Raw genomic sequence first — 47,404 nt, forward strand, 5'->3', positions numbered from 1 at the left:
CCTGTTGCCTGTTGCCTGTTGCCTGTTGCCTGTTGCCTTTCAGGGTTTTAGGTATCCCAATTTAAATGCCGAACAGCTTAACAGCTATGGCGGTTGCTATACTTAGATCACTAACTTGGTAATTCGATCGCGAACTCCGTTCCTTGACCGGGAGTCGAATCGCAGCGCAACTCACCCCCATGGCGTTCCACGACAATCTGATAACTGATGGATAATCCTAAACCCGTTCCCTTACCTACAGGTTTTGTGGTAAAGAATGGATCAAATATGCGTTGGTAAACCTCGGTTGGTATTTCTGCACCACTGTTTCCCATATAAATTACCACCTTTGAACCACCCTGATTCTCGCTATCCTTAGACCCTTCCTCACCGGGAATCACAGCCGTGCGAATCCAAATTTTGGGTTCAAAGTCGAGGTCAGTTTCCAGTTTCTCCTCTAGCGCATCAATGGCATTACTGAGGATATTCATAAACACCTGATTTAGCTGACCCGGATAACATTTAAGCTTTGGTAATTGACAATACTCTTTAATCACCTGAATCTGAGGACGATGGGATTGTTCTTTAAGTCGGTGCTGTAAGAGTAACAGCGTATTATCAATCCCTTCCTGAATATTGACCTGCTTGCACTCCGCTTCATCCAAACGCGAAAAATTGCGTAAGGATTGGACAATCTTAATGATTCGATTCGCCCCCTCTTCCATAGAGGCTAGTAGTTTGGGGAAATCGTAGGCAATAAAATCAACATCTATAGTATCGAGTTCTTCCGCGATCGCGCTGACAGGTTGCGGATAGTGCTGTCGATAAAGCTGGACTAAGTGGAGTAGGGTTTGAGCATACTCCGTCGCAGGCTCGATATTCCCATAGATAAAACTGGTGGGATTATTAATTTCGTGGGCAATTCCCGCCACCATTTGTCCCAACGACGACATTTTTTCCGCTTGAATCAGTTGGGTTTGAGTGCGTTTTAATTGATTGAGAGTGAATTCTAACTCCCGTGTTTTTTGCCGCTCTCGTTCCTCCGCCTGCTTGCGCTCCGTGATATCTGTAATTGAACCAACAGCGCGGACGGGATTGCCTAACTCGTCCCAATGTGCCTGTCCCCGCACCAACACCCATTTATAACTTCCATCTTGACAGCGCATCTGATACTCTAGGGAATAATCAGGTGTTTCCCTGTTAATATGCCGTTGAAAGGTGTCCTGAACTAAGGAGACATGAGCCGGATGAATGTAACTCATCCATTTGTCAAACGTATTGATAGTCTCATAGTCATATCCGAGTATTTCTAGACAACGGGGCGATAAGAAATGCTCATTGGTAATCAGATTATTATCCCAAATCCCATCATTATTACCTGAGAGCGCTAATTGCCAGCGTTCCTCACTCTTTCTCAGTTTAATTTCTGCCCGTTTGCGATCCGTGATATCTTGTCCGATACCAATACTGGTGCCATCACTGAGGCGAATATTTGCCCACGAGGTTTCCAGAATTTGACCGTTTTTAGTCTGTAGGCTGAAATCTTGCCATTTTCCGGACGCATCGAACATAAAATCCAAAACCTTCTGGCGATCTGTTGGATTGGGATAACATTCGGTTAACAAATCAATCGTATCCAATTCACCTTTATCCCACCCTAAAACCCGTTCCACTTCTCGGTTAACTAATCGAATATGACCCGTGGCATCATAAAAACAAATCATCACCGGAATATGGTCAAAGATGGTTTGTAGAAGTTCCTTCTGGTAGCGGAGTTGATCTTCGGCTTGTTTGCGTTCGGTGATATCGCGGGTAGAACCCACCATTCGCACCGGATGTCCCGCTTCATCCCAGAGGGCTTGGGCGCGAGAGTGTAGCCATTTGTAGGTTCCATCCTGACAGCGCAAACGATACTCGATCGCGTAATGGGGTATTTTTTGCGCTAGGTAATCTTGTAGACTCTGATTCACCAAGCCAATATCATCAGGATGCAGATGGTTTTGCCATCCCTGAAAATCAAGTTTAAATTGATCGTTATCGTATTCCAGGATTTCGCAGTAGCGATCAGAGATTAAGGCTTCCCCCGTGGTGATATTCCAATCCCAAATCCCATCCTGATTCCCCTGAAGCGCTAATTGCCATCGTTCTTCACTTTCCCGCAGGGCGGCTTCAGCTTGTTTGTGATCGCTAATATCAGTGGCGGTTCCTAAAATTTGCTCCGGTTTCCCTTCCTGGTTCCAGGTAAAGACTGTCTCCCGACTAGACAGCCAGCGCCATTCCCCATTTTTGTGCTTAATTCGATATTCTAAATCAAATACCTGGTCAGTTTGGGCGGTTTCCAAGTGCTGAAAATGGTGGAGAATTCCCGGTAAATCATCGGGGTGCATCAGCGTCGCCAGAAGATCATCCTCCATCTGGATCACGTCTTCCGGTGTATAGCCAAGCAGGTTCTGGATTTTGCGATTAAAGTAAAGAATTTGCTTATTGATGCGGTCATAAATATACAAGATACTGGGATTTGCCTGAGTAATAGCACGCAGCAACCTTTGATTTCCTTGCAGGGCTTCTTCAATCTGTTTTCGCTCGGTAATATCTTGCATTTGAGCAAGACTATACAACGGGTTACCCCGACTATCTCGCACCAGGGAAACGCTCAAGAGAATCCAGATACTATGTCCCTGTTTATGAATATATCGCTTTTCTAAATGGTAGTAACGAATTTCACCGTTGAGGAGTTGACGGGTATAATCACGTTCCGCTTCTAGATCACTAGGATGGGTGATTTCTGGGCAAGTTTTGGCTAATAATTCGGCTTCGGAATAGCCAATAATTTCACACAAGTAACGATTAACTTTCAGAAAATAACCATCGAGGGCGACTAACGCCATCCCACTAGCCGCGTAGTTAAACGCCTTACGGAAACAGTCTTCACTCTCTCGCAGTTCAGCTTCCATCCGTTTGCGATCGCTAATATCCCGCGCCACCCAGACAACCGAGTGTTTCGCGATCGGGGAAATACTGGCGCTAAACCAAACCTCTCGCCCCTGTAGCCACAGACAGTAATCTAGAGTCAGGGTTTGCTGGGTGGCGATCGCCTGTTGAATCGTTTCCACCCATACTGAATCGGTTTGGGTGGGATCTCCCAACAATCGCTGGATGATCTGATCTATAAATGTTGTATCCTCATACAGACAATTTGAAGCGGTGGGAATAACTTCAACCTCTTGAATCTGGTGATCGTGAGTATCAATCACCAGAACGATATCCGTCATTGCCTCAAATACAGCCCGGATTTTGGCTTCAGAGGATTGAAATTTGGCTTGCAGTAATTCACGCTTACTAATTTCCTGTCGCAGTTGTTGATTTAACTGACGCAATTGAGATGTTTGCTGATCTAACAAATGTTCTAGGGTATCCACGGTTTGATAAATATCAATGGGATTAATCGTGTTCAGGATCTGTGTCTGCGTAATTAAACCCGCCAATTCTCCGGCTTCACCTGAGACAACCAACCGTCGCACGCGATGCTGCTGCATGAGTTGATGGGCACTCCAAATCGAGTCAGTGGGTTGAATGAGTAATAGCGGGGTACTCATTACGGTGGTAACGGGGGTGTTTGCCAAATCCAATCCCAAGTTGCCAAACTGGACAATATCCCGTTCGGTGACAATACCGATTGGGCGGAGTAAGTTTTGAGTGTGTAGGGGCGGGTTTAGGAAATTCGGTTGTGCTATTGGTAACGTTTCTGCAAAAGCCGCCTTGACTGAATTTTGCTGGGAAACAGGAAATTCAGCCTCTTTGACAATCACCACACAACTGACTCGCTGTGCATTCATCAGTTGTGCGAGTTCCAAAATAGAAGTTGTCTCCATGGCGTGAATCACACGGGTAGCCATCACATCGGAGACTTTTTTGTGGTTAAGTAAATCAACGGGTTGGAGAACATCGCGAATCGTTTGCGGTGTGATTACACCGATTAAATTTCCCCTCTCTCCCACCACCGGAAGATGACGAATTTTATACTGACGCAGGCAATTAATCACGGTAACGATATCTTGGGCTTCAGTTTCTGTGATCGTCATCACTGAAGTCGTCATCACAGACGCCAGAGATAAGGTTCGCCAGTCAACACCGGAAGCAATGAGTTGCACGGTATCTCGTTCAGTAAAAATACCTACAACCGGACTATTCGGTTGATGATTGGCTAGTACAAGTAGACAACTGCTGTGAGTCTGAGTCATCCGCGCTAAAGCCTCCTCCACCGAGATATCAGGTGTCACGGTGAGAGGATAGCGATTGATCGCTAAACCATTGTTATGATTCAGTTTAAAAGCAGTAGCAATGCTCATGGAGAAGCGCTCCTGAAGCCAACGGTTTTTCTGTCTTCCTATTTAATTCAAGATTTCTAGACTTGTTTCAGGGTTTTATCTAATTTTTTCTCTGGATATTTCATACTGGCTGGCTGGGGCGATGATTTTTTCTGCGATCGCCACGAAATGACTTAGGATTAAACCTGTCAAATCCAATGAGTAAACCTTAAGTATAGACGACTTTTTTGGATATCTCTATTTTTTGGTCAGAGAAATACTATGGAACGCTTAATTTCTGCCTTGGGGCTGCTGGTATTCATCGGCTTAGGCTACGTTTTATCTGTCAATCGGCGGGGGATTCGCTGGCAACCTGTATTATGGGGTATTGCCTTGCAATTAATTCTGGCGGTGTTAATTCTCAGGACAGCACCAGGGTTGGTTGTCTTTGAGTTTTTAGGGCAGTTAGTGACTCAGTTTCTGGATTTCTCTGATGCTGGGGCAAAGTTTGTTTTGGGTGAAAATTTAGAGGAGCGCTTTATTGCCTTCAAAGTCCTACCGACAATTATCTTTTTCTCGTCTTTCATCACGATTCTTTATCACTATAAAATTTTGCCGCAGGTGGTTAAGGCAGTCGCTTGGGTAATGTTCAAAACCTTGAAAACATCGGGCGCAGAAACCCTGAGTGCAGCAGCGAATATCTTTGTCGGTTCAACGGAAGCCCCGCTATTAGTCAAACCGTATGTATCCACAATGACGCTTTCTGAGTTGCACGCGGTAATGACAGGAGGATTTGCCACCGTAGCTGGGGGTGTCTTGGCGGCTTATATTTCCTTTGGAATTCCCGCCGAACACCTCATCGCTGCTTCGGTGATGTCTGCACCAGCCGCTTTAGCCATTTCTAAACTCTTGTATCCGGAAACAGAGTCCTCGAAAACCGCCGGGAAAATTACCCTGGAGGTGAAGCCGACAACGGTTAATGGGATTGATGCGGCGGCGACAGGGGCGCTGGATGGGTTAAAATTAGCCGCCAATGTAGCAGCAATGTTGATTGCATTCTTGGGACTGTTAGCTATGGTGAACGGTATTCTGGGGTGGTTGGGTGGATTAGTTGGACTACCCCAGCTCACGCTAGAATCAATTTTAGCGATTATTTTGGCTCCTGTGGCGTGGTTAATGGGTGTTCCTTGGTCAGATTGTGGTCAGGTGGCAATTTTGTTAGGAAAAAAGACGATTTTGAATGAATTTATTGCTTATCTGGATCTCAAAGCATTGATTGAGCAATCTCAGCTATCGGAACGGTCAATTATTATTGCTACTTACGCCTTGTGTGGCTTTTCCAATATTGGTTCAATTGGGATTCAACTGGGTGGAATTGGCGGAATCGCACCAAATCGGCAACCTGATTTAGCACGATTAGGCGTGAGAGCATTAATTGGCGGAACACTCGCTTGTTTTATGACCGCTTGTATTGCTGGAATGTTATTGTAAAAATCATCAAATAACATGGCACGTCTTTCCTTAAAACCTGCCCTCCACACCAATAATTGAATAAGCCACTGTAGGGGCGGGTTTAGGGACTAAATTCATATTTCACCGATAAATGAACAACAAAACCCGCCCTCCACACCGATAATTGAACAAAACGATTTAAACACTATGTCTAAACGCAAATCTTCTAATTCCTCCCAAAAGCGCGTAGCTTACCAAGAATTTGGTAGTAATTCGGCGGCTACGGAACGCGGAGTCCAAGAACTTCCGCCCAATCAGCAAAACTTGCGCGTTCAAGCGTCTCGCAAGGGGCGCAAGGGTAAAACAGTGACAGTGATTACTGGTTTTCAATGTAAACCCGATACCTTAACCCAACTTCTCAAACAGCTTAAAACTAAATGTGGTAGTGGTGGCACGGTTAAAGATGATACCTTGGAAATTCAAGGGGATCATGCTCAGAAATTGCTGGAAATTTTGACGCAGTTGGGGTATAAAGCCAAAATTAGTGGCGGTTAGCGTCTTTTGAAAAATGTTGTAGTCAGTGTATCTAATTAGTTGGGGGCGCAAGGCTTGCGCCCCTACATTTGCTATACTATGGAAAACATTTTATAAAAAAATTACGATGATTGCTTCTCCTCAACATCCTTATCTTACACCTGACCAATACCTGACAATGGAAGAACAGAGTCCAATAAAACATGAATATATTGATGGGCAAATCTATGCTATGGCTGGAGCCAATGACTCTCATGTTACGATTGCTGGAAATCTTTTTGCTCTACTCCGTAGTCATGTCCGAGGTTCGGGTTGTCGAGTCTATATTTCCGATATGAAAGCCCGCATAGAATCGTTAAATCGGTTCTATTATCCTGATGTTATTGTTACTTGTGATCCACGAGATCAAGAAACCTCAACGTATAAGCGATTCCCGACTCTGATTGTTGAAGTTTTATCGGATTCGACTGAAGCATTTGATCGAGGTGATAAATTTGCTGACTATCAGGAATTGGAAAGTCTCCGTGACTATGTATTAATTAATACCAAACGGCAACGAGTTGATTGCTTCCGCCGCAATGATGAAGGGCTATGGGTGTTGCAGTTTTATACTCCTATACAGCAAGAATTTAAACTCGAAAGTATTGGTTTCACAGTAACCTTTGTTGCGCTTTATGAAGATGTAGATTTTTAATTAAAATTTTCGCCCTGCTCATCAGCCCAGAGTTCAAACTCCGGGCTAATAGCTGAAGTCCATTAAAATGGACTAGATGTCTTATCCCGTTATCTTAAGACGACTTTCGCTTTTAGCTTAAACTAAAGGAGGGTTAAGGTGGCTGATTAAGCTGTCATGCATTTAAATTGGGTATTAGTAGCGAGCAAGATGCTCGCACTACAAGGCTTTCGCCATTACTGATATTAAGGTTTAAATGCCGAACAGCTTACGATAATCTCATGAATGACGAAAATTTTTGCAAAAACAACATCAATATGATGTTGAAGCGCTCACAAACTAAGGTTATTTTTCCGGTAATTACTCTCGCCTTGGTTAAGGAATATCTATCTAACTAAAAAACTATTTTTTCAAACTCTGAGATTAAAGCCGCGTATCAGATCAATTTGAAGATATGGAAGACCGGTAAAAGATATTAAGGATTATTTATGAGGAATTCCATCGCGAATATTCGAGTAATATTCGTTAAATGGGTTGTCGTTTTCTTTTTTCCGACTACTTATGGCGCTGAAGCGCAACTACAAACTTATTTGGGAATGGGGGGTTTCGACGTTTAGGGCGAAGACAGCGCAACTACGAACGTTTAAAAGCCTAAATCGGCTTTGGCAGAATCGGCGGCGGCAAAAACTTCTTCATCTGACTTTTCATCCCAAGAGGGTTCGCCAATTTCTGTGTAGAATGTTTGATCATAAGGACGAGTTCGTACTACAACGGGCATGGGTACGGCGTGTCCTAATATTAATGCCTGTTGTTTGGAATCTAATTTAGCTAACACCGATCGCAAACTTTGTCCCCCTGAAACTCCGGTGAAGATAGCCTCGATGTCTTTGTCATCATTCAGTAAACAGGTAATCCGGGTGCCAACCTGGGACATGACTTCATTATCAATCCCCGATGGACGCTGATCGACAATCAGTAATGTAACGAAATATTTCCGCATCTCGCGGGCGATAATGCCAAAGATGGTTTGACGTACTGTGGCTGAATCTAGGAAACGGTGCGCCTCTTCAATCGTAATCACCAATGGGTGCGGGCGATCGCATGGATTTTTGCTTTGCAGAAATTTCTCCGCCTTCCGCACATATTTACCATGAATGCGGCGCGTCATCACATTCGTGGCTAACATATAGGAGAGCATATTCGATTGCGAGCCAAATTCCACCACCACATGCTTCCCCGCATCCAAGGATTGCAGAATCTGGTCAATATAATTTTGGGGACAAGCACTCCGCATGTACTTCAATTCATCTAAACGCAGTAACTTGCGCTGTAATGCCATAATTGAAGATTTATTTCCCCGCTTCTCATCGCAAAATATCTGAATATCTTCATTCGTCATATTCAGGAGTTGCGTAATCCAGGTTTTGCCAAACTCGTTGCGGAGAATAATCGCATTTTCCAGACTCGCCTCAGATAGGTTTAACTCCCCGCGCACTAGCATAATATCTTCAACTTCAATTTGATCGTAACTGAGATACATGGCTTGGGCGTCTCGAATTCCTCGGCGTTGGGTGGATTCCGGGTCAAGGGTATAAACTTGGACTTGATTGGGAAAGAGTTGGCGTAATCCTTTAACGGTACTAAATTGTTTTCCTTCTGATACCGCTTCCCATCCATATTCGGAGTGCATATCGAAGATTAAATTAACCGCCGCTTGCTTGCGAATAATCCCGGATAATAATAAGCGAGTCAGAAAAGATTTCCCGGTTCCCGATTTGCCAAACACACCATTACTGCGTTCCACAAACCGATCCAGGTCTAAGCATATTGGCACGTCCATGTCAAGGGGTTGACCCACCGAAAAATTCCGTCGATGGGGGTCATCTTCCCAGCCAAATACCGCCCGGAAATCTCGTTCACTGGCATCATAAACTTGGGAGAAGTGACTGGGAATTGTTTTCACTGGAAGCAATTCGTCGTCGTCATCACTACTTTGAGGTTGAAATGACGCTAAAGGACTTTTGCCATTCAAATTCAGGTTGGGTGTCTCCCGTTTGCCCAGGTTTGGCGTTAACATCAGCATCGGAGTTAAATTGATTGTCCCAAACGTGCCACTTCCGGCAAGAACCTCGCGTAAAAAGCTATCGTTGGGATGGGGGGGATTCGCCCAAATCCGCTGACTGGAGGTTCCTAGCGCTACATCCGTCAGCATACAGAAAAAGCGCGATCGCATCCCTTGAACCACCAGAAACTTACCCACGCGCATATCTTCGACGGAGACATCCGCCTCCAATCGCACTTCCAATCCGCCAGAGAGAGAACCTTGAATGACTGAACCTAAGGGTTTATCTACATCCATCACTGCTAGGGTTTGAACGAAGCCAAGCCTATCTTATCGTTCTCTTCTGGGTTATAGGGGGTTTTCCTTGGATTTAAGGGGTAAATTAGCAATTTTTTGAAGAAAACCCGATGATTCACGATTTGTTTTGTCAGTATTATCTTCTTTTTTGTCTTTGTCTCGTCACACAAACGATGCACCCTATAGCGGTTGGATCAATGGTGTAGCTGTAAACCTGTTCCTTCCCGGCGATTGCGGAGATCATAGTAAATGAGTGCTTTAATAATCTGCCAAAATGGCATGACTAAAAGACCCATACAGGCAAAGGAAATAACGAGTAACGGCACTAACATTCCTAATGCAGTAATTAACGCCTCTGGCGATGGATTAATCAATACAGTGGGAATCGTTATCAGTATAGGAATGAAGACGATTAATCCTAGCGGAATTGTGATTAGAGTCCCAACGGCAATTATCCCCATAATATTGGGAACAAATCCCTTGCTTAATTCCCAACTGCGGTTAATGGCTGCTTTGGGCTTTATATTTCCTTCTACGGCTAACGGTAACTCAGTAATAAAGAAGTGGGCATAAACCCAGAGGTAAATGCCGAGAGTAACTAAGTTAATGATAGCTTCTAGGCTTGATGCTATTCCCACGATGATTCCTGAGACTATCGACAAACCAAAATTTACTGCAAAAGCAATCAAACCAATTAAAATTTGAGCTGTCCAGAAATCCCACATTTTCCGATCAAGCTGATTGCGAATGCTCTCAATAGTTTCCGGTTGTTCAGCAAATTCACTGATGGCATGACGTGAAATAATACCCTGGATTTGATATAATTTTGCCCATCCATAAATCGGTACTATTCCCCACAAAAATGCCTGAAATGCCAGACCAAAATATAATTTGAAGCGATCGCGATACAAACGCAGACCCGCACTAACCACATTCCCTACACTTAAGGGTTTCATGGGTTGGCGAGGTTGGGAACGGCTGGAGTGAGTGCTACGGTGTGAGGCATTATCGCTTGGTTGTCGATTGTGTGAAGATGTATACCCTCCAGCAGCAGCGTGTCGAGGAACTTTGGCAAAATTTGAACCTGGTAGTGGTTCTGAAACAGAGGATTTAATATCATCAACATCCGAGGATATATCGTTTTCCGCCGCAACATCTTCAGGAGTGTGATGTAGATTTAAATCAGGATCGGAATGGTGAACGTCTGCGACTTGAGGAGGTGAGGATTCTATCTCAAAGGTTTGATTCCAAGCAAAAGAGTCTTGTCCTTTCTGACGCCCATAAACTTGCACCGTTTTAATCGTCTCAACGCCTAGCTTGGTTAAACCCTGACGAATAAAAGAAACCATCGCCTTTTGGTTAGGAATTTGCGCTGATTCCACCAAGACTTGCAAACAATCATCTTTGCGATTAACCTTGGCGATGATGTGCTTGGCTCGCAGTGAGCGGTTAATCATTGCTGCAATTGCTTTCGGATTACCTTGTTTAGCGAGCTTTAACGTGTTTGGCTCAGCCATAGCCCTGTCTCCAATTGGGGTACGTTCAGATTAGATTGAAGTGATCAGCAGACATCAAAGAACCTTCACAAGTGACTCTAAATTTCGCGGCTGCTTTTACGTAAAATGCCCCGTTTTGTGATATTTATTTACATTTCCCAATAAAACGTCAGAAAAATAGACTTGCCGATTTCTGGCGACAGATGTTAAGGAAAAAGGGAATCGGGACTTCAAGATTAGAATTGAAATCCGAGTAAATTCCAGTACGCCAACACCCCAATAAAAACTAAGGTGGCTAATGTGATCACAGAATAATGCGATCGCGCCCCAAAAGACCAATCGTGATTTTTCCAAGCTAACACGGCAAAAGCCAGTAATCCCAGGGTAGCCAAAGCCGTTAACACAGGAAGACACAAGAATGCGATCGCGACAGGGAGAACGCCATAGACTAACTTCCAGACGCCGATCAGCCAGAGTGACAGGGGTAAACCAATCAGGAAGACTAGATTTAAGGACGACCTAATATCTGTTCCACCAGGTAACCCAATAACGCGATCGCATGGTTGGAATAGCTGTAAAATTTTCAATGAAGTATCCCCACCTTGGTAGTTTACCCAGGTGTGAAATAGCTGAAATCTACATAGAGGATGATGATCCCAAGATGGGGTTATAGCTCAAAATGCAAAACCAGTAGATTCAAAATGAATGCGACTGACTTAAGGCTGGTGGGTTGAGCGAAGTCGAAACCCACCCTACTAGCTTGGCAAGGTTAAAATGGTGGTCAAACAACTTCTAACTCATCTTCCCGGAAGTGACCGCGAAACTTTTTATCAAATTTAACCTGAATCGGTAAGTTAGCGCTCACGGGTCGCCCTTGCCATTCTGTAACGATAGCCATGACTTCGCCTTCCATACCCTTGATATCAAACGGCTCATTCCGGTGGGCAGGATTGTGGTAAACAATAACAGATGTCTTAACTCGAACGCGATCGCCAACTTTCATCGAAAATTACGGTTAGTAAGGGGGCGGATGGAAACCCCTGTCATTTATGCTTATGGAAGAATTCGCCCTCTTACATAAACAGCAGCCCGACAGGGCTTCCCAGAGAAGCTGTATTGGTATCCATCCTTCCCGTGTACACGACTGCAATATTTAAATTTGACTGAGCGCTCACACCGAAGTCCGAGCGCGGTCGAGGCTTTAGGCTGGTCAGGTTTGGGCTTTTTTCAAGCCCCTGGCTTACAGCCGTGGGGTTCCTGACACAAAAAGCTCGTTTTCTCTTAAACAGCCTATATCTTGCCAGAAATTACTCTGGCAATCCTAAACCATTTTTACACAGCAAGGTTCTTTCCTAGAGATTAGTTTGGCAACTGATCAAAAACGGTGCTGATTTTCCAGCACCGTTTTCAGACCTGTAGCCACCTCAACCGCAGCCAATTCTTATGTTTACGCCGCCACAGATGCTTGAGGACGAGCAAAAATCATCCGTCCTGCAGATGTCTGTAAAGCAGAGGTGACCACAACTCGCATTTCAGCGCCGAGGTGGTTACGTCCTTCTTCTACAACCACCATCGTGCCATCGTCTAGATAACCTACGCCTTGAGAGGGTTCTTTCCCCTCCTTGAGGATTTTCAGTTCCAGGCTATCACCCGGCAGATAAATTGGACGTACAGCGTGAGCCAGATCATTGACATTGAGTACCGGGACTTTTTGCAAATTAGCCACTTTACTCAGATTGTAGTCATTCGTCAAAAGCGTGCCATTAATTTCCTGAGTCAACCGAACCAATTTGGCATCCACTGTCTGAATATCCTCATAATCAGCCGGGTGAATAATCAGGCGTTCCGGATAAGCGGTTTGCATAGCTTTGAGAATATCTAACCCACGCCGTCCCCGAATCCGCTTTTGATCATTCGCTGCATCGGCTAACTGCTGTAACTCTTGCAACACAAACTGGGGAATGAGGAGTTGACCCTCGACAAACCCTGTATTCAACAGTTCCTCAATGCGACCATCGATAATACAACTGGTGTCGAGTACCTTACTCGTCGCTGGTTTGAGCGTCCCTTCTGCTACCAACATCGTGTCCAAGCTGTTTGGATTAATCAGTCGCAAAAAAGTCCGACCGTGGGTATCTGCCAAACTGATTCCCAGAAAGGCAAACATCACACTGCCCAAAATTGCCGCCAGGGGCTTGATAAAGGCAAACTCCGAGGGAAAAGGTAGAAAGAAAATCGGGGCTAGCATTAAATTCGCTAACAGCAGCCCCAACACCAAACCGACTGCCCGGGTTAAAATTACCTCAATTGGCAGTTGGCGTACCTGCTTTTCCAAACGACGATAGGTCACCTGCACCGTTAACCCAACCGCAAAACCGATAATGGCGGTAAAACTGGCTAAAATCCAGCGCAGCGCCTCCAGATTGGTAATCTGTTCTTGCACGGAAGGCGGAAGCAGTTCAACAATGTCGAACCCTACACCTGCTCCTCCTAGGATGAATAAAAGAATAATGACAAAATCAAGCATGGTTCCAATCCAAGTGGTTTATCTGGCAAATCTTTCGATTCTATTCAAGATTTATAATGATAGAGGTTAATCACATTTATTATATCTTTCCCTCCATTTTGTTTTCCTATACCTATCGGCTTAGCTCAAATCTTCAGTTTTTCGTATAAGCGAGTACAGTTCTAGCCTTTTTTTGTTAATGACTCCAGATTTTTTCTAAAAATACCTTGAACTAATAAGTCTGTCAGCATAAATGGTGAGGATCATTAGGGGTCAGGGAATAGGAGATTCAGCTTCATAACTCATAATTCGGATATCCTTGGTGAGCATAAATTAAATAACATTTACAAAACGTAATTTTGTTTTGTTTATTTCCATCGATCTACTACTTGTCAATCATACGTTAAGAATTATTCGCCAATTTTCCGCCTAAAATGTTAAATTTTTCAAACAAATCTGAGAAATCTGAGAAATCTGAGAAAATCATCGAGATGGGAATTGCCCATTCCGCCTACATCCATATCCCCTTCTGCCGACGCCGCTGCTACTACTGTGACTTTCCTGTATCTGTAGTCGGCGATAAAGCCAGAGGCAGTACGTCCGGCACGATTGAGGAATATGTTGAGGTCTTAGCTCAAGAAATTCAAACAACACCAGCCTCAACTTGTTCTCTCTCAACCATTTTCTTTGGTGGTGGCACCCCCTCTCTGTTATCCACTCAACAGTTAAACCGCATTCTGGATACCTTAGCACAGCAGTTTGGCATAACTACCGATGCTGAGATTTCCATGGAAATAGACCCAGGCACATTCGACCTGTCGCAGATCAAAGGATACCGGGATGCGGGCGTGAATCGAGTCAGCCTGGGAGTTCAAGCCTTTCAGGATGAACTATTAGGCATTTGTGGGCGATCGCACCAGCTTAATCATATCTTCACCGCCGTTGAGTTGCTCCGCCAAGTAGAGGTTCCCGACTGGAGTTTAGATTTGATTTCTGGATTGCCCACTCAAACCTTAGAACAGTGGCAGGAATCCCTAGCCGCCGCCATTCAGCTTGCCCCTACCCATATCTCCTGCTATGACCTGACTATAGAACCCGTCACCGCCTTTGGACGGCAATACAGCCCCGGCATTTCTCCCTTACCGACTGACGAAACCACAGCTCAAATGTACCGCCTTGCCCAGCAACTCCTTACGGATGCCGGGTATGAACATTATGAGATATCCAACTATGCTTTACCCACTCATCAATGCCGACATAATCGGGTGTATTGGGAAAACCGTCCTTTTTATGGATTTGGTATGGGGGCGGCTAGTTATATCCAGGCGCGGCGGTTTACGCGACCCCGCACCCGACGAGAGTATTATGCTTGGGTAGAACAATTTATCCAGGCAGGAGGCGTCCTTGATTCTCCCCCAAGTCGTACCACTGACATCCTCTTAGAAACCGTCATGTTAGGATTGCGTCTGGCAGACGGTTTGAGTCTATCCGCGTTGAGGGAAAAATTTGGTGAAACCCTGATAGAAAGGATTTGGCGAAGTTTACAGCCATCGGTTGACAAAGGTTGGATCACAATAGTAACTCCTGATGGAAGCGTTATCGATATGCAAGCAGTCTCAAACAGACCCATCAGTGGACGGATCAGATTGAGTGACCCCAACGGCTTCTTATTTTCCAATACGATTCTTGCAGATATATTTAAAGAGATAGGTGAAGGTTAAGCTGGGACACCAATCAACCCTCGCAACGTTTCCCTTTGAACGTTTCACCAAGGGTGGCGGCGCAAAAGGTCTACAATTCTCAGGTGAGGCGATCGCGCTTCTCATCAATCAATTTATAGCCTGGGGCAAATTTTCTCTGTTTACCTAGAAGTCCGGAGTCATTGGCGATATTGGCGTATCCAGTATATAGTTTTAGCGATCAGCTTACCTTCATGCGGACATACCAGGGAGCTGAGACCCAAACTCGTGACGCAGATGGATCAAGATGAAATTAAACGATTAGGAGCTTCCCTCAGACAGATCGATCCGGGGATATTAAGCCCAGCGAAAGAGGGGATTACCAAAGTTTGGTATCAAGGAGGTGAGCCTTATTTTGATGTAGTGGTAGAACTTCGCCACGGCAAAATTGAGTGGTTTCAATTTACCTTGCGGGGTAAATCGATCTCCTGGAAACCGGGTTTTTTGGGTTTACAAACGGGAAAAACGAATGAATTACAAACTGATGATCTGACGTTTCATCCAGCCAGTAAATTGATTGAACATAACAACCAAAAAGATCATAAATTTATTGAATTAGCTGGCGCTATTCTACAAACTCGCGCCGATGAACCTATCTTCAAGCAAATTCTGACATTGTTCGATGCGGCTTAGAGCGTTGGCTAAAGTGGAATCAGCTAAAGTTTAACCTGAAGTTCCCCCCATTGCCTGTTTTCGATTGCATCTTTCTGTAATAATGACGATCTGTGTACTGTAATTAGGAAGGAGGGGGCTGTATGGCTGGTAGTCAGGTTGATGCCGATTTGTGGATAAGCGAATATATCACGCCTTGGGATATCTATGTTCACGGAATTACCAAGGTTTTAGCTTATGAAAAAACAGCCTATCAGGAAATGTATATTGTGGAAACAGGAGCCTATGGTAAAGCCTTAGTTTTAGACGGCAAATGGCAATCCTGTACAGGGGATGAGTTTATTTACCATGAATCCCTGGTTCACCCCGCTATGATTAGTCACCCTAATCCGCGTCGTGTTCTTGTATTGGGTGGGGGTGAAGGAGCAACGGTACGCGAAATCCTGCGCTGGAAAACCGTTGAGCAGGTGATGATGGTGGATATTGATGGTGAGGTTGTGGACGCTTGCCGACAACATTTGCCAGAAATGCATCAAAATGCCTTTGATGATCCTCGAACTCAACTGGTTATTGGTGACGCTCTAGAGATTTTAGACAACATGGAACAACAGTGGGATATTGTCATCTCCGATCTGTCTGATCCGATTGAAGAAGGACCATCCTATAAGCTGTTTACCCAAGAGTTTTTTGAGAAAGTTCAGCGCGTTCTCCAACCGGATGGATTTTTAGTCCTACAAGCTGGACCGGTGGGAACGTTCGCGGTCAAAACCCATGCTCGTCTAGTGAACACCTTAAGTACTGTTTTTCCACATATACACTCCTATTGTTGCTTTACCCCCACCTACGGTGAACCCTGGGGATTTGCGATCGCGTCTGCCCAAGCCATTGACACTCAACCCAATCCGGCTACCGTTGACCAACACCTGCAAGATAATACCACAGGGGGTTTGCGCCTAATCGACGGTGTGGCGTTATTAGGACTGTTACAAACCCCTGCCTATATCCGTCGTGCGATCGCCTCGGAAACTCAAGTCTATACCTTAAACGAACCGCCAAAATTCTTTGGTAAGGGGGCATTGAGTCAATCATCCTCTCAATCGTGATCAACTGCCGGAGAATGCCTACCTGACCCACGAGATCTAAATGTAAAATTTTGTTACAGTAAATGTAACGATTTGTTGCAGTCTTAAAAAAAATAGACAGAAAAAAGGAAAACAACAGCGTAAAATTGCCAGTAAAACCAAGTAACTGAAGTTCTCAAGACTTCCAGGGTGCAACTCTCATATTTCCTAGCTGATGCTTCTCCTTGGCAGGCAGATAGCTGTCATAGCTATCAAATCGATTTACCCGAACAAAGCCAATCTGTCAAGTTTGAGCGAATCAGTGACCCTTGCCATAACTCTGCCCAGCTACGCCAATACTCACCCCAGAGACATTGCTCATGCAGCCTAGTGGTCTGCCGTTTCATTCCTTAGCTCTAGAACCAGCAATTGATGCTCATTTTTTGACCGTCGCACCAGATACCCCGCTGGTCGATGTCTTGGCGCTCATGAGTCGATTTCGCAGTTGTCGGTTACCCACCCAAGCGTTAGGAACTGACATGAGTCACATCCCCGCGCATCTCCCACAAATTTCCTGCCTATCTCAGGAAGAAGATGCCGTGTTTGGTGTGGCGGATACGGCAGCAGGTTGTGTATTGGTGATGGAGGGAGAGCGACTGGTGGGCGTATTTACTGAGCGCGATATTGTTAGGTTAGCAGCGGCGGGGCTTCCCTTAAGCCGAGTCAATATTTCCGAAATTATGACCCGACCCGCGATTACGCTGCAACCGTCACCATCTCACGATATCTTTACCGCATTGGGACTCTTACGCCAGCATCGGATTCGTCACCTACCGATTGTCAATGAACAAGGGCAACTTATGGGAATTGTCACCCATGAGAGTATTCGCAAAGCTCTGCAACCCGTTAACCTGCTAACGCGATTGCGCTGTGTGCAAGATGTAATGACCACAGCGGTGATTCATGCACCCGTAACTACAGCGGTGCTACAGTTAGCCCAGCTCATGACAGAGCATCAAGTCAGTTGCGTGGTGATTACTCAAGTCAGAGATTCGGAAATTCAGCCTGGAGAACAAGACGCCCTCACGCCAGCCGGATGTTCTGCTCCTTTGATTAAAGCCTCTTGCTCATATCCAATGCTTTATTCTCAGTCCCTGATTCCCGTGGGTATTGTCACGGAACGCGATATTGTGCAGTTTCAGGCACTAGAACTAGATTTATCGCGCCTGAATGCTCAAGAGGTGATGAGTACACCCCTATTTTGCCTGGGTTCCTCGGATTCCTTGTGGCTCGCCCACGAGCAAATGCAGCAGCATCGGGTGCGACGGTTGGTTGTTCGCGGTAATCAGGGAGAATTAGTGGGGATTGTTTCCCAAACCAGCCTACTGCAAGTGCTTAACCCCGTGGAAATGTATGGGGTAATCGAACTACTGCAACAGGCGGTGGAAGAACGAACCTCGGAATTAGCCCAGACGAATGAACGGCTACGCCACGAAATTGGGGAGCGTCAGCGAGCGGAGTTAGCCCTGCAAAAATCTCATGACCAATTGAAAATTCAAGTTGAACAGCGCACAGTCCAGCTTACTCAAGCCAATGTCCAGCTTCAACAGGATATTCTAGAACGCCAGCGGGTAGAAACAGCCCTGCGGCAAAGTGAAGCCCAGTTGAAAAAACAAACCCGCGAACTCACACGCATGATCCAGCAACTGCATTCTTATCAAAGTCAGTTGATTCAGAGCGAAAAAATGTCGTCTTTGGGACAACTGGTTGCTGGTGTGGCTCACGAAATTAATAATCCGATTAATTTTATTTACGGTAATATTGCTTACGCTTCTCAGTATGTTCAGGACGTGATGGGTTTGCTGGAACTCTATGAGCAGTATTATCCCCAGCCTGTATCCGAAATTCAAGAAACGACCGAGGACATTGACTTAGAGTTTGTCAAAACGGACTTGCCTAAACTGATTAACTCCATGAAACTGGGTGCCGATCGCATTCGCAACTTGGTGCTGTCGTTGCGAAATTTCTCCCGCTTGGATCAAGCGGAAATGAAATCCGTAGATTTGCATGAGGGATTAGACAATACGTTGTTGATTCTACAAAATCAGCTTAAAGCGACGTCCGGTCTAGTTGAAGTGCAGTTGGTGAAGGACTATGGGGATTTACCCTTGGTGGAATGTTATCCGGGACAACTCAACCAAGTGTTTATGAATCTACTGAGTAATGCCATTGATGCGCTCGAAGAGTTGAGACAGTTAAATGCTCAAGCTCAGTTGTCTAATGGAGAATCCTCTAGTCCTTATCCCACGATTGGGATTCAAACCGCGATTAAAGAGGTGAAGCGTCCTAAATCCCAGGCAAAATCATCGTGGGTAAATCAATGGGTGGTGGTTCGCATTGCGGATAATGGGTCGGGGATGACTGAGATGGTGCGTCAACGTCTATTTGATCCGTTTTTCACCACTAAACCTGTCGGAAAAGGCACGGGTTTGGGGTTATCGATTAGCTATCAGATTGTCGTGGAAAAACATGGGGGATATCTTCAGTGTAATTCTGAACCGGGGCAAGGTAGTGAGTTTGTGATTGAAATTCCGCTGCAACAGCATCATCAGGCATCGATGACCTTTCCCAGTAGAAACGGATAGAGCAGAGAGATCTGGGGGAGTTGGGGGAGATGGGGGAGATGGGGAAGCTAAGACACTCTGAAAAGGAAGGTTGTACAATTAAAGGCAGCAACTCGCCCATTATGCTGAGTTGCGATCGCGCTTGTCACCCCCTGCAAAAACTACCCGTTTCCAAGACCATGAGTTTATCATTAAAGCAGCTAACCGTTTATCTGACCTTGCTAGGCTTAGGCGGTGGAGCAGGGGTTTTAGGTAGTCGCTACCTTATGGCTGAACCCCAAGGGGTTAATCCTCCAGAAGCGGTGCCGGCGGTATTGGAACCCTTAGCCCCAAAACGCTCCAACCGTCCCGCTCCCGGCAATCTCAATTTTATTGCCCAAGCCGTCGAGCAAGTTGGACCGGCGGTGGTGAGAATTGATGCGGCGCGTCAGATCAGCCAAGATGTTCCCGAACCCTTTAGAAATCCCTTCTTCCGCCGCTTTTTTGGCAATGAGATGCCTGTTCCGGAACCTCGCGTGGAACGGGGGACGGGATCGGGTTTTATTCTGGAGTCAGATGGGCGAATTATTACCAATGCTCATGTGATCGACGGGGCGGATATCGTCAAGGTTACCCTGAAAGATGGACGGACGTTAGAGGGTCGGGTATTAGGGGCAGATCCGGTAACCGATGTGGCGATTATTAAAATTGAGGCAGAAGATTTGCCCACTGTCCGCTTGGGTAAAGCCGATGAGTTGATTCCTGGGGAATGGGCGATCGCGATCGGGAATCCTCTGGGTTTGGATAATACAGTAACCGTTGGTATCATTAGCGCTTTGGGGCGATCCAGTTCTCAGGTTGGGGTTCCGGAAAAACGAGTTAGTTTTATCCAAACCGATGCGGCGATTAATCCGGGAAATTCCGGCGGACCCTTATTAAACGCCAATGGTGAAGTTATTGGGATTAATACGGCGATTCGCGCCAACGCTCAAGGATTAGGCTTTGCCATTCCCATTGAAACCGCTCAACGCATTGCTGAACAGCTTTTTGAAAAAGGTCGGGTTGACCATCCTTATCTGGGAATTCAGATGGTTACACTGACTCCAGAGTTACGCAAAGAAATTAATCAGGATCAAGATGCAGGTTTAAACGTGACTCAAGATCAGGGCGTCTTAATCGTCCGCGTCGTTCCTAATTCCCCAGCTCAACAAGCAGGTCTTGAACCGGGTGATATTATTCAAGAAGTTGGCGGAAAAGCGATTAAAACTGCCTCGGATGTACAAGAAGAAGTAGAAGCGAGTGAAGTTGGAGCGAATCTTGATATTGAAGTGAATCGTCAGGGGAAAACGAAAACGATTCTCGTAAAACCGGGAGCGTTTCCGGTCAATCAATTAGATTGACATCCTTCCCAACTAATCCTGATTGGGGTTAGTGCGAGCGTCTCGCTCGCTATCTTGTCTCGCTATCTTGTATGGTTTTTATCTATTAAGCCTTAAAATTTGCTGAACCTTTAATCGTCCTTTGCACTTTTATTTTTAGGGGTTTCCGGTTTGTGCAGCAAGTCTTACCACAAACGGTTAATCCTGCAAGAGTTGCACCACAAACTCAGCCGCCGTCAGATAACGTCGCCATTCTCTCCCATTCTTAAGGGGTTGTATCCCCCACCCTTGACAGCTATCTGGCTGTTCCCATAATTTTAGATGCTCCACTGGGGGGTCAGCATAAAAACGACTGTCACCACTTCCCAATAAGGCGGAACTCCAGTGGGTAAAATAATCGTGACTCAGCCGATGAATGGGAAATGTTCCATATAAGGGTACACCCCACCCATCCAACGCCACCAGCGCTTTCACGGTTCCCCTAAGCATTTGCCATCCCCATGCTGCACCAATCGCACCAACTACTCCTGCGCTAAAACTGATAAAAGTAACAGAGGTGTTCATTAGAGTAAGATGACGCTGTAAATAGTTCAAAATATGAATAGCTGAATATGCCGGATACTCGTGGCTGGGAAAAATTAACATTTGTTGAACACGCCCTACATTACCAGAGTCACAGCGTTGTAACCCAGCTAAAAACTCTTGTGTCAACTGTGAATTGTGAATACCGGGACAAATGATAACTGCTTTCTGCATGATAGTGACGTAGTTTTATTTCTGCCTTCTTGCACGAGGCACTAACATAAAATATTACTATTGGAAATCAATGTGCTAAATCACGTCTTTTTAGCATACAGTTTTAATACTGAACCGCCGTCCTCCACAAATACTCCTCATACAAGGTGGCTGCAAATACTAATCTATTACAATTCCCGTTGGTTTCTGATCCCCATGGGTTTCTGCTCAACGTTAGAGGCAATCCATCAATTATTTTGTTTAGATAGTAAAATGGAGGATAACAAGAAAACTCTCTAATTGTAGATCTTTAACATAACTTTACATTAGTGTATTATTTCTGTGAAGACAAGCCATAGAGCTTGAAATGGACTAGACGACTGTGCAACTATTTTCCTTAAAGGAGGGAAAAACAATGGGGCTTCTACCAATCAAGACGACAACGACCACTATTGCAACAACGGCTCTTCTGAGCTTGTGGGGACTGCCAGCAATGGCATTTACAATCACGCCAACGAGTGATACAGATTTACTTCTGAATTCTTTGTTAGGGTATACGACCGGACTGAGTAACATTGTTTTAACAGTTTACGATGATCAGGAAAACGTCAACGATAAAGCCTTTGGTACCTTCAGCGACGATCCCTTCGGTCTGGGTGAGGGCATCGTTTTGAGTACGGGTAGAGTTGACGAACTACCCGGACCCAACACAGAAGATGGAGGACTAGTGCCTACAGAGGGAGATCCCAATGACTTGAGTACAGATTTTGATCCGCCAAGCCCTCCCCCTGCAGATTCAGGAAATTCTACCCCTGAAGATAGGGCGATAGGGATGCAAGGGGATGATATAACATTGAAAATCAGCTTTGATGTTGACAATACAGCAGAAAAGTTATTTTTCCAATATATCTTTGGCTCGGAAGAATTTGTCGAATTTGGCGGGACTGAATTCAATGACTCTTTTAAAATGTTACTCAACGGGATTAACTTAGCCAAATTGAGTGATGGGCAAGAGGTGACGATCAATAATTTGGTTCCTGATCCCCAAAATCCAGATTTGTACCATGATGACTATGTGAATAATCCAGCAGAACTTAACATAGCCAATACTAAGCTGGATGGTTTTACGCAGTTATTGACCTTTGAAGGACTACTTGAGCAAAATTCCCGGAACACTCTTATTATCAACGTCAAAGATAAGGGTGATGGTCTTTATGACTCTGCTGTCTTCATCAAAGGCAAGTCTCTCGGAACAAAACCACCACAACTAAATCCTCAACCTGAACCGAATGACGATCCCTCTGATGAACCCCAATCCCCCTCAGACGACCCTGTAACTGATCCTGGAACTGATCCGGGAAATTTATTTCCCCCAGATGATCCAGAACCCCAGAGTGTGCCCGAACCATCCGGCTTACTCGGATTGCTGGGAGTGGCAACTTTAGGGGTTCGGACAATGATTAGACGCAAACAGAAAGCTCACTTACAAGAACACTGAATGCGATTAGTTAATTCCTCGCGGGCTACTGGGTTTGCGATACCCATAAGTGGTAATCTAGAGAGCGGTATTGTTAAGCTCTTAAGCTGTGACAAATCCACAGACTGACTCGATGGAGCATAGTGTGGGCTTCTAGAAATAGCAAGCCCTTTGTCACCTGAGTGCTTTATGAAGTCAGAAGCACGCTCGTTATCCCAGAATATAATAGACGCAAGCATGGTAGCCACCACAGAAAAAACAAACACCGGCGTTATTACTCAAATCATCGGACCTGTTGTCGATGTTGAGTTTCCTGGCGGCAAAATGCCCCGGATTTACAATGCTTTGAGAATTGAAGGTAAGAATGCAGCAGGACAAGATGTTGCCGTAACCTGTGAAGTGCAGCAGTTACTCGGTGATAACCAAGTCCGAGCCGTTGCCATGAGTGGTACGGATGGCTTAGTTCGAGGGATGGAAGCTGTAGACACTGGCACCGCCATTAGTGTTCCCGTCGGCGGTGCTACCCTGGGACGAATTTTCAATGTGTTAGGTGAGCCTGTCGATGAATTGGGTCCGGTCAATACCGAAGAGCGCTCCCCCATTCACCGTTCGGCTCCTAAATTCACCGAACTGGAAACCAAACCGTCGATTTTTGAAACGGGGATTAAGGTTGTAGACTTGCTGGCACCCTACCGTCGCGGAGGTAAAGTTGGGTTGTTTGGTGGAGCGGGTGTTGGTAAAACCGTGATCATTCAAGAACTGATCAACAACATTGCCAAAGCTCACGGTGGTGTATCAGTTTTTGGTGGTGTGGGCGAACGCACCCGTGAAGGAAATGACCTTTACAACGAATTTAAAGAGTCAAAGGTTATTAACGAAGAAGATCTCAGCCAGTCTAAAGTAGCGCTGGTCTACGGTCAGATGAACGAACCCCCCGGTGCCCGGATGCGTGTCGGTCTGGCGGCGCTGACGATGGCGGAACATTTCCGCGATGTCAACAAGCAAGACGTGCTATTGTTCATCGATAATATCTTCCGGTTTGTGCAAGCGGGTTCAGAAGTATCCGCCCTCCTCGGTCGGATGCCTTCGGCTGTGGGATATCAGCCCACATTGGCTACAGAAATGGGTCAACTCCAAGAGCGGATTACTTCAACCAAAGAAGGATCAATTACCTCGATTCAAGCGGTCTATGTCCCAGCTGATGACTTAACCGACCCCGCACCCGCAACCACCTTCGCTCACCTTGATGCGACGACGGTATTATCCCGTGCTTTAGCCTCCAAGGGAATCTACCCAGCGGTAGACCCATTGGATTCCACTTCGACCATGCTCCAACCCAGTATTGTGGGTGAAGAGCATTACCAAACGGCGCGTGCGGTTCAGTCAACCCTACAGCGCTACAAAGAACTCCAGGATATTATTGCAATTCTGGGCTTAGATGAATTGTCAGAAGATGACCGTCTGACGGTTGCCCGGGCGCGGAAGATTGAGCGTTTCTTGTCTCAGCCTTTCTTTGTGGCGGAAGTATTTACAGGATTGCCCGGTCAGTACGTTTCTCTTGACAAAACGATTAAGGGATTCCAAATGATTCTGAATGGAGAATTGGACGACCTGCCCGAACAGGCATTCTATCTGGTTGGTGATATTGATCAAGTGATCGCTAAAGCTGAGAAGATGAAAGGTTAATCCCTTGTGAGTTTTGAGTCATTAGTCATGAGGCTGTTCTAAGCTGATGACTAATGACCAATGAGGTAGCTTGATTGGCGCTTCCTTGAGTATGACAAAAGACTACTAACACATTATGAGCTTAACTGTTCGAGTTGTTTCTCCCGACAAAATTGTCTGGGATTCTGAGGCTGAAGAAGTAATTTTGCCCAGTACGACCGGTCAACTGGGTATATTGACGGGTCACGCCCCCCTGTTGTCAGCACTGGACATTGGTGTAATGCGAGTTCGTCCGGGTAAAGACTGGATACCCATCGCCCTCATGGGCGGATTTGCCGAAGTTGAAAATGATGAAGTAACCATTCTCGTTAATGGGGCGGAACAGGGAGAGACGATTGATAAGGAAGCCGCACGAGAAGCTTTCTCTCAAGCCCAAGAGCGTCTCAACCAAGTCCAAACCAGTGAGAATCGGCAAGAAAAGATTCAAGCCACGCAAGCTTTAAAGAGAGCAAGAGCTCGCTTTCAAGCAGCGGGTGGTATGGTTTGATGCTAAACGAGCATTGCCATTGAAAAAGAAAGGAGCTATCCAGACGTTAGTTAGCTGGATAGCTCTTTTGTATAGGAGAAGGCAGGAGTCAGGAGGGGTAGAAGGAAAAATTATCCCAGGGATAAAGGGGTTTGGGTCATCGGATTTGGTATTACTCGCTATTTTGTATGGTTTTTTTCTCCCCCAGCTCCCAGACGTGCCATGGCACGTCTCTACATTGCTCCCCCAGTTTACCCAGCTTCCCCCAGCTCCGCTTCATCCACTAGGCGCTACCTGTAAAGGTGACTTCTGGAAATTTTGCCTGCGCTTCATTCATGGGACGATTTTTACCTTCTTCTTGCCAGTAGTTAATCACTTCAGTGGCTTGGTTGAGCAACTCAACGCGATCCATTTCGCTAATCCAATGTTTGGCTTCCAGTTCGTTTTTGATTTGCTCCCAAGCATCGTTCCGGGGCCAGAAAAAGTAGGATGTCAGCGGGCTAGTTCCTTTACCCACGACTTGATCGACGGCGAGTGCCACATTCTCTTCTAACCAGAGAACTTTTAAGATAAATTTAGACAAACAAACCTCCAACAATAGATCAGGTATCTTATACTTAATGTACAATCAATCATTCTACAGGATAGCGAAGGTGAAAGCCCTCGTGATTTATCTGGGGGATAAAACTGCACGGCTTAAGCAACTGAGTTAGTCGTGGGAGTGTTTACATTGACAACTTTAAAATCAAGAACAAAATCAGGGTCTAGACTAGCGATCGCCGTTTTCGATATTGATGGTGTTATCCGGGATGTGAGTGGATCTTACCGGAGAGCGATCGCGGATACAGTCGAGCATTTTACCGCTGGAGTGTATCGCCCGTCTTCTGTTGAGATTGACCACCTTAAATCCGAAGGCTTATGGAACAACGATTGGGACGCCTCACGAGAGCTCATCTATCGCCACTTTGAGCAGCGAGGTCAGGCGCGATCGCAGGTTGCCCTAGATTATGATAACCTGATTGCCTTTTTTAATGCTCGCTACCGAGGCGCTGATCCAAATCATTGGACAGGATACATCTGTGATGAACCATTACTCCTCAACCCCAACTATCTTGAATATCTAACCTCAGCCGATATTTTATGGGGCTTTTTTAGTGGGGCGACGCGAAATGAAGCACTTTACGCTCTTTCAAAACGTCTCGGTTTGCCAGCCCCCGCACTCGTGGCGATGGAAGATGCCCCCGGTAAACCTGATCCGACAGGATTATTGGCAGTCGTTAACCAGCTTCAGCAACAGCACCAAATAGAGCAACCATTGCCTACCATCTATGTAGGAGATACCGTGGCAGATATGTACACAGTTACAGCAGCCAAAACTCTTCATCCAGACAGAACCTGGGTTGGTGTTGGTGTTCTCCCGCCACATGTTCAGGAAACAGCAGAACGCCGTGAGGCTTATCAACAAACCTTAAAAAAAGCAGGGGCGGCTCAAGTTTTTAGCAATGTTGAGCAGATCACCCCAGAACAAATTCAGCAATTGGTGTGAGCTAAGCTGTTCGGCATTTAAACCTTAATGTCAAGAATGACTTGTAGTGCGAGCATCTTGCTCGCTACTAATATTTAACTTAAATGCTTACCACGCTTCAAGTTGCGTGTCATCCCATCAGGCGATTTTTCCCACACCCTCCATTCTCCACCCAATCTCCTTGGACAAAGGAAAACCGTAAGCTATATTAGTATTGCTATATCAGTATTAGCAATTTAGATGCCAATAATAGCATGGTGCATCCCCATAAAAGCAATGAATTTAGACTATGATACTGCCGTGATCATGCTAGCCATCACGTTTCCTTTAGTGATGACTTGGTTGCTAGTTAGTGGTGAATTAGAACTTTGGGCTTATTTGGGTATATATGGTATCTGTTTGTGGGGACTAGGAGCTTTAAAAAAAGAATAGTGATAACGGGGTCATTTTTCAGCGTTAGTCTGGCAAAAAAGGAGTGATAAGTAGTCGGACAAAAGAAAACCGTGCTGTATTAAGTTTTGCAAATAGCCCTCAACCCCTATCTCAGTCTACTTTTGCGTCAGCCTCACCGATCAAATCAAAAGCATAACAGCTTGCTGGAGGGCGTAAATTTATCATCCCCTAAAAACGCTGAAATCCTCATCAAAAGTGGCGTTTACCCCACCGAAGCCATACCCGACTCAATTCGAGCAGAGTAAAATATTAACTAGAGTTAATTGTTCCAAAAGGGCTAAACACAACTATGGACTTTCGCCTCAAGACACTCTTACCTGACTACGAAAAAGCCTTCCTGACCTGTAACTTACAAAAAGAAAAAGAATCCGAAGTTCAGCAAGTTGTTGAGCGAATGAAGGATCTGCGACAACACTATGAAACCGTTGAACAAGCGACAGGCATTCCGTGGTGGTTTGCAGCGGTTATTCACTACAGTGAGTGGAACCTCCGCGAACCTGACTTATTTGTGAAAAAAGTGACAGAAATTTTATTGGCTAAGGAGTTCCATAAAGCCCGAACTCGCACCCTCGGTGCTTATCTGTGGGGGTTTGACTTGTGGAATGGATTTAGACATGGAGTTGGAGATCAATCCGAGTGGGTTTGGGGTGGTACCACTGTTCTGAAGCATCCATCAACCACCATTGGAGCAGCGGCGATTGTTTACTATCTCCAATCCCAGAAAATCATTGATATCCCTAAACCAGGAACAGGTATTAAAATCAAGATTTTATCCGATACAGTATTTAAAGCGCGACCAGATCAATCATTTCGGCTCAAACCAGAAGAAAAAATCACGGTAAAAGGGGGTACTCGCCTGGAAATTATTGAGGATGACCCCTCTGAGGGAGGACACGTCAAAGTCCTGTTACCCGATGGGGTTTTGTTAGGGCAGAATAATCAGAGTGATTGGTATGTTTTCAAAGAACATATTGAAATTCAGGGAACGGAACCGAATAATCGCCCCAGCGATAAAGCAGAAGAACCCGAAACTAAAATTGCTTCACCCAATAAAGGACGTCCCATCACCGTACCCAAATTAGGAACAGTCTATCTGGGAAATCCAATTCTCGAAGGTGGACACTTTAGTTGGGCGGAAGCGACAATGAATGGCTCAAGGATTCCTGTTAATAATGAGGTGGTTGAGGGGATTTTGAGAGTGGCTCATGTGATGGAAGAAGTGAGAGAATATTTGGGCGCTCGTCCGATTACTATAAATTCTTGGTATCGTGATCCAGTAACTAATCGTAAAGTCGGAGGGGCAACAAAATCCAGGCATTTAGTTGGTGATGCTGTGGATTTTGTGGTTCAAGGAATCTCCCCACCCCAAGTTAATCAGCGCCTAGAATCCTGGTGGGGAAATCGGGGTGGATTAGCCAGTGCTAGCTCTTTTACCCATATTGATGTGAGAGGGTATCGCGCTCGGTGGAGCTATGGATTTTGAGTTAATGCGTGTCTTGGGGGGGCTTCCGTAGTTAGTGTGCTAAATTGTTAGTTTGATTTGTCCAAATATTGAACAGCAATAGCTTTAAGCATTTTTACAGTACAAGCGATGGTGCAGGTTCCCCCGTGTTTCAACCGGGGGAGTGTCAAACTATGATCGGTAGCGGAGTGTTAGTCGATAGCGATACTACATTCGTCATCTGTCCTTTGGTTCATTAGGCAACCGCCTCGTATTGTTGGGACTCCGTCTCAACTTGCCGAAGAATCTCCATGGCTTCGGGTAGAGTCTCGCAGATATAATTCGCTTTGAAGTGAAAAGGACGAACGCGAGAATCAGTAAGCACAGCCGGTTCCCAGATGCATAGTTTGATCGGCTTGTCGGGATTGTTGGTGGCACTAATGGAGTATTGAACCGTGGCAGTGCTTCTTTCCATACAACGTCGATGGTATCGCAGTACAAACCAAGGAGAGTTTTCTCTCCTTACTAAATTATGAGGCAAAACCGGGCTGGAATGTTCCCTCTAAGTGAGGATTTGCCGGAAAAAACAGCAAGGATGAAGGAGAAAACCCCGGTTTGCTTTCATCCTTGCTCTAAATCTAGCCAGCTTCCCCAGCTTCCCCTGCTTGCACGCCCGGTGATCAAAAACTTTCGTCATGCCTTAGTGATACTCCCATTCAGCTAGGTGGCAATGATGTGCAAGTCAACATCCTTGAGATACCGCAGCAACTGCTGCACAGGAGAACCTTGTAATGCTAACTGCCACCGGGATTTATGCGTTTGTCCGACCACAACTTGAGTAATGTGGTAGGTGTGTGCTACTTTGGCGATCGCGTTGGGAATATTGGTGCTGGTGACGTGTAAAAATTCACCCCCAAATTCCTGACAAAAATGCTCACACATTTCTATATAGAGGCTTTCATCTTTGGTGAGAAACTGTTCAGGGTGAGCCACAAACAATCCATATAAACGGGCTCGCATAATAGTCGCTAACCGCGCCCCCCGTCGTAGCAATTGAGCTGAATTAGGATAGGTGGACACACAAACTAACACCCGTTCGTGAACGCTGTAAAATTTGCCTGTTAGGGTAGACTTTTCAGCTACGGCTTCCAGGTTGTCAGCCACTTCCCGCAGTGCCAATTCTCGTAAGGCGAGTAAGTTTTGGCGTTGGAAGAAATTCTGTAGAGATTGTTCTATTTTTTCAGGGGCGTAAATTTTCCCTTCGATTAATCGTTCTTCTAAGGTTTCTGGCGTGACATCGACAATAACCACTTCGTCGGCTTCATCCAAGAGGCGATCGGGTATTCGTTCTCGCACGACAACCCCGGTAATTTTGGCAACTAAATCATTGAGACTTTCTAAATGTTGAATATTAACGGTAGAAAAAACATCAATCCCGGCATCTAAAATAACTTCAACATCTTGATAACGTTTTTCCCTAGGCAAACCCTTTATATTCGTATGGGCGAGTTCATCAATTAACACCAGTTGCGGTTGACGCGCCAGAATCGCATTGGTGTCCATTTCTGTGAGCGTTGTGTTTCCTCGACATATAGATAAACGGGGAACCATTTCTAGTCCCTCAGCGGCTGTTGCTGTCTCCTGGCGTCCGTGAGTTTCTAATAACCCAATAACGACATCAATTCCTTCTTCTCTAAGTCGATGCGCTTCTTGTAACATTCGATAGGTTTTACCCACGCCCGGTGCCATACCGATATACAGACGGTGTTTTCCGCGACGGCTGGTAGGGGGTTCAAAAGATTCAGGGGAAGCGGATGAATGGGTGAGTTCGTCTTTATTAATCATCGCGGATCAAAACGTAGAAATTAACTTATAAAGTCGTCTTCGGAAAGTGAACTACAATCATTGAGGTATCGGGATGAGTTCGTGCGATCGCCTCGGGTTCGATCAGTTGCCCTGGCAAACTTAATAAACGAGTAGAATCTGTGTACGCCATTAAAATTAGCAAGTCATCCCTTTGCAGCAGGCGCGAAACGTTTTTGACAAAATTTCCCCGCACTCGCATTAGCGGAGTATCGATGCTTAACCCAACTGATTCTGGCTGTAGCCTGAACGGTTTCGAGTGAGTCGCCACCACCATAAGTTGGAGCGTGGCTTTGAGTTCTTTGGCTAAATTATCAGCGACTTCTACGGTTTGTTTAAATGTAGCCGATGACGTAGTTTGAGCGTCTGCGGCTAAAAGAACTCGTCGGGTATTTTCAATCGGTTGGGAAAACCGACTAATTAATACCGGAACAGGGGATCGCTGGATTACATTGTCGATAACACTGCCAAAAAAATTCTCGCGAGTGGTTGAGTATCCTTTCCACCCACAAATAATCAGACTGGCATCACGTTCTGATGCCGTGCGGGTAATTCCTCTGTCAATGGCATCATCCACTCGACCAATTGACTCCACCTGAGTTACGGCGGCATGAGCGATGGCTTCTGCTGTGGCTAAGAGCTGGGTTTGTAGCATTTTTGCTTGGGGAGTTACAGGTTTATATTTATCGGAAATAACATGAAGTGGGAGTAGTGTTCCTTGAGCCATTTTTGCCAAGATTAATGCTAATTGGAGCAGGTTATCTTCAGTGTTGGGATTAGCAACCGGAACGAGAACGCGCTTCCCCAATTTCTGAGGACTGCCTGTTTCAACTGAACGACTCTGAACTATTTTGACTCTCTTGCCCCAGCGCTCAATTATCCAAGGAGAACCAATACAAGTAACTAAGATCATGGCAATAATGCCATTAACGGTTAACTCATCAACCAGTTCGATATCATAGGCAACTGTAATCGCGGCTAGCGTTGAAGCGGCTTGAGCCATGGTCAGACCAAACATGACCATGATGCTGGGAAATCGAAAGCCAAACCATTTGCCTGTTCCCCAAGCCGCCAGAAATTTACTGATGACTTCAACGACAACAATGACAGCAGCAATTAAAATAGATTTCGGTTGCTGGATTAATACTAGAGGGTTAATCAGCATTCCTACGGAAATCAGAAAAAATGGCACAAATAAGGTGTTGCCAATAAACTGAATCCGATTCATCAAAGGACTCAGTTGGGGAATCAGTGGCGTCAGGGCAATTCCCGCTAAAAATGCACCGATAATCGGTTCAATTTCAATCAATCCTGCCAGATAAGAAATGACAAATAACGTCGCCAGAACAAAGATAAATTCTGCACCTTCGTCATGTCCAAACCGTCGGAAAAACCAGCGACCAATTTTAGGAACACCCCAGAGGGCTGCAAATGTATAAATGCAAAGCGCTGGAATCAGAAATAACCAAAAACCAAGGGTGAGTGTTCCGCCATCTGCTTTGAGGACAACGGCTAGCACTAATAGTGCCAATACATTGGTAATTAAGGTTGCTCCCAGAGTCGCGGTTACAGCCTGAGTTCGCATAATTCCCAGCTTGTTCAACAGGGGTAATGCTAGGAGGGTATGAGACGCGAAGCAGGAGGCTACCAGTATTCCGGCTAAGACGCCATATCCCAACACCAACATGGCAAATGTCCCCAGTACCATCGGCACAGTAAAGGTAGTTAACCCGAAAATAACGGCTTTACTAGCATTGTCTTTAAGGTCATTTAGGCTGGTTTCCAACCCCGCCATGAACATCAAAAATAGCAACCCGACGGTTCCTAGTAGAACAATTGTACTGTCGCGTTCCAGCAGACCCAGAACATGGGGTCCTACTACCACACCAGCGAGGATTAACCCGACAATACCAGGGAGTTGCAGTCGCTCAAATAGAAGTGGAGCGACTAACATAATCGCCAAAATGGTGAGGAAAACGGCTACGGGGTCAGTAATCGGTCCGGGTAAGACTTGAGCTAGGTAAGTCAGTAGGAGCATTCTAATTAGGGATGTCTATTTTACAAGTGACCAATAATTTAGTTTTGGACGGGTTCTTTTTTAGGTTTAACCTGTGGAGAATAGCCGTGTTTATGAATAAACCATTGTTTTCGCACAGGTCGAGTGATTTGCCAAAACACTTTAGTAATGGGTTCCTCTATCCATTCTGGGATAAACACGCCAATTAGACCTCGCCCATCATCTTCTTGAAATAAGACAAAAAGCCGCTCTAAAAAATAGAGAATCTGCACATAACCTTCAAGCTCACTCGCTCTGGTTGGGTTTCGTTCCTCAACCCAACCTACACCTCATTTTTCACGGGAAGTCTAGAAACTATTGTAGAGACGCGATGCGAGAAGCGTCTGGGCGGGTTTAGTCACATCTGGGTACAACTAAAAAGATAGTTGTGAAACCCGCCCCTACAGAGGCACCACATACTGTGAAAAGTCAGAACCTAAAAAGGTGATAGGCTTCCGTACTATTCCCTTGAGGTTTAACCCGTTACAGCGCATCAAGTGCCAAATTCAGCCTTAAAACATTCACTCCGGGTTCACCAAAGATGCCAAGAAATCGACCATCTATATAGTGACGAATGAGAGTCTCAACTTGATTAGTTTCTAGGGAACGTGCTATCGCTATCCGCTCAATTTGTCTTCTGGCTGCCTCAATGCTAATATGCGGATCTAAACCCGAACCCGAGGCATAAACTAAATCAGCCGTTGGCTCAATTCCTGCGTCCTGAAGTTGGTCAATGGTTTCCTGAATTCGTAGGATTAATTCTGGATTACTGGGTGCTAAATTACTCGCACCTGAAACACCAGTTGGTGCCGCATCTTCTCCTTCAGAGTAGTTTACGCTACTGGGACGACTCCAGAAATATCGTTCAGAGGAGAAGGATTGACCAATCAACGCTGAACCGATGACTTGTCCTTGGTTATTGGTAATCAAACTGCCATTGGCTTGATATGGAAAAAACACTTGACCGATAAAAATCATCAAAAAGGGATAAATTAGGGCGGTCAAAATCCACAAAACTAATGTGGCACGAATTCCAGTAATTGTTTCTCGAATGACAGACATGGTTTTGAATAATGAATAGGTAGTGCAAGTATTGGAGGTTAGGGGAGTAAGATACTCCCTTTCCCGATGAGGCAAATTAACGGAATTGACAGATTTTCTGCGGCTGGTTTGGTTCAGATGACTTGGATTGTTTTTTCTGGTGTTTCTTCTGATACCGTTCTAACCATATATGCCGCCACTGACGCCTTATTCGCCAATCCGCCAATTTCCGGCGAATTTCTTCAACAAGTTCTTTCCACATGATTAAAATCGCTCCGGTTGAAAAATAACCACAAATAAGTACACGGATAGTCCCAGAGTGACAATACCCAAAAGTCCGATCGCATAAGCCGCTTGGCGGGTAATTTCATCCCCTGTCGTGGCATAGACGGCTGGCGCGATCGCGAGATTTAAGCACATCAGTAGAAAGAGTTGAATCGGTAAACGATTACCTTGCCACTGTTCTCGGACTAACTCAATCAGTTCACTCACGTCTCTGGGTACAATTTCGTTTAAATCCTTCCCTGGTTTCATCTGTTATCTCCTGGTTAAATCTTTGTTCTACGCCAATCCCACAGCCGCGATTAACCAATCAATCCCTTTAATTCCGATAAACGGTGCAACAATTCCTCCTAACCCGTAAATCAAGATATTTCGTCGCAACAATTGATTGGCACTTAAGGGTCTAAACTTCACACCTTTTAATGCCAAAGGAATTAAGGCAGGAATAATCAAGGCATTGTAAATCAGCGCCGCTAATATGGCAGATTGAGCGCTGGCTAACCCCATAATATTGAGACTGCCAATACCAACAGCCGCAAACATGGCGGGTATAATCGCAAAATATTTAGCGATATCATTTGCCAGAGAAAAGGTGGTTAACGCCCCCCGCGTAATCAGCAACTGCTTGCCAATCGTGACCAAATCAATTAACTTTGTAGGATCAGAATCTAAATCCACCATATTCGCCGCTTCCTTTGCCGCTTGTGTGCCGGAATTCATGGCTAATCCCACATTTGCCTGTGCCAAGGCTGGGGCGTCATTTGTCCCATCCCCCGTCATCGCCACCAATTTGCCTGCGGCTTGTTCACGTTGAATCACGGCGATTTTATCTTCCGGTGTCGCTTCGGCAATAAAGTCATCCACTCCGGCTTCTTGGGCAATCACCGAGGCAGTAATTCGGTTATCCCCAGTCAGCATCACACTTTTAACCCCCATGCGCCGCAACTGGTCAAAGCGATCGCGCATTCCGGGTTTGATGATATCTTTGAGGTAAATTACGCCATAAATATCCTCACCACAGGCAACCGCCAAGGGAGTACCTCCTAAGCGAGAAACCCGTTCGTAAGCTTCATCTAAGTCAGATGCAAATTGACCGCCTCGAGACCGCACAAATCCCTTAATCGCATCCACGGCGCCTTTGCGTATCTCGTCCCCATTGGGGAGATTTGTGCCACTCATACGAGTTTTCGCCGTAAACTCTACCCCTTCCGCCGCGTTGCGGTCAAAGGTGACGGCTGAACCAATATGATGTGCCAGTTTCACAATCGACTTGCCTTCCGGCGTCTGATCAAAGATACTGGCAGCTAATGCAACATCGGCAACCTCGACAACGCAGTGACCATTTACGGGAATGAACTCCTCCGCCAAGCGGTTCCCCAGGGTAATCGTGCCAGTTTTATCCAAAACCAAGGTATTCACATCACCACAGGCTTCCACTGCCCGTCCCGAGGTGGCTACTACGTTAAACTGGGCAACTCTATCCATCCCAGCGATACCAATCGCACTGAGTAATCCGCCAATGGTTGTCGGAATTAGCGCCACCAATAGGGCAATTAAGGTAACCACACCCACCGGTGAACCCACATAATTAGCAACTGGGGGAATTGTGACCACGACAATTAAAAACACCTGAGTCAGAACCGCCAACAACACCGTTAAAGCAATCTCATTCGGCGTCTTGCTGCGTTGTGCCCCTTCCACCAAAGCAATCATCCTATCCAGAAACCCTTGACCCGGCTCTGCCGTTACCCGGATAATCAGTTCATCAGATAGAATCCGGGTTCCCCCTGTCACAGAACTTGCCACATCTGAACCGGGTTCCTTGAGAACCGGGGCTGATTCCCCAGTAATGGCTGATTCATCAACCGAAGCCACCCCTTCAATCACTTCCCCATCGGCGGGAATAATGTCACCGGCAATCACTTTAATGGTTTCACCTTTATGCAATTCGGTGGAACTCACTTCTACAGTGGTATTATCCGGTAGAAGTTTCCGGGCGACAGTATCGGATTGAGTGGAACGCAAGGAATCTGCCTGTGCCTTACCCCGCCCTTCTGCCACGGCTTCGGCAAAATTGGCAAATAGAAGAGTGAATAAGAGAATGATGGCAACCAGACTATTAAATAAGCGCTGATTGTCTCCAGTCACCGGACCAAACAAACTTGGATATAGCGCCAGCAAAATGGTGATGATTGTACCAATCCAAACCACAAACATGACTGGGTTTTTTATCATCACGCGGGGGTTCAGCTTGAGGAAGGCTTCCCGTAATGCACGTTTGTAGAGTCCTTTGGTATTCACTCGCTGTTGTCGTTTATTTTGCTGTCGGTTTTCACGACGGCGAGGTGATTTTTGGGGTGTTTCCAAAGGTTTTTTCGTTTTCATACCGTAACGATGGATAATCAATGGGTCTAGTCAGGGCGATGAGAGGTTGAATGCTAACCACCCGCCGCAATTTGAAAGGCTTCGGCAATCGGTCCAAGGGCAAGTACGGGGAAGAAGGTGAGGGCGCCAAGGATGAGAATCACGCCAGCCGTTACACTGGTAAACAATCCCGTATCTGTCCGCAGCGTACCTGTTGTTTCGGGTACAGGCTGTTTCCGGTACATACTGTCAGCTAACAGCAATAGGGCAATAATGGGGATGTAGCGCCCTGCCAAGAGGCTAATGCTAGCCGTCAAATTCCACCACAACGTACCATCGGCTAATCCTTCAAATCCTGACCCGTTATTGGCAGCAGCAGAGGCATATTCATAGATAACTTGGGAGATGCCGTGAAAGCCGGGATTCGTAATTCCGGCTAGGGTTTCTACATCTGGCAAACCCATCGTATCTGCGAAGGAAATACTAATCGCACCAGGAATTAAAATCATAATCGGGTGGACTAGCAAAATTACACTCGCCAGAACAATTTCGTGCTTTTCAATCTTGCGTCCAAAGAGTTCGGGGGTTCGCCCTACCATCAATCCGGTGAGAAATACCGTCAAGATTAAGAAGGTAAATAGATAGGCAGTTCCCGTTCCTTGACCCCCCCAGACAATTTGTAGGAACAGATTGAATAAGGTGGTAAAACCTCCCGGTGGCATCAATGAATCATGCATTCCGTTCACTGCACCACACATCGTTCCGGTGGTAGACACTGCCCAAAGTGCTGTTAATGCCCAATCAAAGCGCACTTCTTTTCCTTCTAAGTTTGTGGCGATTTCGCCTAAACGATTGTTGACTAAGGGATTCCCTTGATACTCACCGATGGCAGCAACTACAATCAGGACGGCATAGATCAAAAAGACCATGCCAAAGAGTAACCAGCCTTGCTTTTTGTTATTAGCAAAGATGCCGTAGGTGTAAATGAGTGCGGCGGGAATAACCAACATGGTAATCGTTTCAATCAGGTTAGTCGCACCGTTGGGATTTTCAAAGGGATGGGCTGAGTTGATGCCAAAAAATCCACCCCCGTTTTCGCCCAGTTCTTTAATAATTTCAAAGTGAGCAACTGGACCTCTGGCAATGTATTGTGTGGCACCTTCTAAGGTGGTTGCCACCGCAGATCCAGCTAAGGTTTCTGGGACACCGAGGATGAGTAAGACTAATCCCCCAATAAGAGAAATCGGCAGTAAAATTCGGGTGATTGATCGGGTTAAATCCACATAGAAGTTACCCAGGGATCGACCTGTTAACCCTCGAATGAATGCGATTCCTACTGCCAAACCTGTGGCGGCTGAGGTAAACATTAAATACCCCAGCGCTAGCATTTGAGAGGCATAACTGAATGTGGTTTCACCAGAGTAATGCTGCTGGTTGGTGTTGGTAACAAAGGAAATCGCCGTGTGTAGGGCTAAGTCCCAACTCGGTGCATCTAATTCTGTGGGATTCAGAGGTAGAATACCCTGAAGCATGAAGATTAAATACACCAGAACAAACATGGCGAGGTTGCTGTACAGCACGCCTTTGGCATACTGCCAACCAGTCATATCCCGTTGCGGGCGGATTCCAATTAGCTTATAGATGATTCGTTCAATCGGTGTCAGAATTGGGTCGAGAAGGGTTCTCTCACCCAAGAACACCCTCGCCATATAGGTGCCAAAAAAGGGAACAATTGCCACTAATATGGCTAAAATTATGGCAATTTGGAAAAAGCCTTGTAACATAAATAATTAGGTGGGGAGAATAAAGTTTAACGGCGGTGATCGTCATTTGTCATTTGTCATTTGTCATTGGTCATTTGTAAGGGACGAATCCCGTCCGACGGGAATAGGGCATCACTGTTGTCAATGAGGACTTCGTAAATGGACGCGATCGCGTCGGGCAAGGCGACCAAGAGACAGTCCTGTCCGTAATTCATTGCTGCTTCAATTGTGGAAGCCATTCCGTGGGTGAGTCTCACACTATTCATAAGTAGGCATTCTTTAGGTATTGGCAGAACCGAGAAATTCATACCGAATTGGCGGCTATGCCATTGAATTTGAGCCTGAATCAGGCGGATTGGCAATGTAAACATGGTTTTGCATCGATAGCTGTTCTGGGAACGGTGATCGAGTTTTCAATAATTCAATTATTAACGCTGAGAAAAAAATGGACATCATCCATCGAGTATAAATTTCTTTGTTTCTTTTTTAATGGCTTAACTTTATCGGATTATATGCGGATTTATATTCAATGAATATCTGGGTTTATTTAGAGATATATACTGGGAGATATAGTTGGTAGCTGAACGCTAAGTTTAGGCTAGATTAGGAGTAGTCTATAGGCTTGGATAAAGTAAACAAAGCGAATTATAATGTTGCGCCGATTACTGGCTCTCAAACCGACGTTTTTTCCTCAAAACCAGCACCACAAAACCTGTTGGCTGATAGCTGGAACCTTTGCTGTGGTGATTGCCCTGGAGTATGCCACACCCTCAGACTACGTGTTTGGCTACCTGTACACCGGACCAATTTTGCTGGCAAACCCCCGCTTAAATCGTTCAGCAACCCTGCAAGTCACGCTGATAGCCTCTGTGCTAACGCTTTTAAATCTGCTGATTCCCACTGTAGAATTAACCAATCCCGCAACAGTCGCCAATCGATTAATTGCAGTGATGGCATTAATCGCGACAGGTTGGTTAAGCGATCGCAACCGCCGCTATGAAGAAGCGATCGCGCGACATAAAGCCCAGTTGCAAGCCCAAACCCAACTCGCCAGTATTCGCGAAGATTTTGTGTCTACCCTCACCCATGACCTGAAAACCCCCCTCTTGGGAGCGATTGAAACGATAAAATTGTTTCAGGGTGGTCAATTTGGCACGATAACGCCACCTCAAGAAAAAGTGCTGAGGATGATGAATCGGTCTCATCATGCTTCATTACAACTGATCCAGACGCTGCTGGATGTTTATCGTAATGATGCCGAGGGGCTAAAACTCCAACGCCAACCTTTAAATTTAGTCGCGTTAGCAGAGGAAGTGATTGCCACCTTCACCGATTTAGCCGCCAGCCGTCGGGTGCATATCCTCTTGAATCATAGTGAATCGGACTTTCGCCGTTCTTTATGGGTGAATGGAGATGCTTTACAATTGCAGCGAGTGTTTGCCAATTTACTGGTTAATGCCATCAACCATTCCCCCCGTGGCGGTAAAGTCGAAGTGAGAGTAGCATCCCCTGGAGAGTATCAGATTGTCAGAATGCTTGACAGTGGACAAGGCATTACAGAGGAAGAATTACCTCACCTATTCGAGCGATTTTATCAAGGACACACCAATCGCCAAGCCACAGGTTCGGGACTAGGACTATACCTGACACGGCAGATTATTGAAGCCCATGGCGGTACAATTTGGGCAGAGAACCGAAAACCGAAAGGAGCGCTGTTTGGGTTTCAACTGCCTGCTTATGTTAAAGACGAATGACGAATAATACCAAATCCGGGTTAGCTACCCCCGTTATAACCCAGTCCGCGCAGGCGGACTTTGTTTGTATAGCAGCGATTTCAATCGCCTCTTACAGGGAGTAATAAAGGCGGATTTGGTATGACATAAACAAATGACAAATAACGAATGCGGATTCTACTCGTAGAAGATGATGAACTGTTCCGCTTAGGACTATCGACGCGATTGCAGCAAGAACCAGGATTAGAAATTGTGGCAGAGGCGGTAGATGGCGAGACGGCGGTGGAATTAACCAATCAGTATCTACCCGATGTTGTACTGTTGGATGTGGGACTACCCGGACTTGGTGGTGTGGAAGCGTGCCGTCAAATTAAGCAGCAACATCCAGAATTACCGATTTTAGTCCTAACCTCTCATTCCCAGAAACCTCTAATTGAGCGGCTAATTGCAGGGGGGGCTTCTGGATACTGTCTCAAAGGCATTGAAGCAGAAGTATTAATCCTAGCACTGCGTTCTGTGGCGGCGGGGGCGTCATGGTGGGACAAAACCAGTACCAATGAAATTCGCGCCGCTGTGGGAGAACAGACTCCGGAGGTTGCCCAATCGACTGATGAATCGTCTGCCAATCCTCTGACTCAGCGGGAACAGGAAATTCTGGCGCTGATTGCGGCGGGTAAGAGTAATCAAGAAATTGGGGAACTCCTACATATTGCCACAGGGACAGTCAGGGTTCATGTTCATGCCATTTTACAAAAATTGGACGTGCGCGATCGCACTCAAGCCGCTGTTCTGGCAATTCAAAAAGGATTGGTGAAAACGTAAAGGTTCTAGCATTCGGGAACTGTAGAGACGTTGCAGGCAACGTCTCTACGAGGTTTTACTGAACTGGACTTAACTCCCGTTGTGCCACTGCTTCGGGATTGGCTTCTGGGGTATCTTCTTCCGAGGGGGGCACCACTTGCCAGAATTTGCCTAAGAAGTCCGACCAATTTGCCAGAATTGTCTTGGCTTTGGCACTGTCGGTGCGGTCAACATGGGCTTGTATCAGGGCTTTTAGCTGCTGTTCCCCAGCCGATGTGGTTACCCGTTGAATCTTAACAATTTCGGGGTTGACTTTTGCCGGAAATTGTGAATCTTCATCCAAGACGTAGGCTAAACCTCCAGTCATTCCTGCACCGACGTTGCGCCCAACACGACCTAATACCACAATCACGCCGCCTGTCATGTATTCACAGCAGTGATCACCAGCCCCTTCAATCACCGCTTGACCTTTAGAATTGCGGACACCAAATCGTTCACCCGCCCAGCCATTGGCAAATAATGTACCGCCTGTGGCACCGTAGAGGCAAGTATTACCGACAATTACATTTTCGGCGGGGTTGTAGGTGGCTTCAGTGGGGGGCGTGATAATAATTTCCCCCCCATGCATTCCTTTACCTACATAATCATTGACTTCCCCAACTAGACGCAGAGTCATTCCGGGCAGATTGAAGGCACCAAAGCTTTGTCCGGCTGCACCCTTGAAGTTGAGGGTGATCTGCCCTTTAAAACCAGTATCGCCGTATTGTTTCGCGATCGCACCCGCTAGACGTGCGCCAACACTGCGATCAGTATTCAACACCGCTAAGTCTTTGGTGATTGTACCTTGGTTAGTGATGCAGGCTTGAATCTCTGGATCAGCCAGTAACTGATCATCGAGAACCGGTCCATTACTATGAACCTCCTCATGGTTGAGGAATGAGCGATCGCGACTTGTATCCGGTAAATCAGTTAGGCATTTCACCGATACGGTCGATGTCTTGGTCAACCCGACATCTTGGCGTTGCTGCAAGAGATCCGCCCGACCAATTACCTCATCTAACTTACGATACCCTAACCGTGCCAAGAGCGATCGCACTTCTTCGGCGACAAAGTAGAAGAAGTTTACTACATGATCTGGGATTCCGGTAAACCGCTTGCGTAAATGCTCCTGCTGTGTAGCCACGCCAACGGGACAGTTATTCGTGTGACAAATTCGCGCCATGATACAGCCTTCCGCAATCATCGACACCGAACCAAAGCCATATTCTTCCGCGCCCATTAATGCCGCCATCACCACATCCCAGCCAGTTTTGAAGCCGCCATCTGCCCGTAAAATCACGCGATCGCGCAGTTGATTCGTCATCAGCGCCCGATGCACTTCAGTGACACCCAACTCCCACGAAACACCCGCGTGTTTAATCGAACTCAGAGGAGATGCGCCCGTTCCCCCATCATGACCGGAAATCTGGATCACATCCGCATTTGCCTTGGCTACACCCGCTGCGATCGTACCAATACCGATTTCTGCCACCAGTTTCACTGACACCTTCGCCTCTGGGTTAATCTGATGCAGGTCAAAAATTAACTGGGCGAGGTCTTCAATCGAATAGATATCATGGTGAGGCGGTGGAGAAATCAGGGGTACACCAGCCTTAGATCGCCGCAACATGGCAATATAAGGACTCACCTTTTTACCCGGTAACTGTCCCCCTTCTCCCGGTTTCGCACCTTGGGCAATTTTAATTTCCAATTGTTTACCACTCATCAGGTACTCTGGCGTCACGCCAAAGCGCCCGGAGGCTACCTGTTTGGTGGCGGAACTGGCAGTATCCCCATTCCGTAGTCCTTTAAGATGGGGCAATGTGGGCGAATTTCCCTGATTATCCACATCATCTAAGACTTTAAACCGAACTGGGTCTTCTCCCCCTTCACCAGAATTGGATTTCCCGCCAATCCGATTCATGGCAATGGCTAAAGTTTCATGTGCCTCTCGTGACAGGGAACCCAAGGACATCGCCCCAGTACAGAAGCGCTGGACAATCTCCGCCACCGGTTCGACTTCTTCGATCGGAATGGGAGTGCGATCGCTCTTGAAGTCTAACAAATCCCGTAACGCTGTGACTGGGCGGTCTTCCAGGTATTTTTTATAGACCTCATAGTGATCATAAGCAGTCTTCCCTTTATCGGTTTTGCCGTTTCCGTTTTTAACCGACGCCACGGCTTGATGCAACGCCTTTGCCATCTCCGGACTATTCATGTGATATTCTCCACCGGGACGATACTGGATAAAGCCACAGTTTTCCAGTTTCTTACCCGTCAATTCTGGGAACGCCCGTTGATGGAAAGCCATCACTTCCTGTGCCAATTCTGCCAGATTCAATCCACCCAAACGGGAGGTTGTACCCCGGAAGGCTAAATCTAATACCTCTGCACCAATTCCTAGGGCTTCAAAAATTTGCGCCCCTTGGTAAGACGAGAGTAGAGAAATCCCCATTTTTGACAGGATTTTCAGTAACCCAGCTTCCACCGCCTTACGGTAATTTTTCTGGGCTTCTTCAATAGTTAAAGGTTCAATTTTACCCCGATTCATCAGTTTCTGGGTCTTGGGATTTGACCACCACTGACGCACCGATTCCAATGCCAAATAGGGATGAATTGCCGACGCCCCATAACCAATTAAACAGGCAAAATGATGGGTACTCCAGCATTGGGCTGTTTCTACCACCAGGGAGACTTTCATCCGCAATCCTGCCCGAATCAGGTGATGATGAACCGCCCCGACTGCTAATAGGGGTGGAATATAACTGGTGTTTTCTCCTACACTTCCGCCAATTTTATCGCTCAAAATCAGCACTTTTGAGCCAGATTTCACCGCTTGGTCGGCTTGGTCACATAATCGGTCAATGGCATTTTTTAGCCCATCCGGACCCGCGCTAATCTCAAATAAGGTGGAGAGTTCTGTGGTAGCAAACCCAGACGCTTTTACTGAATTTAACTCCGCTTCATTCAGAACCGGGGTTTTCAGTTTCAGCAGTTGGGCATATTCGGGTTTAGCCTCTAACAGATTCCCCCGTTCACCCAGTTCCATACTTAAAGACATCACCAGACTTTCCCGCAAGGGGTCAATCGGTGGATTGGTAACTTGGGCAAACCGTTGTTTGAAATAGTCATAAAGCAGGCGCGGCTTATCGGAGAGGATGGCTAAGGGAATATCATCCCCCATACAGAACGTGGGTTCTTTCCCTTGACTCACCATCGGTTCCAGGATCATATCCAAATCCTCAGCCGTATACCCAAAGGCGGTTTGCTGCTGGAGTAACGCTTTGGCGTCGAGTTGAGTTGAATCGGTAAACCCTTGAGGGGATAAAACCTGACGATGCTGTTTCAGCCAATCCCCGTAGGGTAAACGTTGGGCAACTCGCTGTTTGATGTCCCAATTTTTGAGAATTTCGTGGTTGGCTAAATCCACAGCAATCATCTGTCCGGGTCCGAGTCTACCCTTTTCCACAATATCTGCTTCGGGTAAGTCTACGACACCCGCTTCTGACCCGACCACCACATAACCATTCCGAGTAATACTATAACGGGCAGGTCGCAATCCATTCCGGTCAAGGGTTGCACCAACGACTTGACCATCACTAAAGACTAACAGCGCCGGACCATCCCAAGGTTCTTGAACGCCACTGTAATATTCGTAAAAATCCACAATTTCCGGATGATCCTGCAAATCGGGTTGATTTTTGTAGGCTTCGGGCACCATAATCATCAAGGCTTCCAAAGGACTACGACGCGATCGCACGAGTAACTCAAAGATATTATCCAGGGTAGCGGAGTCACTATTATCCGGATCAACGGTGGGCTTGAGGTCTTCCATTTCGTTCCCCCACACTGGATGAGATAAATCGGCTTCCCTTGCCTTCATCCAGTTAATATTACCCAGCAGCGTATTAATTTCCCCATTATGTCCCAATAATCGCATCGGTTGGGCTAGGGGCCATTTGGGTAGAGTGTTGGTGCTAAAACGGCGATGATAAACGGCAAAGGGGCTTTGAAACTCAGGATGTTTTAAGTCCTGATAAAATTCACCCAGTACCGCCGAACGCACCATGCCTTTATAGACAATTGTGCGACTCGATAGGGAGCAAATATATAAATCATCCGACCAATGAAGCGTACCATCAGCTTCTAAAGCACTGCCAATGCGACGGCGGGTTTTATAGAGGAGACGTTCCCGTTCATTCCCCGTTTGATGGGGACAGCTAACAATAATTTGCTCAATTTGCGGTTGATTCTCTAAAGCTTGGGGTCCCACGACTGACTCGTTTAGGGGAACGACACGCCAACCCAATACGGTAAACCCGTCGTGTTCAAAGACTCCGCCAACAATGTCCCGAACTTTAGTCGCCTTTGTCCCATCTTGGGGTAAAAATACCATACCCACCGCCAACTGGTCGGTTTGTGGCATGGTAATTCCTTGTTCCTCAAACCAAGACGTAAACAATCCCCAAGGAATCGTCGTCATCAAGCCAGCGCCATCACCCGAATCTCGGTCAGCGCTACAACCACCGCGATGTTCTAAACAGGTTAATGCCGAAAGTGCCTGTTCAATCAGTTCATGGCTAGCGACACCTGCGACTGAGGCGATAAAGCCAACACCGCAAGCATCTCGTTCTTCCACTAACCATCGTTGTCCTGGATAGGGTACATCGTCTCGATTCCAAGTTTGATACTGTTGATTTGGGTTGATGCTCCTGTTTGTCATAAGATAGTTCCTAGTGTTATTGGTCATTGGTCACTGGTCATTCGTCACTACAGGTAGGGGGGGCAAAGGGTATAAACCTTGAAACCCTTGTCTGATCGTTAGTTGTTATCGCCCACCTTACGGTAACTAGAAATTGATTACCAGTGCGGTAAAATCTCAGTTCTATCTAAGTCGGCTACGTCATCGCCAGTTCCATTGAAAAACTGAAAAATAGAGAAATAATTGACGTTAATTCGCTCTCTAGTGATCATTGTGTGAGTCATCTCGTGTCCAGTTGGCGTGGTTGTCCTAATATTTTTATATATACGGTTGGCAGACGGAGTAGCATCAGCCACTAAACTACAGACCCAGAAGGGTCAGCAACTTTGGTTCTCAAATGAAGCTCTTTAGATGGGGAGATTGATCCTAGCGAAAATACTTGACTCTGGCAATCCCTGATGTCATGAGTTTAAACTATTAACCGATTAATCGACCTAGCTGCAAACAATTTTATCTGGAGGAGCCAAGAGCATTGGTGTTTCCTTGCTCACTCTGGAGTAATGCCACATTTTACAATCCGTGGCATAGAATGAATAATGTGACACAAATAAAGCAGATGAGTGAACTATCCAAATCCGTAGAAGTACATTTGGGTCGTCAGGGGCGGTTAGTCATTCCGGCAGCGTTGCGGCGGTTGTTGGGGTTTGAGGAAGGGGATAAGCTGGTTGCCCGTGAGGAGGCGGGGCGGTTGGTGTTGGAAAAGCCAGAGGCGATTAAGCAAAAGTTGAAGGCACGGTTCGCACAGATACCCAAAAATCGCAGTTTGGTCGATGAGTTGATCGCTGAACGTCGCGAAGCGGCGAAACAGGAAGAGTCCGAATGACGGTAGTGTTGGATGCTTCAGCGTTGCTGGCTTATCTTAAGGGTGAGTCGGGAGAAGAGGTTGTAGATGATGTGTTAACTGAGTCGGTGATATCCAGTGTGAACTGGGCGGAAGTCGTGCACAAGGCGATCGCGGCAGGAGTCGAGGTGGATGGCATGGTGGATGATTTGCAGGCACTGGGGCTGACGGTAGAGCCGTTTACCCTGGAGGATGGGGAAATGGCAGGACGACTGTGGGAGTCAACTCGGCAAGCGGGATTATCTCTGGGAGATCGTGCCTGTTTAAGTTTGGGATGGCGATTGGGAGTTCGAGTTTTGACCTGCGATCGCGCCTGGGCTGCTCTCAATCTGTCTGTCGATGTGCAGGTAATTCGCTGATGAGCTATTCATTTCTATGGGATAGGTGTTGACCTAAGGGAGTCGATAATATTCCTAATATTTGGTTAACTTCTTTAATGAAGTAATCGTTTAAATCAATAAAAGCTGTTTGATCAACTAACTTGATAAACTTCCAAATCATTCCTGTCGTCACGGCACCATAGATAACATCAATGGGAATTTCCATTTGTTGATTGAAGCGTTGGGCAGCCACCATTTCAGCAATGCATTGTCCTAAACCACTTTTAATATTTTCGTTCTTAGCTTCTACCAGGGTAACGACTGGGGCATAGATTTCATACATTTCTGGGGAGGCGGTGAGAATATAATCACAGTATCCATAGAGTCCAACAGTTTGGTCTACGTTGAAGTCTGTGCCAGAAAAGAAGCCGACTTGGAAGTTAAACTGTCGCCGGACTTCTAATAAAACGGGGGCAATAATTAATTCAGAACGGGCTTTTTCTGTGTTGATCGCATTAGCAAGGGGTAAAAATTCATGCAGCGTGATTTTGAGGTAATCGCTGGGTTCCAGAGGAGCAATATCCGGAAAAAGACGACTGGTTTCGTCTATCGTTAGGTTAAATGTTGTTCTGACTTTGCTGAGGGTAGTAAAATCGCTGTACGCCATATTGATAAGGTTAACATAGTTTGTTTGATACCATCTTGTTCACCAAGTATAGCAACTGCCAAGACGGTTAAGAGACTATGAATTAGTAGAGACGTTCCGGTGGAACGTCTCCTCCGGTGGAACTATGTAGAATTTCTCATAGGATGAGTACATAAGCGTGGGCGCAAGCCTTCATCCGTGTCAACTTAAGCTCAACCCCTCACCCCCAGCTCACAAGGGTAGGTTTTTTACCTTAACGGTATAATGGGGGTCAGACAAGGAAGACCTGGAGGGAAAGTGGACAAGGAAGAAGACCAAAAAACCATCAAAACTCATGAAGATCTAATTATTTATCAAAAAGCGTTTGATGC

General features: G+C 46.1%; 37 protein-coding genes. 17 read left to right on the top strand and 20 right to left on the bottom strand.

Annotated elements, in window-relative coordinates:
- Positions 1-110: 110 nt before the first annotated feature.
- Positions 111-4,328: a PAS domain S-box protein gene (locus RH949_RS29725; RefSeq protein ID WP_446358260.1), complete on the bottom strand. Its 4,218-nt coding sequence runs from the start codon at positions 4,326-4,328 to the stop codon at positions 111-113.
- A 240-nt stretch (positions 4,329-4,568) separates the two neighbouring features.
- Between RH949_RS29725 and RH949_RS29730 the strand changes: the two genes are divergently transcribed.
- The 3 genes from RH949_RS29730 to RH949_RS29740 all read left to right on the top strand — a co-directional run bounded on the left by RH949_RS29730 (position 4,569) and on the right by RH949_RS29740 (position 6,966).
- Positions 4,569-5,777: a NupC/NupG family nucleoside CNT transporter gene (locus RH949_RS29730; RefSeq protein ID WP_446358262.1), complete on the top strand. Its 1,209-nt coding sequence runs from the start codon at positions 4,569-4,571 to the stop codon at positions 5,775-5,777.
- A gap of 168 nt (positions 5,778-5,945) precedes the next feature.
- A complete protein-coding gene (locus tag RH949_RS29735; protein WP_006103111.1) occupies positions 5,946-6,293 on the top strand; it encodes a translation initiation factor in 348 nt (115 codons plus the stop codon).
- A gap of 106 nt (positions 6,294-6,399) precedes the next feature.
- Complete coding sequence (locus tag RH949_RS29740) at positions 6,400-6,966, top strand: Uma2 family endonuclease (protein WP_446358265.1); 567 nt, start codon at positions 6,400-6,402, stop codon at positions 6,964-6,966.
- A gap of 622 nt (positions 6,967-7,588) precedes the next feature.
- On the opposite strand, the gene RH949_RS29745 is transcribed toward RH949_RS29740, so the two are convergent.
- From RH949_RS29745 to RH949_RS29765, 5 genes are all read right to left on the bottom strand, one after another.
- Entirely contained in the window at positions 7,589-9,304 is a 1,716-nt protein-coding gene (locus RH949_RS29745; RefSeq protein ID WP_446358267.1) for a helicase HerA domain-containing protein, read from the bottom strand.
- A 194-nt stretch (positions 9,305-9,498) separates the two neighbouring features.
- Positions 9,499-10,821, bottom strand: a complete 1,323-nt coding sequence (locus RH949_RS29750; protein ID WP_446358269.1) for a hypothetical protein — start codon at positions 10,819-10,821, stop codon at positions 9,499-9,501.
- A 215-nt stretch (positions 10,822-11,036) separates the two neighbouring features.
- Positions 11,037-11,387: a hypothetical protein gene (locus tag RH949_RS29755; RefSeq protein ID WP_446358271.1), complete on the bottom strand. Its 351-nt coding sequence runs from the start codon at positions 11,385-11,387 to the stop codon at positions 11,037-11,039.
- A gap of 194 nt (positions 11,388-11,581) precedes the next feature.
- Positions 11,582-11,803 (bottom strand): ferredoxin-thioredoxin reductase variable chain, encoded by a 222-nt coding sequence (locus RH949_RS29760; protein ID WP_006103284.1) that lies wholly within the window; start codon positions 11,801-11,803, stop codon positions 11,582-11,584.
- A gap of 444 nt (positions 11,804-12,247) precedes the next feature.
- The gene (locus tag RH949_RS29765; protein ID WP_006103287.1) at positions 12,248-13,327 is read right to left on the bottom strand and encodes a PIN/TRAM domain-containing protein; all 1,080 of its coding nucleotides are present in this window, start codon (positions 13,325-13,327) and stop codon (positions 12,248-12,250) included.
- 413 nt (positions 13,328-13,740) lie between these two features.
- Here RH949_RS29765 and hemW point away from each other — a divergent pair, with 413 nt between their 5' ends.
- The 5 genes from hemW to RH949_RS29790 all read left to right on the top strand — a co-directional run bounded on the left by hemW (position 13,741) and on the right by RH949_RS29790 (position 20,721).
- Entirely contained in the window at positions 13,741-15,027 is a 1,287-nt protein-coding gene (gene hemW / locus RH949_RS29770; RefSeq protein WP_446358273.1) for a radical SAM family heme chaperone HemW, read from the top strand.
- 255 nt (positions 15,028-15,282) lie between these two features.
- Complete coding sequence (locus RH949_RS29775; protein WP_006103219.1) at positions 15,283-15,678, top strand: hypothetical protein; 396 nt, start codon at positions 15,283-15,285, stop codon at positions 15,676-15,678.
- Between the two features lie 122 nt (positions 15,679-15,800).
- On the top strand, positions 15,801-16,760 hold the full coding sequence (gene speE, locus RH949_RS29780; RefSeq protein ID WP_446358275.1) for a polyamine aminopropyltransferase: 960 nt from the start codon (positions 15,801-15,803) through the stop codon (positions 16,758-16,760).
- Positions 16,761-17,098: 338 nt separating this feature from the next.
- A complete protein-coding gene (locus RH949_RS29785) occupies positions 17,099-19,363 on the top strand; it encodes a CBS domain-containing protein (protein ID WP_446358277.1) in 2,265 nt (754 codons plus the stop codon).
- A gap of 158 nt (positions 19,364-19,521) precedes the next feature.
- Positions 19,522-20,721 (top strand): HhoA/HhoB/HtrA family serine endopeptidase, encoded by a 1,200-nt coding sequence (locus RH949_RS29790; RefSeq protein ID WP_446358279.1) that lies wholly within the window; start codon positions 19,522-19,524, stop codon positions 20,719-20,721.
- A gap of 177 nt (positions 20,722-20,898) precedes the next feature.
- On the opposite strand, the gene RH949_RS29795 is transcribed toward RH949_RS29790, so the two are convergent.
- Complete coding sequence (locus tag RH949_RS29795; RefSeq protein WP_446358281.1) at positions 20,899-21,456, bottom strand: hypothetical protein; 558 nt, start codon at positions 21,454-21,456, stop codon at positions 20,899-20,901.
- 394 nt (positions 21,457-21,850) lie between these two features.
- On the opposite strand from RH949_RS29795, the gene RH949_RS29800 reads away from it, so the two are divergent.
- From RH949_RS29800 to atpC, 3 genes are all read left to right on the top strand, one after another.
- Positions 21,851-22,933 carry a choice-of-anchor L domain-containing protein gene (locus RH949_RS29800; protein WP_446358283.1) on the top strand — a complete coding sequence of 361 codons (1,083 nt, stop codon included), beginning with the start codon at positions 21,851-21,853 and terminating at the stop codon, positions 22,931-22,933.
- Between the two features lie 216 nt (positions 22,934-23,149).
- The gene (gene atpD, locus RH949_RS29805; protein WP_446358285.1) at positions 23,150-24,598 is read left to right on the top strand and encodes a F0F1 ATP synthase subunit beta; all 1,449 of its coding nucleotides are present in this window, start codon (positions 23,150-23,152) and stop codon (positions 24,596-24,598) included.
- Positions 24,599-24,713: 115 nt separating this feature from the next.
- Positions 24,714-25,124: an ATP synthase F1 subunit epsilon gene (atpC, locus tag RH949_RS29810; RefSeq protein ID WP_446358287.1), complete on the top strand. Its 411-nt coding sequence runs from the start codon at positions 24,714-24,716 to the stop codon at positions 25,122-25,124.
- A gap of 262 nt (positions 25,125-25,386) precedes the next feature.
- Here the strand turns inward: atpC and RH949_RS29815 are convergent, their stop codons facing one another.
- Positions 25,387-25,686, bottom strand: coding sequence for a 30S ribosomal protein PSRP-3 (locus RH949_RS29815; RefSeq protein WP_006103218.1), 300 nt, complete (start codon positions 25,684-25,686; stop codon positions 25,387-25,389).
- 147 nt (positions 25,687-25,833) lie between these two features.
- On the opposite strand from RH949_RS29815, the gene RH949_RS29820 reads away from it, so the two are divergent.
- Positions 25,834-26,649 carry a TIGR01548 family HAD-type hydrolase gene (locus tag RH949_RS29820; RefSeq protein ID WP_446358289.1) on the top strand — a complete coding sequence of 272 codons (816 nt, stop codon included), beginning with the start codon at positions 25,834-25,836 and terminating at the stop codon, positions 26,647-26,649.
- Positions 26,650-27,370: 721 nt separating this feature from the next.
- Positions 27,371-28,564, top strand: coding sequence for a D-Ala-D-Ala carboxypeptidase family metallohydrolase (locus RH949_RS29825; RefSeq protein WP_006103210.1), 1,194 nt, complete (start codon positions 27,371-27,373; stop codon positions 28,562-28,564).
- A 214-nt stretch (positions 28,565-28,778) separates the two neighbouring features.
- On the opposite strand, the gene RH949_RS29830 is transcribed toward RH949_RS29825, so the two are convergent.
- From RH949_RS29830 to RH949_RS29875, 10 genes are all read right to left on the bottom strand, one after another.
- A complete protein-coding gene (locus RH949_RS29830) occupies positions 28,779-28,997 on the bottom strand; it encodes a hypothetical protein (RefSeq protein WP_044208963.1) in 219 nt (72 codons plus the stop codon).
- Between the two features lie 245 nt (positions 28,998-29,242).
- Positions 29,243-30,367, bottom strand: a complete 1,125-nt coding sequence (locus RH949_RS29835; RefSeq protein WP_446358292.1) for a sensor histidine kinase KdpD — start codon at positions 30,365-30,367, stop codon at positions 29,243-29,245.
- Positions 30,368-30,392: 25 nt separating this feature from the next.
- Positions 30,393-32,423 (bottom strand): cation:proton antiporter domain-containing protein, encoded by a 2,031-nt coding sequence (locus RH949_RS29840; RefSeq protein ID WP_446358294.1) that lies wholly within the window; start codon positions 32,421-32,423, stop codon positions 30,393-30,395.
- A 38-nt stretch (positions 32,424-32,461) separates the two neighbouring features.
- Positions 32,462-32,674 (bottom strand): hypothetical protein, encoded by a 213-nt coding sequence (locus tag RH949_RS29845; RefSeq protein ID WP_006103181.1) that lies wholly within the window; start codon positions 32,672-32,674, stop codon positions 32,462-32,464.
- 250 nt (positions 32,675-32,924) lie between these two features.
- Complete coding sequence (kdpC, locus tag RH949_RS29850) at positions 32,925-33,503, bottom strand: K(+)-transporting ATPase subunit C (RefSeq protein ID WP_446358296.1); 579 nt, start codon at positions 33,501-33,503, stop codon at positions 32,925-32,927.
- Between the two features lie 76 nt (positions 33,504-33,579).
- On the bottom strand, positions 33,580-33,744 hold the full coding sequence (locus RH949_RS29855) for a hypothetical protein (protein ID WP_446358298.1): 165 nt from the start codon (positions 33,742-33,744) through the stop codon (positions 33,580-33,582).
- A gap of 2 nt (positions 33,745-33,746) precedes the next feature.
- Positions 33,747-34,016 (bottom strand): K(+)-transporting ATPase subunit F, encoded by a 270-nt coding sequence (gene kdpF / locus RH949_RS29860; protein WP_446358300.1) that lies wholly within the window; start codon positions 34,014-34,016, stop codon positions 33,747-33,749.
- Positions 34,017-34,043: 27 nt separating this feature from the next.
- A complete protein-coding gene (gene kdpB / locus RH949_RS29865) occupies positions 34,044-36,149 on the bottom strand; it encodes a potassium-transporting ATPase subunit KdpB (RefSeq protein ID WP_446358302.1) in 2,106 nt (701 codons plus the stop codon).
- A 53-nt stretch (positions 36,150-36,202) separates the two neighbouring features.
- Entirely contained in the window at positions 36,203-37,912 is a 1,710-nt protein-coding gene (gene kdpA, locus RH949_RS29870; protein ID WP_446358304.1) for a potassium-transporting ATPase subunit KdpA, read from the bottom strand.
- Positions 37,913-37,968: 56 nt separating this feature from the next.
- Complete coding sequence (locus tag RH949_RS29875; protein WP_446358306.1) at positions 37,969-38,262, bottom strand: hypothetical protein; 294 nt, start codon at positions 38,260-38,262, stop codon at positions 37,969-37,971.
- A gap of 279 nt (positions 38,263-38,541) precedes the next feature.
- Here RH949_RS29875 and RH949_RS29880 point away from each other — a divergent pair, with 279 nt between their 5' ends.
- The gene (locus RH949_RS29880) at positions 38,542-39,645 is read left to right on the top strand and encodes a sensor histidine kinase (protein WP_446358308.1); all 1,104 of its coding nucleotides are present in this window, start codon (positions 38,542-38,544) and stop codon (positions 39,643-39,645) included.
- 147 nt (positions 39,646-39,792) lie between these two features.
- The gene (locus RH949_RS29885; RefSeq protein WP_446358310.1) at positions 39,793-40,446 is read left to right on the top strand and encodes a response regulator; all 654 of its coding nucleotides are present in this window, start codon (positions 39,793-39,795) and stop codon (positions 40,444-40,446) included.
- A 55-nt stretch (positions 40,447-40,501) separates the two neighbouring features.
- On the opposite strand, the gene gltB is transcribed toward RH949_RS29885, so the two are convergent.
- Positions 40,502-45,187 (bottom strand): glutamate synthase large subunit, encoded by a 4,686-nt coding sequence (gene gltB / locus RH949_RS29890; protein WP_446358312.1) that lies wholly within the window; start codon positions 45,185-45,187, stop codon positions 40,502-40,504.
- Between the two features lie 595 nt (positions 45,188-45,782).
- Here gltB and RH949_RS29895 point away from each other — a divergent pair.
- Both RH949_RS29895 and RH949_RS29900 read left to right on the top strand, forming a co-directional pair.
- Positions 45,783-46,049 (top strand): AbrB/MazE/SpoVT family DNA-binding domain-containing protein, encoded by a 267-nt coding sequence (locus RH949_RS29895; protein ID WP_446358314.1) that lies wholly within the window; start codon positions 45,783-45,785, stop codon positions 46,047-46,049.
- Positions 46,046-46,426 carry a type II toxin-antitoxin system VapC family toxin gene (locus RH949_RS29900; protein ID WP_446358316.1) on the top strand — a complete coding sequence of 127 codons (381 nt, stop codon included), beginning with the start codon at positions 46,046-46,048 and terminating at the stop codon, positions 46,424-46,426. The genes RH949_RS29895 and RH949_RS29900 overlap by 4 nt, the downstream gene beginning before the upstream one ends.
- A gap of 4 nt (positions 46,427-46,430) precedes the next feature.
- Here RH949_RS29900 and RH949_RS29905 read toward each other — a convergent pair whose 3' ends face one another.
- Positions 46,431-47,054, bottom strand: a complete 624-nt coding sequence (locus tag RH949_RS29905; RefSeq protein ID WP_446358318.1) for a hypothetical protein — start codon at positions 47,052-47,054, stop codon at positions 46,431-46,433.
- Positions 47,055-47,404 lie beyond the last annotated feature (350 nt).

The organism is Coleofasciculus sp. A1-SPW-01 (genome assembly GCF_040217205.1).
Lineage (GTDB): Bacteria > Cyanobacteriota > Cyanobacteriia > Cyanobacteriales > Coleofasciculaceae > Coleofasciculus > Coleofasciculus chthonoplastes_A.

Bases quoted from the DNA above. Each gene is read 5' to 3' on its own strand.
- RH949_RS29725 (WP_446358260.1), bottom strand. From the start codon at position 4,328: ATGAGCATTGCTACTGCTTTTAAACTGAATCATAACAATGGTTTAGCG.
- RH949_RS29730 (WP_446358262.1), top strand. From the start codon at position 4,569: ATGGAACGCTTAATTTCTGCCTTGGGGCTGCTGGTATTCATCGGCTTA.
- RH949_RS29735 (WP_006103111.1), top strand. From the start codon at position 5,946: ATGTCTAAACGCAAATCTTCTAATTCCTCCCAAAAGCGCGTAGCTTAC.
- RH949_RS29740 (WP_446358265.1), top strand. From the start codon at position 6,400: ATGATTGCTTCTCCTCAACATCCTTATCTTACACCTGACCAATACCTG.
- RH949_RS29745 (WP_446358267.1), bottom strand. From the start codon at position 9,304: ATGGATGTAGATAAACCCTTAGGTTCAGTCATTCAAGGTTCTCTCTCT.
- RH949_RS29750 (WP_446358269.1), bottom strand. From the start codon at position 10,821: ATGGCTGAGCCAAACACGTTAAAGCTCGCTAAACAAGGTAATCCGAAA.
- RH949_RS29760 (WP_006103284.1), bottom strand. From the start codon at position 11,803: ATGAAAGTTGGCGATCGCGTTCGAGTTAAGACATCTGTTATTGTTTAC.
- RH949_RS29765 (WP_006103287.1), bottom strand. From the start codon at position 13,327: ATGCTTGATTTTGTCATTATTCTTTTATTCATCCTAGGAGGAGCAGGT.
- hemW (WP_446358273.1), top strand. From the start codon at position 13,741: ATGTTAAATTTTTCAAACAAATCTGAGAAATCTGAGAAATCTGAGAAA.
- RH949_RS29775 (WP_006103219.1), top strand. From the start codon at position 15,283: ATGGATCAAGATGAAATTAAACGATTAGGAGCTTCCCTCAGACAGATC.
- speE (WP_446358275.1), top strand. From the start codon at position 15,801: ATGGCTGGTAGTCAGGTTGATGCCGATTTGTGGATAAGCGAATATATC.
- RH949_RS29785 (WP_446358277.1), top strand. From the start codon at position 17,099: ATGCAGCCTAGTGGTCTGCCGTTTCATTCCTTAGCTCTAGAACCAGCA.
- RH949_RS29790 (WP_446358279.1), top strand. From the start codon at position 19,522: ATGAGTTTATCATTAAAGCAGCTAACCGTTTATCTGACCTTGCTAGGC.
- RH949_RS29795 (WP_446358281.1), bottom strand. From the start codon at position 21,456: ATGCAGAAAGCAGTTATCATTTGTCCCGGTATTCACAATTCACAGTTG.
- RH949_RS29800 (WP_446358283.1), top strand. From the start codon at position 21,851: ATGGGGCTTCTACCAATCAAGACGACAACGACCACTATTGCAACAACG.
- atpD (WP_446358285.1), top strand. From the start codon at position 23,150: ATGGTAGCCACCACAGAAAAAACAAACACCGGCGTTATTACTCAAATC.
- atpC (WP_446358287.1), top strand. From the start codon at position 24,714: ATGAGCTTAACTGTTCGAGTTGTTTCTCCCGACAAAATTGTCTGGGAT.
- RH949_RS29825 (WP_006103210.1), top strand. From the start codon at position 27,371: ATGGACTTTCGCCTCAAGACACTCTTACCTGACTACGAAAAAGCCTTC.
- RH949_RS29830 (WP_044208963.1), bottom strand. From the start codon at position 28,997: ATGGAAAGAAGCACTGCCACGGTTCAATACTCCATTAGTGCCACCAAC.
- RH949_RS29835 (WP_446358292.1), bottom strand. From the start codon at position 30,367: ATGATTAATAAAGACGAACTCACCCATTCATCCGCTTCCCCTGAATCT.
- RH949_RS29840 (WP_446358294.1), bottom strand. From the start codon at position 32,423: ATGCTCCTACTGACTTACCTAGCTCAAGTCTTACCCGGACCGATTACT.
- kdpC (WP_446358296.1), bottom strand. From the start codon at position 33,503: ATGTCTGTCATTCGAGAAACAATTACTGGAATTCGTGCCACATTAGTT.
- RH949_RS29855 (WP_446358298.1), bottom strand. From the start codon at position 33,744: ATGTGGAAAGAACTTGTTGAAGAAATTCGCCGGAAATTGGCGGATTGG.
- kdpF (WP_446358300.1), bottom strand. From the start codon at position 34,016: ATGAAACCAGGGAAGGATTTAAACGAAATTGTACCCAGAGACGTGAGT.
- kdpB (WP_446358302.1), bottom strand. From the start codon at position 36,149: ATGAAAACGAAAAAACCTTTGGAAACACCCCAAAAATCACCTCGCCGT.
- kdpA (WP_446358304.1), bottom strand. From the start codon at position 37,912: ATGTTACAAGGCTTTTTCCAAATTGCCATAATTTTAGCCATATTAGTG.
- RH949_RS29875 (WP_446358306.1), bottom strand. From the start codon at position 38,262: ATGTTTACATTGCCAATCCGCCTGATTCAGGCTCAAATTCAATGGCAT.
- RH949_RS29880 (WP_446358308.1), top strand. From the start codon at position 38,542: ATGTTGCGCCGATTACTGGCTCTCAAACCGACGTTTTTTCCTCAAAAC.
- RH949_RS29885 (WP_446358310.1), top strand. From the start codon at position 39,793: ATGCGGATTCTACTCGTAGAAGATGATGAACTGTTCCGCTTAGGACTA.
- gltB (WP_446358312.1), bottom strand. From the start codon at position 45,187: ATGACAAACAGGAGCATCAACCCAAATCAACAGTATCAAACTTGGAAT.
- RH949_RS29895 (WP_446358314.1), top strand. From the start codon at position 45,783: ATGAGTGAACTATCCAAATCCGTAGAAGTACATTTGGGTCGTCAGGGG.
- RH949_RS29900 (WP_446358316.1), top strand. From the start codon at position 46,046: ATGACGGTAGTGTTGGATGCTTCAGCGTTGCTGGCTTATCTTAAGGGT.
- RH949_RS29905 (WP_446358318.1), bottom strand. From the start codon at position 47,054: ATGGCGTACAGCGATTTTACTACCCTCAGCAAAGTCAGAACAACATTT.